General features: G+C 60.2%; 40 protein-coding genes and 1 tRNA gene. 22 read left to right on the forward strand and 19 right to left on the reverse strand.

The window, feature by feature from the left end; translation table 11 throughout:
* From GPS82_RS02920 to GPS82_RS02930, 3 genes are all read right to left on the reverse strand, one after another.
* Window positions 1–1,601: bifunctional aconitate hydratase 2/2-methylisocitrate dehydratase (locus tag GPS82_RS02920; protein ID WP_296490751.1), on the reverse strand; the 1,601-nt coding region annotated here is incomplete at its 3' end.
* A 104-nt stretch (window positions 1,602–1,705) separates the two neighbouring features.
* The gene (locus tag GPS82_RS02925; RefSeq protein WP_296490754.1) at window positions 1,706–2,755 is read right to left on the reverse strand and encodes an aldolase/citrate lyase family protein; all 1,050 of its coding nucleotides are present in this window, start codon (window positions 2,753–2,755) and stop codon (window positions 1,706–1,708) included.
* 21 nt (window positions 2,756–2,776) lie between these two features.
* Window positions 2,777–3,763 (reverse strand): malate dehydrogenase, encoded by a 987-nt coding sequence (locus tag GPS82_RS02930; RefSeq protein WP_296490756.1) that lies wholly within the window; start codon window positions 3,761–3,763, stop codon window positions 2,777–2,779.
* A 179-nt stretch (window positions 3,764–3,942) separates the two neighbouring features.
* Here GPS82_RS02930 and GPS82_RS02935 point away from each other — a divergent pair, with 179 nt between their 5' ends.
* The 19 genes from GPS82_RS02935 (at window position 3,943) to accD (ending at window position 21,906) form a co-directional block, all read left to right on the forward strand.
* Complete coding sequence (locus GPS82_RS02935) at window positions 3,943–4,746, forward strand: GntR family transcriptional regulator (protein ID WP_296490757.1); 804 nt, start codon at window positions 3,943–3,945, stop codon at window positions 4,744–4,746.
* Window positions 4,747–4,924: 178 nt separating this feature from the next.
* The gene (gene sdhC, locus GPS82_RS02940; protein ID WP_296490759.1) at window positions 4,925–5,368 is read left to right on the forward strand and encodes a succinate dehydrogenase, cytochrome b556 subunit; all 444 of its coding nucleotides are present in this window, start codon (window positions 4,925–4,927) and stop codon (window positions 5,366–5,368) included.
* A gap of 84 nt (window positions 5,369–5,452) precedes the next feature.
* Entirely contained in the window at window positions 5,453–5,818 is a 366-nt protein-coding gene (sdhD, locus tag GPS82_RS02945) for a succinate dehydrogenase, hydrophobic membrane anchor protein (protein ID WP_296490762.1), read from the forward strand.
* A gap of 88 nt (window positions 5,819–5,906) precedes the next feature.
* On the forward strand, window positions 5,907–7,712 hold the full coding sequence (gene sdhA, locus GPS82_RS02950; RefSeq protein WP_296490764.1) for a succinate dehydrogenase flavoprotein subunit: 1,806 nt from the start codon (window positions 5,907–5,909) through the stop codon (window positions 7,710–7,712).
* A 54-nt stretch (window positions 7,713–7,766) separates the two neighbouring features.
* Window positions 7,767–8,471, forward strand: a complete 705-nt coding sequence (locus tag GPS82_RS02955; protein ID WP_296490766.1) for a succinate dehydrogenase iron-sulfur subunit — start codon at window positions 7,767–7,769, stop codon at window positions 8,469–8,471.
* 22 nt (window positions 8,472–8,493) lie between these two features.
* Window positions 8,494–8,790, forward strand: coding sequence for a succinate dehydrogenase assembly factor 2 (locus tag GPS82_RS02960; protein ID WP_296490768.1), 297 nt, complete (start codon window positions 8,494–8,496; stop codon window positions 8,788–8,790).
* Entirely contained in the window at window positions 8,787–10,097 is a 1,311-nt protein-coding gene (locus GPS82_RS02965; protein ID WP_296490769.1) for a citrate synthase, read from the forward strand. The genes GPS82_RS02960 and GPS82_RS02965 overlap by 4 nt, the downstream gene beginning before the upstream one ends.
* Window positions 10,098–10,205: 108 nt before the next feature.
* On the forward strand, window positions 10,206–11,654 hold the full coding sequence (gene leuC / locus GPS82_RS02970) for a 3-isopropylmalate dehydratase large subunit (RefSeq protein WP_296490770.1): 1,449 nt from the start codon (window positions 10,206–10,208) through the stop codon (window positions 11,652–11,654).
* A 22-nt stretch (window positions 11,655–11,676) separates the two neighbouring features.
* Window positions 11,677–11,805: an entericidin A/B family lipoprotein gene (locus GPS82_RS02975; RefSeq protein WP_296490771.1), complete on the forward strand. Its 129-nt coding sequence runs from the start codon at window positions 11,677–11,679 to the stop codon at window positions 11,803–11,805.
* A 12-nt stretch (window positions 11,806–11,817) separates the two neighbouring features.
* Window positions 11,818–12,468 (forward strand): 3-isopropylmalate dehydratase small subunit, encoded by a 651-nt coding sequence (leuD, locus tag GPS82_RS02980; protein ID WP_296490772.1) that lies wholly within the window; start codon window positions 11,818–11,820, stop codon window positions 12,466–12,468.
* 30 nt (window positions 12,469–12,498) lie between these two features.
* A complete protein-coding gene (gene leuB, locus GPS82_RS02985; protein ID WP_296490774.1) occupies window positions 12,499–13,584 on the forward strand; it encodes a 3-isopropylmalate dehydrogenase in 1,086 nt (361 codons plus the stop codon).
* Window positions 13,585–13,660: 76 nt separating this feature from the next.
* A complete protein-coding gene (asd, locus tag GPS82_RS02990; RefSeq protein ID WP_296490776.1) occupies window positions 13,661–14,824 on the forward strand; it encodes an aspartate-semialdehyde dehydrogenase in 1,164 nt (387 codons plus the stop codon).
* Between the two features lie 237 nt (window positions 14,825–15,061).
* Window positions 15,062–16,309 carry a FimV/HubP family polar landmark protein gene (locus tag GPS82_RS02995; RefSeq protein WP_296490777.1) on the forward strand — a complete coding sequence of 416 codons (1,248 nt, stop codon included), beginning with the start codon at window positions 15,062–15,064 and terminating at the stop codon, window positions 16,307–16,309.
* Window positions 16,310–16,323: 14 nt separating this feature from the next.
* Entirely contained in the window at window positions 16,324–17,250 is a 927-nt protein-coding gene (locus tag GPS82_RS03000; RefSeq protein ID WP_296490778.1) for a FimV/HubP family polar landmark protein, read from the forward strand.
* Window positions 17,251–17,262: 12 nt separating this feature from the next.
* A complete protein-coding gene (gene truA / locus GPS82_RS03005; protein ID WP_296490779.1) occupies window positions 17,263–18,069 on the forward strand; it encodes a tRNA pseudouridine(38-40) synthase TruA in 807 nt (268 codons plus the stop codon).
* Entirely contained in the window at window positions 18,066–18,827 is a 762-nt protein-coding gene (locus tag GPS82_RS03010; RefSeq protein WP_296490780.1) for a phosphoribosylanthranilate isomerase, read from the forward strand. The genes truA and GPS82_RS03010 overlap by 4 nt, the downstream gene beginning before the upstream one ends.
* A gap of 7 nt (window positions 18,828–18,834) precedes the next feature.
* On the forward strand, window positions 18,835–20,130 hold the full coding sequence (gene trpB / locus GPS82_RS03015) for a tryptophan synthase subunit beta (RefSeq protein WP_296490782.1): 1,296 nt from the start codon (window positions 18,835–18,837) through the stop codon (window positions 20,128–20,130).
* Window positions 20,127–20,957, forward strand: coding sequence for a tryptophan synthase subunit alpha (trpA, locus tag GPS82_RS03020; protein ID WP_296490784.1), 831 nt, complete (start codon window positions 20,127–20,129; stop codon window positions 20,955–20,957). Before trpB ends, trpA begins: the two co-directional genes overlap by 4 nt.
* Before the next feature lie 76 nt (window positions 20,958–21,033).
* Window positions 21,034–21,906 (forward strand): acetyl-CoA carboxylase, carboxyltransferase subunit beta, encoded by an 873-nt coding sequence (gene accD / locus GPS82_RS03025; protein ID WP_296490785.1) that lies wholly within the window; start codon window positions 21,034–21,036, stop codon window positions 21,904–21,906.
* Between the two features lie 18 nt (window positions 21,907–21,924).
* Here the strand turns inward: accD and GPS82_RS03030 are convergent.
* The 11 genes from GPS82_RS03030 to GPS82_RS03080 form a co-directional block, all read right to left on the reverse strand.
* Window positions 21,925–21,999, reverse strand: a tRNA-Arg gene (locus GPS82_RS03030).
* Between the two features lie 112 nt (window positions 22,000–22,111).
* Entirely contained in the window at window positions 22,112–22,549 is a 438-nt protein-coding gene (gene mscL / locus GPS82_RS03035) for a large conductance mechanosensitive channel protein MscL (RefSeq protein ID WP_296490787.1), read from the reverse strand.
* Between the two features lie 159 nt (window positions 22,550–22,708).
* Window positions 22,709–26,578, reverse strand: a complete 3,870-nt coding sequence (locus GPS82_RS03040) for a translocation/assembly module TamB domain-containing protein (protein ID WP_296490789.1) — start codon at window positions 26,576–26,578, stop codon at window positions 22,709–22,711.
* Complete coding sequence (locus GPS82_RS03045; protein ID WP_296490790.1) at window positions 26,578–28,434, reverse strand: BamA/TamA family outer membrane protein; 1,857 nt, start codon at window positions 28,432–28,434, stop codon at window positions 26,578–26,580. The genes GPS82_RS03040 and GPS82_RS03045 overlap by 1 nt, the downstream gene beginning before the upstream one ends.
* Window positions 28,431–29,645, reverse strand: coding sequence for a hypothetical protein (locus GPS82_RS03050; RefSeq protein WP_296490792.1), 1,215 nt, complete (start codon window positions 29,643–29,645; stop codon window positions 28,431–28,433). The genes GPS82_RS03045 and GPS82_RS03050 overlap by 4 nt, the downstream gene beginning before the upstream one ends.
* An 8-nt stretch (window positions 29,646–29,653) precedes the next feature.
* Window positions 29,654–30,067: a type II toxin-antitoxin system VapC family toxin gene (locus GPS82_RS03055; RefSeq protein ID WP_296490794.1), complete on the reverse strand. Its 414-nt coding sequence runs from the start codon at window positions 30,065–30,067 to the stop codon at window positions 29,654–29,656.
* Window positions 30,068–30,073: 6 nt separating this feature from the next.
* Window positions 30,074–30,301 (reverse strand): AbrB/MazE/SpoVT family DNA-binding domain-containing protein, encoded by a 228-nt coding sequence (locus GPS82_RS03060; protein WP_296490796.1) that lies wholly within the window; start codon window positions 30,299–30,301, stop codon window positions 30,074–30,076.
* A gap of 75 nt (window positions 30,302–30,376) precedes the next feature.
* Window positions 30,377–30,970, reverse strand: coding sequence for a GNAT family protein (locus tag GPS82_RS03065; RefSeq protein WP_296490798.1), 594 nt, complete (start codon window positions 30,968–30,970; stop codon window positions 30,377–30,379).
* Window positions 30,971–31,181: 211 nt separating this feature from the next.
* Window positions 31,182–32,036 carry a MoxR family ATPase gene (locus GPS82_RS03070; protein ID WP_296490800.1) on the reverse strand — a complete coding sequence of 285 codons (855 nt, stop codon included), beginning with the start codon at window positions 32,034–32,036 and terminating at the stop codon, window positions 31,182–31,184.
* Window positions 32,037–32,228: 192 nt separating this feature from the next.
* Entirely contained in the window at window positions 32,229–32,663 is a 435-nt protein-coding gene (locus GPS82_RS03075) for a DUF1841 family protein (protein ID WP_296490818.1), read from the reverse strand.
* Between the two features lie 28 nt (window positions 32,664–32,691).
* Complete coding sequence (locus GPS82_RS03080) at window positions 32,692–33,348, reverse strand: trimeric intracellular cation channel family protein (protein ID WP_296490802.1); 657 nt, start codon at window positions 33,346–33,348, stop codon at window positions 32,692–32,694.
* Between the two features lie 17 nt (window positions 33,349–33,365).
* On the opposite strand from GPS82_RS03080, the gene GPS82_RS03085 reads away from it, so the two are divergent.
* Window positions 33,366–34,133, forward strand: coding sequence for a sulfite exporter TauE/SafE family protein (locus GPS82_RS03085; RefSeq protein ID WP_296490804.1), 768 nt, complete (start codon window positions 33,366–33,368; stop codon window positions 34,131–34,133).
* A 163-nt stretch (window positions 34,134–34,296) separates the two neighbouring features.
* Here the strand turns inward: GPS82_RS03085 and panC are convergent, their stop codons facing one another.
* The 5 genes from panC to GPS82_RS03110 form a co-directional block, all read right to left on the reverse strand.
* Window positions 34,297–35,145, reverse strand: coding sequence for a pantoate--beta-alanine ligase (panC, locus tag GPS82_RS03090; protein ID WP_296490806.1), 849 nt, complete (start codon window positions 35,143–35,145; stop codon window positions 34,297–34,299).
* 147 nt (window positions 35,146–35,292) lie between these two features.
* Complete coding sequence (panB, locus tag GPS82_RS03095) at window positions 35,293–36,192, reverse strand: 3-methyl-2-oxobutanoate hydroxymethyltransferase (RefSeq protein WP_296490808.1); 900 nt, start codon at window positions 36,190–36,192, stop codon at window positions 35,293–35,295.
* Between the two features lie 58 nt (window positions 36,193–36,250).
* Window positions 36,251–37,852, reverse strand: coding sequence for an L-aspartate oxidase (nadB, locus tag GPS82_RS03100; protein WP_296490810.1), 1,602 nt, complete (start codon window positions 37,850–37,852; stop codon window positions 36,251–36,253).
* Between the two features lie 18 nt (window positions 37,853–37,870).
* The gene (locus tag GPS82_RS03105; RefSeq protein WP_296490812.1) at window positions 37,871–38,719 is read right to left on the reverse strand and encodes a ScpA family protein; all 849 of its coding nucleotides are present in this window, start codon (window positions 38,717–38,719) and stop codon (window positions 37,871–37,873) included.
* 65 nt (window positions 38,720–38,784) lie between these two features.
* Window positions 38,785–38,994: a DUF3460 family protein gene (locus GPS82_RS03110; protein ID WP_296490813.1), complete on the reverse strand. Its 210-nt coding sequence runs from the start codon at window positions 38,992–38,994 to the stop codon at window positions 38,785–38,787.
* Between the two features lie 111 nt (window positions 38,995–39,105).
* Here GPS82_RS03110 and hyfB point away from each other — a divergent pair, with 111 nt between their 5' ends.
* Together hyfB and GPS82_RS03120 are read left to right on the forward strand one after the other, a co-directional pair.
* Window positions 39,106–41,130 carry a hydrogenase 4 subunit B gene (gene hyfB, locus GPS82_RS03115; protein WP_296490815.1) on the forward strand — a complete coding sequence of 675 codons (2,025 nt, stop codon included), beginning with the start codon at window positions 39,106–39,108 and terminating at the stop codon, window positions 41,128–41,130.
* Window positions 41,127–41,655 (forward strand): NADH-quinone oxidoreductase subunit H (locus tag GPS82_RS03120; protein ID WP_296490817.1); only part of this gene is annotated, 529 nt, incomplete at its 3' end. The genes hyfB and GPS82_RS03120, both read left to right, overlap by 4 nt.

Here is a 41,655-nt window from a genome sequence, read left to right on the forward strand (position 1 = left end):
AGCACGCTCTCGGGCATGTCGAGTGGCATGACGCCGGTGGCAGCACCAAACGCCACCAGACCGGAGCCTGCCGGGAAGCTGATGCCGATCGGAAAGCGCGTGTGGCTGTCGCCGCCGGTGCCCACGGTGTCGGGCAGCAGCATGCGGTTGAGCCAGCTGTGGATGATGCCGTCACCCGGGCGCAGCGGAATACCGCCGCGGTTGCTGATGAACTCGGGCAACTCGTGGTGCATCTTGACGTCCACTGGCTTGGGGTATGCCGCGGTGTGGCAAAAGGATTGCATCACCAGATCGGCGCTGAAGCCCAGGCAAGCCAGGTCTTTCAACTCGTCGCGGGTCATCGGGCCGGTGGTGTCTTGCGAGCCCACGCTCGTCATCTTGGGTTCGCAGTAGGTGCCGGGCAACACGCCCTGGCCTTCAGGCAGGCCGCAGGCACGACCCACCATTTTTTGCGCGAGCGTGAAACCTTTACCCGTGGCTTTGGGGTTTTGCGGCAGGCGGAACAGGGTGGATGTGGGCAGGCCCAGGGCTTCCCGTGCTTTGGCGGTCAGGCCGCGGCCAATGATCAACGGGATGCGGCCACCGGCGCGCACTTCGTCGAACAGGACCTCGCTCTTGAGCTTGAACTCGGCGATGACTTTGCCGTCTTTCAGGGCTTTGCCGTCATAGGGGCGCAGCTCGATGGTATCGCCCATGTTCATCTGGCTGACGTCGAGTTCGATGGGCAGGGCGCCTGCGTCTTCCATGGTGTTGTAGAAAATCGGAGCGATCTTGGCACCCAGGCAGACACCACCAAAACGCTTGTTGGGCACGAAGGGAATGTCTTCACCGGTGAACCAGAGCACGCTGTTGGTGGCTGATTTGCGGCTGGAACCCGTGCCGACCACGTCACCCACATAGGCGACCAGGTTGCCACGGGCGCGTAGGTCTTCAATGAACTTGACCGGGCCGCGTTTGCCGTCTTCTTCCGGGGTGATGCCGTCGCGCTTGTTTTTCAGCATGGCCAGCGCGTGCAGCGGGATGTCGGGCCGGCTCCAGGCGTCAGGGGCGGGCGACAGGTCGTCGGTGTTGGTCTCACCGGTGACCTTGAGCACGGTCAGGGTGATGCTTTGCGGCACTTCCGGGCGGCTGGTGAACCACTCGGCATCGGCCCAGCTTTGCAGCACCGCTTTGGCGTGGGTGTTGCCCTTGTCGGCCTTTTCCTTGACGTCATGGAACTGGTCGAACATCAACAGAGTTTTCTTCAGGGCTTCAGCGGCCACGCCGGCCACGGCGGCGTCGTCGAGCAGGTCGATCAGCGGGGTCAGGTTGTAGCCGCCCAGCATCGTACCGAGCAATTCGGCGGCTTTTTCACGGCTGATGAGTGCGCACTTCTCAGTGCCATGCGCCACAGCTGCGAGGTAACTCGCTTTGACCTTGGCAGCATCATCGACGCCGGCTGGCACGCGGTGCGTGATCAGGTCAAGAAGAGTTGCCTCTTCGCCCTTGGGCGGGTTCTTGAGCAGCTCAATCAGCGCAGCAGTTTGCTGTGCCGTAAGGGGCAGTGCGGGGATGCCGAGGGCGGCGCGCTCGGCGACGTGGGCACGGTAATTTTGCAGCATGGTGAACTCCTTTTAAATCAAAAAAATGCAATCAGCGGTAACAGAACAGGCTTGCGCGGCTCACGAATGAGCCACAGTCAGGCGGCCAAAAAAGAACGACTCGATCATTGGGCAGAGAAAAAAACATGGGCGGGATCATGGGCTTGCAGTCTGGCTGTTTGGTGGGCACGGACCAGGACCTGCCAAAAATAGCGGAAACTGGCACGGTCATGCAAATGGCCGTCGATTGAAATCGGTGCCCAGTCTGCAGCGTGCGCAGCACAGACGATGCGACTGGCTTGATCGACTTCATCGGCCCCGGGGGAAAATGCCGTCAGGATCGGGCGAATTTGATCCGGGTGAATGCTCCACATCCGGCCGTAGCCGAGGGCGCGCGAGGCGTACCGGGCAGCCGCTTGCAGCCTGACGATATTTTTAAACTCGGTCACCACGCAATGAGAGGCGGTCTTGCCGAAAGCGTGGCAAGCCGCGGCGATGGCCAGCTTGGCGCGCACGACCAATGGGTGACTGAATTGGTCCAGGTCTTCAGCCCGACTGAGTTCGGAGGTTCCCATGGCGCTTGCCGGAATGGCACCGCCGTGGGCCGAGACAAAATCCATCAAGCCAAAACTGAGTGATTCAACCCTCGGGTGCGCGGCGATGCCCGCCGCATGGTGCACCGCCAGCGGCGACTCGATCAGGACGTGAAGTGGCAGAGGCGCGCTGCGTCCGTTGACCTTGGCAGCCCGGTCAATATGGTGCAGGGCGAGTTCAATGTCAGCGACAGAATCAACCTTCGGGATCATCACGTGGCACAAAGCCTCGGCTGCGCGTCCCACGATGGTCGCCACATCCTGAGCAAATGCCGGGTGGTCGACCGGGTGGACCCGGGCGGCAATGCGGGTGAGGCCGGGCTGCGGTGTGTTGGCTCCGGCAGACCATGCGTTGGCCGCGAGCTCTGCAACCATCTCGGCATGGTCTTTTTCCCCGCCCACCGGCGCCCCGTCCTCGCAATCGAGGGTGACATCAAACGCGCAGGTGCCGAACTCCTGCGCCAGTTCGGCCTGCAAAGCCAGACTTTTGACCATGCGCGACTCGATGCCGCAGTAGTGGTCGCACACCGGCAGGGGCGCGGCCGCCGCCGGGCCCAGCAATACGTCACGCGGGTGGGTCACAAGCCTGACTCTGAGCTTGGTTTACAGCAGGTGGGCGACGCCGGCCTGCTCGTCCTGCAGCTCTTTGAGCGTCTTGTTGATGCATTCCTGGCTGAACGCATCGACCGGCAAACCTTCGACCAGTTTGTACTCGCCACCGGCACAAGTGACCGGGAACCCGAACATGGTGTCTGCCGGAATGCCGTAGTCGCCGTTGGAAGGAATGCCCATGGTGACCCACTTGCCATTGGTGCCCAAAGCCCAGTCGCGCATGTGGTCGATGGCCGCGTTGGCAGCCGATGCGGCCGAAGACACGCCGCGCGCGGCAATGATGGCCGCACCGCGTTTGCCCACGGTCGGCAGGAAGGTGTTGGCGTTCCAGTCAGCGTCGTTGATCATGTCCTTGACGCTCTCGCCATTGATGGTGGCAAAACGGTAGTCAGCGTACATGGTGGGCGAATGGTTGCCCCAGACTGCCAATTGTTCGATGTCGGCAACGGCCTTGCCGGTCTTGGATGCCAGTTGGCTCAAGGCGCGGTTGTGGTCCAGGCGCAGCATGGCAGTAAAGTTTTTGCGTGGCAGGTCTGGCGCACTCTTCATGGCGATGTAGGCATTGGTGTTGGCGGGGTTGCCCACCACCAGCACGCGCACGTCGCGGCTGGCCACGGCGTTAAGCGCCTTGCCTTGCGCGGTGAAAATTTCGGCATTGACAGCCAGCAGTTCGGCACGCTCCATGCCAGGACCGCGTGGACGTGAGCCGATGAGCATGGCGTAGTCGATATCCTTGAACGCGGTCATGGGGTCGCTGTGGGCTTCCATGCCGACCAGCAGCGGGAACGCGCAGTCCTGCAATTCCATCATCACGCCCTGCAGGGCCTGCTGGGCTTTTTCAACCGGCACTTCCAGCAGGCTCAGGACGATCGGCTGGTCTTTGCCGAGCATCTCGCCTGAAGCGATACGAAACAGGATGGCGTAACCAATTTGACCTGCGGCACCGGTAACGGCTACACGGACGGGCTTTTTGCTCATGTTGAAATCTCCAGAAAGGTTAAGAAAAAATTCATTGGGCGCAGGGCTGAAGTGACTTGACCAACCCTTTAGCGGGTCGAGTGTACTCTTGAAAAGCCCTGATCGTCAATTTGTCTTATGTCTTATATAAGATATGATTCGACAAAAATGGCCCTGCCGCAAATCGAGACAAATCAACCATGCAAACCTTTCCTGATCCTGTCATTGAGACCGCCGTCTTGTCACCAGAGGTCGCCATTTCACAGGCATCCTCGGCAACGCCGGCCTTTAGCCCGCTGTACCAGCAAATCAAGGGGTTGATCCTGAACAGCCTGCGTGTCGGCGAATGGAAACCCGGTGAAATGATTCCCAGCGAAATGGAACTGGCGGGGCGCTACCGTGTCAGCCAGGGCACAGTGCGCAAGGCAATTGACGAATTGGCGGCCGAGAATCTGCTCCTGCGTCGTCAGGGCAAAGGCACCTTTGTCGCCACGCACGCAGAGCAGCAGGTGCAATTCAGGTTTCTCAAGTTGGTGCCTGACAGTGGCACCCGGGGCAGCGAGGGTCCGGCACAGCGCGACATCATCGAATGCAAGCGCAGCCGCGCCGGCGCTGACGTGGCGCGGGCGCTGGCCTTGCGCAACGGTGACACGGTGCTGCAAGCCCGGCGTGTGCTCAGCTTTGGCGGTGTTCCCATTATTCTGGAAGACATCTGGTTGCCGGCGGCGCCGTTCAAGGGCCTGACGGCCGAGCAACTGGCCAATTACCAGGGCCCGATGTACGCCTTGTTCGAGACCGAGTTCAACGTTCGCATGGTGCGCGCTGAAGAAAAGATACGGGCCATACCGGCGACCGAGTTGCACGTGCAGCACCTCAAGGTGGCGCCGGGGACGCCCTTGTTGAGTGTGGAGCGTGTTGCTTACACTTACCGGGACGAGCCCATGGAGTTGCGGCGTGGCTACTACCGCACCGACACCCACCATTACCATAACGCGCTGGGTTGACCGAACTTGGGCATGGTGTCAGCCTGCAGTCGGTTTCAGCTGTCATTCTTGTAAAAGATGAGAAGTGTTGATGGACATCAAGAGACCGAAGGGTTCGGATTTGATGCATTGCAATAGAATTTGTCGTTATCCTTAATTCGCGGTTACCAAGTCGTTACCCAAACCATGAAAGCACAGTATGTCTGATTCAGTGACCAGCACAGCAAAAAAACGTCCCGAGTTCTACAACATTGACGGTAAATCGTTGCTCAGCTACCGATGGCCCCTGGCTTCCCTTGCGTCGGGAATGCACCGTGTCAGTGGTGCCATCCTGTTTTTCCTGATGCCTTTCATCATCTGGATGTTCGACAACTCCATTTCCTCTGAAATCTCGTTCATGAAGTTCAAGTCAGCCTTCAACGAAGGGATGCTGGGCCTTCCCGGCTTTGTCTGGAAACTGGTGGTGCTTGGCATGATCTGGGCCAGCCTGCACCACTTCATTGCCGGCATGCGCCACCTCTGGATGGATACCCACCACGAACACGTGACCAAGGACATTGGTCGCCAGACTGCGGCGGTTGTGCTGGTGCTGACCCTCACGCTGACGGTGGTACTGGGCGCCAAACTGTTCGGTCTCTACTAAAACCAAACTGAAATTTTGCCGGGCAGGCCGCAGCGACACGTCGCGAGCAAGGCTTGTCCTCAACTGATTACTAAGGAGTTATTCATGTCTGTCAATTTCGGATCTCATCGCCTGGTTGTTGGCGCTCACTACGGTATGCGCGACTGGCTGGCACAACGCGTGACCGCCGTTCTCATGGCCTTGTTTACCGTGCTGGTGCTGGCACAACTGATTTTCAGCAAGGGCCCGATCGGTTACGAGCTGTGGGCTGGTATTTTTTCGCCACAATGGATGAAATCGCTGACGTTCCTTGTCATTGTGTCGATGCTGTATCACGTCTGGGTCGGCATGCGTAACATTTTCCAGGATTACGTCAAACCATACGGTGTGCGCTTTGTGATGCACGTGTTTGCCATCGCCTGGCTCGTCGCCTGCGCCGGCGGCGCGATCGAGGCGCTGTGGCGCCTGTAAACCTTTCTTTTCACCGAGAAAGTCTTTGCACGCCCTGCTGTTTACCGGGGTGTGCTGTAACCAATAATCAAGACAAAAAATATTTATCATGACTGCAACCTCCAAACTTCAAGCGCGAAAATTTGACGTCGTCATCGTTGGTGCCGGTGGCGCCGGCATGAGTGCTTCGCTGCAACTGGCCAATGCCGGCCTGAATGTGGCAGTGCTCTCCAAGGTGTTCCCGACACGCTCACACACCGTTGCAGCCCAGGGCGGCATTGGCGCGAGCCTGGGCAACATGGCCGAGGACAACTGGCACTACCATTTTTACGACACCATCAAGGGGTCTGACTGGTTGGGTGACCAGGATGCGATCGAGTTCATGTGTCGCGAGGCGGCCAAGGTGGTCTACGAACTGGAACACTTTGGCATGCCATTTGACCGTAATCCTGACGGCACGATCTACCAGCGACCCTTTGGCGGTCACTCCAGCAATTATGGAGAAAAGCCGGTGCAACGGGCCTGCGCGGCAGCTGACCGCACCGGTCACGCCATGTTGCACACCCTGTACCAGCAAAATGTCAAGGCACGCACCAACTTCTTTGTCGAGTGGATGGCCTTGGATTTGATTCGTGATGCGGAAGGCGACGTTGTGGGTGTCACCGCGCTCGAAATGGAGACTGGCGAAGTGCATATTTTGCGTGCCAAGAGCGTGATGCTGGCAACCGGCGGTGCGGGCCGGATTTTTGCAGCATCGACCAACGCCTACATCAACACCGGCGACGGTCTGGGAATGGCGGCCCGCTCGGGCATCCCACTGCAGGACATGGAATTCTGGCAGTTTCACCCCACCGGTGTGGCGGGTGCGGGCGTGCTGCTGACCGAAGGTTGCCGCGGTGAGGGTGCGATTCTTCGCAACAGCAACGGTGAGCGCTTCATGGAGCGTTATGCGCCGACCATGAAAGACCTGGCGCCGCGTGACTTTGTCTCGCGCTGCATGGACCAGGAAATCAAGGAAGGCCGTGGTTGCGGCCCCAACAAGAACTACATCAACCTCGACATGACGCACCTCGGTGCCGAGACCATCGCCCTGCGTTTGCCGAGCGTGTCTGAGATTGGTCACAACTTCGCCAATGTCGACATCACCAAGGAGCCAATTCCTGTGGTGCCGACCATCCACTATCAAATGGGTGGTATTCCGACCAACATCAACGGCCAAGTGGTGGCACCCAGCGATGGCAACCCAAGCGCCGTGGTGAAGGGCTTGTACGCCGTGGGCGAGTGCGCCTGCGTCAGCGTGCACGGTGCCAATCGCCTGGGCACCAATTCCCTGCTTGACATCGTGGTGTTTGGCCGTGCCGCCGGCAAGCACATTGTGGCGTTCAACAAGGAAACCGATGTTCACAAACCCTTGCCTGAAAACGGGGCCGACATTTCTCTGGAGCGATTGAACCGGCTCAACACGACCACGACGGGCGAATATGCCCAAGTCGTGGCCGGCGACATGCGCGACATCATGCAGCAACACGCCAGCGTGTTCCGGACCCAGGCCAGCATGGACGAAGGCGTTGCCAAAATCAGCCAATTGCGTCAGCGGGTTACCAATATCAAACTGACCGACAAATCACAAATTTTCAATACCGAGCGCATTGAGGCGCTTGAAGTGGAAAACATGATTGAAGCGGCGCAGTCCACCATAGTGTCGGCGGCAGCGCGGCATGAATGCCGTGGCGCCCACAGTGTTGCAGACTACGACCGGGCGGCTGACGACGCGACCTGTCCGCTGGGGCGTGACGATGTCAACTGGCTCAAGCACACCATGTGGCACAGCGCGAGTAACAGCCTGAGCTACAAGCCGGTCAACCTCAAGCCGCTGACGGTTGCCTCCATTCCGCCCAAAATCCGCACCTTCTGAGAACTTGCAGAACAGACCACCGGCGCTGCCTTCAACTGAACAAGAAAGTAAATCATGGCTAAACGTAATATTCAAATTTATCGCTACAACCCCGACACCGATGCCAAGCCCTACATGCAGACCATCGAGGTGGAGCTCGATGGCAGCGAGCGCATGTTGCTTGACGTTTTGATGAAGCTCAAGGCAATCGACCCCACGCTGTCTTACCGGCGTTCATGCCGCGAAGGCATTTGTGGCTCGGATGCGATGAACATCAACGGCAAAAACGGTCTTGCCTGCCTGATTAACATGCTGACACTGCCAGACACCATCGTTCTCAAGCCGTTGCCCGGCCTGCCGGTGGTGCGCGACCTGATTGTCGACATGACGCTGTTTTTCAAGCAGTACCACTCGATCAAGCCCTACCTTGTCAACGACAGCCGCCCACCAGAAAAGGAGCGGCTGCAGAGCCCGGAAGAGCGCGATGAACTCAACGGGCTCTATGAGTGCATTTTGTGCGCGAGTTGCTCCACCAGTTGCCCGGTGTTCTGGTGGAATCCTGACAAATTCGTTGGTCCGGCGGGTCTGTTGCAAGCTTACCGATTCATTGCCGACAGTCGTGATGAAGCCACCAGCGAGCGCCTGGATAACCTGGAAGATCCTTACCGCCTGTTCCGCTGCACGACCATCATGAATTGTGTCGACGTTTGCCCGAAAGGCCTGAATCCCACCAAGGCAATTGGCAAGATCAAAGAGCTGATGGTGCGTCGCGCCATCTGAGGCTGTCTTGATGGACACTGGCATGGACGCCCGCGACGCCTTGATCGACGAAAGGGTGCTGAGCAAGCTCAAATGGCGCTGTCGCCGGGGCTTGCTCGAGAACGACATTTTCATTGAACGATTCTTCAAGAGGTTTGAAACCACGCTTACTGTCAAGCAGGCGCAAGGTCTGAACGTTCTAATGGATTTAAGTGATTCCGACTTGCTGGACTTGCACCTTGGGCGCAAAACTTTGGCTCAAGTGGACTCGAACCTATTGCAAGACGAAGTTCGCGAAGTTCTAAGTATGTTGAAACAACCATCCGAAAGGTCACCATGAAGCTATCTGAAAATAAAGCCACCCTGTCGTTCAGTAACGGGAGCCCCAGCGTCGACATGCCCGTTTACCAGGGGACGGTAGGGCCGGATGTGATCGACATTCGCAAGCTCTATGGCCAAACCGGCATGTTCACTTATGACCCGGGCTTTTTGTCAACGGCCTCTTGCCAGTCGGCCATCACTTACATTGACGGCGACAAGGGTGAACTGCTGTACCGCGGTTACCCCATTGAACAACTCGCTACGCAGTGTGATTACCTCGACACCTGCTATTTGCTGCTCAAAGGCGAATTGCCCAAGGACCAGGAACGTAAGGACTTCCACAAGCTCGTCATCAACCACACCATGGTCAACGAGCAGATGCAATTTTTCATGCGTGGCTTCCGCCGCGACGCACACCCGATGGCCGTGCTGACCGGGCTGGTGGGTGGTTTGTCTGCGTTCTACCATGACAGCACTGACATCAACAACCCGCAGCACCGCGAAATCGCTGCCATCCGCCTGATCGCCAAAATGCCCACGCTGGTGGCCATGGCCTACAAGTACGGCATCGGCCAGCCCTACATGTACCCGCGCAACGACCTTAGCTACGCCGGCAACTTCCTGCGCATGATGTTTGGCACACCGTGCGAAGAGTACGTGGTGAATCCGGTGCTGGAGCGCGCCCTGGACCGCATCTTCATCTTGCATGCCGACCACGAGCAGAATGCTTCCACCTCCACCGTTCGCCTGTGCGGTTCGTCCGGCACCAACCCGTTTGCCGCCATTGCCGCAGGTGTGGCATGCCTCTGGGGCCCGGCGCACGGTGGTGCCAACGAAGCCTGCCTGAACATGCTCGAAGATATCCAGCGCCAGGGCGGGATCGCCAAAGTGGGCGAGTTCATGGAGCAGGTCAAGGACAAAAACTCCGGCGTGAAGCTGATGGGCTTTGGCCACCGCGTGTACAAAAACTACGATCCGCGCGCCACCTTGATGCAGGAAACTTGCAACGAGGTGTTGGCAGAACTGGGTCTGGAAAATGACCCTCTCTTCAAATTGGCCAAAGAGGTCGAGAAGATTGCCCTGGAAGACGACTACTTTGTCTCGCGCAAGCTGTATCCGAACGTTGACTTTTACTCCGGTATTGTGCAACGCGCCATTGGTATTCCCGTCAACCTGTTCACCGGTGTCTTTACGCTGGCGCGTACGGTCGGCTGGATCGCCCAACTCAACGAAATGATCAGTGACCCAGAGTACAAAATTGGTCGTCCGCGTCAGTTGTTCACTGGCTCTGTCAGTCGCAACGTCAAGCCGGTGGCTGACCGTTAAAAGCTCTTGCCTCTTGGAAAACCCGCCGGCTGGCAACAGCGGCGGGTTTTTTTACAGATGAGGGATGGCTTGAGCCGTTTAAAATCCGCGATTCACCTAGGAACCACCATGGGACGCACCCTTTACGACAAACTCTGGGACGAACACGTCGTCCACACTGAAGAAGACGGCACCGCGCTGCTCTACATTGATCGCCATCTGGTGCACGAAGTCACCAGCCCGCAGGCGTTTGAAGGCCTGCGCCAATCCAAACGGCCAGTCTGGCGCATCAGCTCGATCGTGGCAACAGCAGACCACAACACACCCACCACCGGCTGGGAACTGGGCTATGACGGCATTACCGACCCCACCAGCAAAGAGCAGGTGATGACGCTGGACGCGAACATCAAGCAATATGGCGCGGCGGCCTACTTTCCGTTCATGTCGCAGCGCCAGGGCATCGTCCATGTGATCGGCCCGGAAAACGGCGCCACGCTGCCTGGCATGACCGTGGTTTGCGGCGACTCGCACACCTCTACCCATGGCGCTTTTGGTGCCCTGGCGCACGGCATTGGCACGAGCGAGGTGGAGCATGTCATGGCCACGCAAACGCTGCTGGCCAAGAAAGCCAAAAACATGCTGGTGCGGGTCGAGGGGGTTCTGCCACGCGGTTGCACCGGCAAGGACATTGTGCTTGCGTTCATCGGCAAGATCGGCACTGCCGGCGGCACCGGCTACACCATCGAGTTTGGCGGCGCCGCCATTCGCGCCTTGAGCATGGAAGCGCGCATGACGGTTTGCAATATGGCGATTGAGGCCGGTGCGCGCGCCGGCTTGGTGGCGGTGGATGAAAAAACCATTCAGTACGTCAAGGGGCGCCCGCTGGCCCCCGGCTTCAGTGCTCCGAATGAGGCAGCCGCTGCCGTGGAGTGGGACCAAGCCGTGGCTTACTGGAAAACGCTGCATTCAGACGCGGATGCACATTTTGATGCCGTGGTCGATCTCGACGCCTCGCAACTGGTGCCCCAGGTGACTTGGGGAACGTCGCCCGAGATGGTGCTGGGCATTGATGGCCGGGTACCTGACCCCGACCAGGAAAAAGATGTCAACAAACGCGGCGCCATCGAGCGGGCGCTGGCCTACATGGCGCTGGAGCCCGGCAAGGCGCTCAACGACCTGTATGTGGACAAGGTGTTCATTGGCTCATGCACCAACAGCCGCATCGAGGACATGCGTGAGGCGGCCGCCGTGGTGAAAACGCTGGGTCGCAAAGTGGCACCCAACATCCGCCTGGCCATGGTGGTGCCGGGTTCCGGACTGGTCAAGGCGCAGGCCGAGCGCGAAGGCCTGCATGAGATTTTCCGCGCGGCGGGCTTTGAGTGGCGCGAGCCGGGCTGCTCCATGTGCCTGGCCATGAATGCCGACCGCCTGGAGCCGGGCGAGCGCTGTGCGTCCACCAGCAACCGCAACTTTGAGGGCCGCCAGGGCGCGGGTGGCCGCACCCATCTGGTCAGCCCTGCCATGGCAGCGGCGGCGGCCATCCATGGCCATTTTGTCGATGTGCGCAAATTCGTTTAACCCAAACTTGAAGGACAGCCTCATGAAATCATTCATCACTTTGCTCATCACTGCCGCACTGTTTGTTCTGGTGGGATGCAATACCGTCAAGGGTGTGGGCCAGGACCTGCAAAAAGCCGGTTCCAGCATTGAAGACGCAGCCAAGAAGTAACCAAGACGCACCATGCAAAAATTTACCCTCCTCAAGGGACTGGTTGCCCCGATGGATCGGGAAAATGTGGACACCGACGCCATCATTCCCAAGCAGTTCCTCAAATCGATCCATAAGACCGGATTTGGCCAAAATCTGTTTGATGCGTGGCGTTATCTGGATGCGGGCTACCCCGGGCAGGACCCTGCCAGTCGCAAGCCCAACCCCGACTTCGTGCTGAACCAGCCACGTTTTCAGGGGGCGTCCATCTTGCTGGCGCGCAAAAATTTTGGTTGCGGTTCTTCGCGAGAGCATGCGCCATGGGCGCTCGACCAGTTTGGTTTTCGCGCCATCATCGCGCCCAGTTATGCTGATATTTTTTTCAACAACAGTTTCAAGAACGGCTTGCTGCCGATTGTGCTGACTGAAGTGCAGGTCGGGCAATTGTTCGACGATGTGGCGGCGTTTCCAGGCTACACCCTGACCATTGACCTGGAGCGCCAGCGCGTCATCAGACCCAATGGTGAAGAACTGCCGTTCGAGGTGCAGGCCTTTCGCAAATTCTGTTTGCTCAATGGTCTCGATGACATTGGCCTGACGCTGCGCCATGCCGACAAAATCAAGGCCTTTGAGGCGGAGCGCCTGGCGCAAAAACCCTGGTTGGCGCACACCATGCTGGCCTGACCTGTCTCTTCCGACCCGTAAAGAATAATCATGAAAATTGCAGTTTTGCCCGGCGACGGGATTGGCACCGAAATCGTGGCCGAGGCAGTCAAGGTTTTGAACGCGCTGGATCTGCGCTTTGAGATGGAAACCGCCCTGGTGGGGGGCGCCGCCTATGAAGCCCACGGTCATCCCTTGCCCGAGGCCACTTTGGCGCTGGCCAAGCAAGCCGATGCCATCCTGTTTGGTGCGGTCGGTGACTGGAAGTACGACACGCTGGACCGCCCGTTGCGCCCGGAACAGGCCATTCTGGGCCTGCGCAAGCACCTCGGGCTGTTTGCCAATTTCCGCCCGGCCATTTGTTACCAAGAGTTGGTCAATGCCTCCAGCCTCAAACCGGAACTGATTTCGGGTCTGGATATTCTGATCATCCGCGAATTGACCGGTGACATCTACTTTGGCCAACCGCGCGGCCGTCGCATTGCCACAGACGGACATTTTCCCGGTGCCGAGGAAGCCTTTGACACCATGCGTTACAGCCGCCCCGAAGTGGAGCGCATTGCCCATGTGGCATTCAAGGCGGCGCGCACGCGCAAGGTAGCCGGTTCCGAGGGCCGTGTCACCAGCGTGGACAAAGCCAATGTGCTGGAGACTTTCCAGTTCTGGAAGGACATCGTCACCGAGGTTGGCTTGCAGTATCCCGATATTGCGCTGGACCACATGTACGTTGACAACGCCGCCATGCAACTGGTGCGCGCACCCAAAAAATTCGATGTGGTGGTCACCGGCAACATGTTTGGCGACATCCTGAGTGATGAGGCCTCCATGCTGACGGGTTCGATTGGCATGTTGCCATCGGCCTCCATGAATGCCAACAACCAGGGCCTGTTCGAGCCAAGCCACGGCAGCGCGCCAGACATCGCCGGCAAGGGCATCGCCAATCCACTGGCCACTATCTTGAGTGCCGCCATGATGCTGCGCTTCAGCCTGAACCAGCCTGACGCCGCCGGCCGCATTGAAGCCGCCGTCAAGACAGTGCTGGCTCAAGGCTTGCGCACAGCGGATATCTTCAGTGCGGGCGGCACGCGGGTCAGCACCCTTGAAATGGGTGACGCTGTGGTCAGGGCTTTAAAGTAAGTGTGCAGGAGGGCAAATGGCTTGCTGTTTGCCCGGAATGCTGGTAAACGATTAATTGATCTGAAAAGGGCTTGTGATGAAAGTTGGTAACTTGGTAGGTTTGGTGGGCTGGCGTGGCATGGTCGGCTCGGTGTTGATGGACCGCATGCAGTCAGAGGGCGATTTCGCCCTGATTGAGCCGGTATTTTTTTCCACTTCCAACGCCGGCGGTGCAGCGCCTTCTTGGGCCAAGAATGAGACCAGCCTGAAGGACGCGTTTGACATTGATGCGCTAAAAAAATGCGACATCATCATCAGCGCCCAGGGCGGCGACTACACCTCCGAGGTCTTTCCCAAGCTGCGCTCAGGGGGCTGGACCGGCCACTGGATCGATGCGGCTTCGACGCTGCGCATGAAGGACGATGCCGTCATCATCCTTGACCCGGTCAACCTCCCGGTCATCCAGGCCGCCCTGAAAAATGGCGGCAACAACTGGATTGGCGGCAACTGCACCGTGAGCTGCATGCTGATGGGGGTTGGCGCCTTGTACAAGGCGGGTCTGGTCGAGTGGATGAGCACGCAGACCTACCAGGCCGCCAGCGGCGGTGGTGCGCAGCACATGCGGGAATTGTTGACCCAGTTTGGCACCCTCAATGCCGAGGTCAAAGCCCTGTTGGACGACCCAAAATCTGCAATTCTGGAAATTGACCGCAAGATCATTGCCAAGCAGCGCGCCTTGAGCGCCACCGAGATGGCCAACTTTGGCGTGCCGCTCGGCGGCTCGCTGATCCCCTGGATCGACAAAGACCTTGGGCTTGGCAAACAGTCTGACGAGCCGGGCTGGGGCATGTCGCGCGAAGAGTGGAAGGGCATGGCCGAGACCAACAAGATTTTGGGCCAGGGCGCGGCTTTTGGCAGTGCCGAGACACCGGTGGATGGTTTTTGCGTGCGTGTCGGGGCCATGCGTTGCCATAGCCAGGCGCTCACGTTCAAGCTCAAAAAAAATGTGCCTTCAGCGGATATCGAGGCCATGATCGCGGCCGACAACGCCTGGGTCAAGGTGGTGCCCAACACCCGCGAGGCCACCATCAAGGATTTGACCCCCGTCGCGGTTACGGGTACGCTTACCATTCCGGTGGGCCGGATTCGCAAGTTGGCCATGGGGCCTGAGTATGTGGGAGCCTTCACAGTTGGCGACCAACTGCTCTGGGGTGCTGCCGAGCCGCTGCGGCGCATGTTGCGCATCTTGCTGCAGGCCTGAACTTTTTGTCAAAATGACCGTTGTTTGTTTCACGCAGCCCATGATTCTGACGGAGGATGATCTTGTTTCACCATATAGAATCATCGGCAGTCAACTCCCTTGACACCTGATACCCCCGGCGGCTTTCAGGATGGGTTGTTTGAGGCGATGGGTGCATGGGTGCGTTCCTGTTTTTTGCAGGTTGAAAACTGGAGTCAAAAATTGATTGCAAAGTCTTATCGATGTGAACTCACCGCTGTGGCATTTGCTGCGCTTCTGGCTTTGGTCGGCACCAATGCACAGGCATTGACTCTGGGACGGATCACCGTTCAATCTGCTCTGGGAGAAACATTGCGGGCAGAAATCGACATTCCTGACATCACGGCCGACGAGGCAGCCTCGTTGAAGGCGCAGGTGGCATTGCCAGCCGCTTACAAGTCCTCTGGCATGGACTACAGCCCGGTGCTGCCGGGTTTAAGAGTCGTTCTGCAAAAACGTCAGGATGGGCGTGCCTACTTGCGTATTAGTGGTGATCGCGTGGTGCAGGAGCCTTTTGTTGACTTGATCCTGGAGGCAAGCTGGAACACGGGACGAATCCTGCGCGACTACACCATGCTGTTTGACCCGCCCGGCCAGCGGCCGGTAGCGCCAGCCATCGCCACGCCTTTGCCTGAGCCCAAAGTGGCCCAGTTGCCGCGCGTTGCCCCGCGTCCTGCGCCCCCGCCTGTAACGCCAACCGCGCCTGCCGCCCGCCAGTCCGCCCCCCCGGCTGTTGGTGCCAAGCCACAGGTGCCTGACAGACGTGACGGACAACAGGTGGTGGTTCGACGCGGTGAAACCGCAAGCAGGATTGCCATGGCACACAAGCCAGCCAATGTTTCATTGGATCAAATGTTGGTGGCCATGCAGCAGACCAACCCCACCGCGTTCATTGAAGGCAACGTCAACCGCATCAAGGCCGGTGCGATCCTGTCTTTGCCGACCGCTGAAAAAGTCGGCGCGCTAACGCCCGGGCAAGCCAGCCAAATCATCACCGCGCAAAGCCGTGATTTCAATCGTTTCCGCCAAGGATTGGCCAGCAATGTCGCCGTTGACAAGCAGGCGCCCGCCGAGCGCAACATCAGTGGCACCATTCAAGCGAAGGTCGATGACAAGAGTTCTTCAGCGCAAACGCCTGACAAGCTGACCCTGTCCAAAGGGGCCGTCAAGGGTGCTTCCGACCTGGAGCAACTCGCCCTGGCCCGTGAAGCTGAAGCAAGTGCCAGCCGGGCAGCCCAGATCAATCAAAACACAGAGCAACTCAATCAACTGGCAAGCGCGGCTGCTTTGATGGCGGCCTCAGGCGCTGCAGCCGCCAGCGCCCCGCGCCGGCTGCGCCATCAATCCCGGCGCAGGGAACGGCGACCGCCGCCTCTGAGCCCACCGCCCAAACATCGGTGGCGCCTGCCAGTGCCGCGGCCCCAGCCACTGCTCCCCGCCCCGCGACCAGTTTTCTGGATGACCTGATCGCTAATCCCCTGATGCCTGCCGGTGCCGCTGCCCTGATTTTGCTGTTGGTCGGTTTTGGTTTTTACAAGGCCCGCCAGCGTCAGCAAAACACCCTTGCCGACAGTTCCTTCATGGAAAGTGCGTCGCCTGACTCATTTTTTGGCAGCAGTGGCGGCCAAAACGTGGACACCTACAAGAGCCAGACTCCCGGTTCTCTGCTTCCCGCCGGACCCAGCCAATTTGAGGCAGAGGATGAAGTCGATCCGCTGGCGCAGGCCGAGGTCTATTTGGCCTATGGCCGAGACGTTCAGGCTGAGGAGATTCTGAAGGATGCCCTGCTTGCCCAGCCTGAGCGCCTTGCGGTTCATCAAAAACTGCTGTCAATCTATGCCAAGCGCAAAGACGCCAGCGCTTACTCGACCATTGCGACGCTGGCGAATGCATTGACGCAGGGCACCGGCCCCGAATGGACACAGATCTGCAAGACGGGTCTGACCCTTGAGCCGGGTAATGCTTTGTACCTGGCCGGAGGTCCGTCGCCTTCCTTGCCAGCATCAGTGCCGCAGGCAAGTCTGCCACCCGCTTCTTCGCAAGCCAAGGCAGATGCTGCACCAGTCGCTGCCGCTGAGGCAAACCAAGGCAACGAGCTTGATCTGGACATGGATCTGGATCTTGATTTTTCAGTTGACCAGCCCGTGTCTTCGGCTGACCGGCAGCCCTCCGGAATGATGTCGTTTGATCTTGACTCCTTGTCCCTTGATTTGGACAACAGCAATGCCACCGCAGCGCAAGCTGCCACAGGTGTGAGCGCTGAAACCCTGGAAGCAAAACTGGCGCTGGCTGAAGAATTCAGGGCGAATGGCGATGATGACGGTGCGCGTGAATTGATCAAACAGGTTATTTCAGAAGCTGATGGGGTGACCAAGGCCAAGGCACAGCAGGCGCTGGGTCAGATCTGATGGCCCCCACGGATGGGATGTGAACCGCCAGCGCTGGTCCGTATCGCCTTGGGCGTCAGCTACCACGGTGGCCATTACCAGGGCTGGCAAAGCCAGACATCCCGGCAAACCGTGCAGGATCAACTTGAGAAAGCGCTGGGTCGCTTTGTCAATCACCGGGTCTCGACGCTGTGTGCCGGTCGCACTGACGCCGGCGTGCATGGTCTGAACCAGGTGGTGCACTTCGATACACCGCTGGACCGCCCGGAACCGTCCTGGGTTCGCGGCCCCAATGCCTTGCTGCCACGTGATATTGCTGTGCAGTGGGCCAAAGTGGTGCCGAAATCGTTCCATTGCCGCGCCAGTGCAGTGTCGCGCCGTTATGTTTACGTGGTGATGCAGTCGGCAGTGCGACCCAGTGTGGATCGGGGCCGCGTCGGCTGGATCTATCGACCGTTGCAGCTTGAGCCCATGCTGCAGGCTGCCCGGCAGTTGCTGGGCGAGCACGACTTCACGTCGTTTCGTGCCAGTGCCTGCCAGGCGCTGTCTCCCATCAAGCAGTTGTTGCGTCTTGACATCAGCCGCCGCGGTGCTTACTGGCGCTTTGAATTTGAAGCCAATGCATTTCTGCATCACATGATCCGCAACATCATGGGCTGCCTGCTCGCCATTGGCTACCAGCGCCACCCGCCAGAGTGGATCAACACCGTGCTGGCGGCCCGTGACCGCGACGCGGCTGCACCCACGTTTTCGCCCGACGGGCTGTATTTCCTGGGCCCGCGCTACGAGCCGCACTGGGGCTTGCCCGCAGACTCTCCCTTGCTGGATGGATTGCCATGATTCAAGACATCTCGCAGCGTGTGCCGGAGCAGCACCGCACCCGCATCAAGATCTGCGGCCTCACGCGCGAAGCCGACGTCGATGCTGCGGTGGAGGCTGGAGCCGACGCCATAGGTTTTGTGCTTTATGAAAAAAGCCCGCGTCATGTTTCAGCACTGCGGGCGGCTGAACTGGCGCGCCGGTTGCCGCCATTGGTCACGCCGGTGCTGTTGTTTGTCAATGAAGAGGCTTCAAAAATAATAGCTGCTTGCAACAACGTGGCAGGCTCTATCGTTCAATTCCATGGCGATGAATCGCCGCAAGACTGCTGGGCTGCCAGTGCGCTGGGCCAGCGTCCGTATTTGCGCGCTGCGCGAATTCCCCTCGGTGACGCCGGCCGCGACTTTGATCTCTTAAAATTCGCCCAAGATTATTCACAGGCCCAAGGCCTCCTGCTCGACGCGCAAGTGGACGGGTATGGCGGCGGCGGACACGCATTCAATTGGTCACTGCTTCCTCCAAACGTCAACGCTCACCTCGTCTTGAGTGGTGGGCTGAACGCTGCCAACGTGATCGACGGCATTCTTCAGGTGCGTCCGCGCTGCAAAACGCTCGCGGTTGACATCAGTTCCGGGGTCGAGGTGCCGGGTCAAAAAGGCATCAAGGACCCCACCCGCATCCGTGAGTTTGTAGCTGCCGTGCGGCGTGCAGACCAGATCATCAACGACATTTACGGACAGGCCCGCACCACAGGCGCGAGCACTTTCCACAACCTTTGAATTGACCATGTTTGACTACCAGCAACCCGACCTTCGTGGTCACTTTGGCATCTATGGCGGCAGCTTTGCCTCCGAGACCCTCACCCACGCCATCAACGAACTCAAGGCCGCCTACGCCAAGTACCAGTTCGACCCCGAATTCGTGGCTGAATTCAACTACGAACTGGCCCATTTTGTTGGTCGCCCAAGCCCGATTTACCATGCGGCCCGAACCAGTCGTGAAATGGGCGGCGCCCAAATTTTCCTCAAGCGCGAAGACTTGAACCACACCGGTGCGCACAAGATCAATAACACCATCGGCCAGGCCATGCTGGCCAAGCGGATGGGCAAGCCGCGCATCATTGCCGAAACCGGTGCCGGCCAGCACGGCGTGGCCACCGCCACCATTTGCGCCCGCTACGGGCTGGAATGCGTGGTCTATATGGGCAGCGAAGACGTCAAACGCCAAAGTCCCAATGTTTACCGCATGAAGTTGCTCGGCGCCACTGTGGTGCCGGTCGTCAGCGGCAGCCGCACACTGAAAGATGCGCTCAACGAAGCCATGCGTGACTGGGTGGCCAATGTCGACAACACTTTCTACATCATTGGCACGGTGGCCGGCCCGCACCCCTACCCGATGATGGTGCGCGATTTCCAGAGCGTGATCGGCAAGGAGTGTCTGGTGCAAATGCCCGAGATGCTTCAAGCTGCGGGTTGCAAAACCGACCAGCCCGATGTGGTGATGGCCTGCGTCGGCGGCGGCAGCAATGCCATGGGAATCTTTCACCCTTATATTGCCCATGAAGCCACGCAACTGATTGGTGTCGAGGCTGCGGGAGAGGGCATGGACAGTGGCAAGCACTCGGCCTCGATCCAGCGCGGCAGCCCCGGTGTGCTGCACGGCAACCGCACCTATGTGCTGCAGGACGACAACGGCCAAGTCACCGAAACCCACAGCATCAGTGCCGGGCTCGACTACCCAGGCGTCGGCCCCGAACACGCTTTCCTGCACGACATCGGCCGCGCCGAGTACGTCGGCATCACCGACGCAGAGGCGCTGCATGCATTTCACTACCTGTGCCGCACCGAAGGCATCATTCCCGCGCTGGAATCCAGCCACGCCCTGGCCCACGCCATGAAGCTGGCCAAGACCATGCGGGTTGACCAGTCGATCCTGATCAATCTTTCGGGCCGGGGTGACAAGGACATTGGCACCGTGGCCGACCTGAGTCACGCCGATTTCTTCTGCCGACCCAGTTGCCAGGGCCAGTCGGTCAAGGGCGGCCTGGCCGCCGATGAAGCCATTGTGAAGGTTGTCAAATGAGCCGCATCGCCCCCACGTTCACCCAATTGCAAGCCCGGGGCCGCAAGGCACTGATCCCGTTTGTCACCGCCGGTTTCCCGTTTGCCGACATCACGCCCGAGCTGATGCACGCCATGGTCGCGGGAGGCGCTGATGTGATTGAGCTTGGCGTGCCGTTCTCCGACCCCAGTGCTGATGGCCCCGTGATCCAGAAAGCCGGCGACAAGGCGCTGGCCGCCGGCGTCGGCCTGGTGCAGGTGCTGGCCATGGTGCGTGAATTCCGCCTGAAAAACGACAGCACCCCGGTGGTGCTGATGGGTTATGCGAACCCGGTCGAGCGCTACAGCCAAATGCATCGGCGTCCCGATGCCAAAAAGGGCACCAGCGCTTTTGTTCAGGACGCGGCCGCGGCTGGGGTCGATGGCGTGCTGATCGTCGACTACCCGCCGGAAGAATGCGAAGAGTTTGCCGCCGAGCTCAAATCGCACGGACTGGACCTGATCTTTTTGCTGGCGCCAACGTCCACCATTGATCGCATGCAGCAGGTGGCGCGTATTGCCAGTGGCTATGTCTACTACGTGTCGCTCAAAGGTGTCACCGGCTCGGGCGCGCTCGACACCGATGCGGTCGAGGCCATGCTGCCGCGCATTCGCCAGCATGTCAGCGTGCCCGTGGGGGTGGGTTTTGGCATTCGCGACGCTGCCACTGCTCGCGCCATTGGCCGGGTGGCGGATGCTGTGGTGATTGGCAGCCGTATCATTCAGCTCATCGATGATCAGCCGCGCGACCAGGTCGCCGCCACAGCCGAAAAATTTCTTCGCGAAATTCGCCTGGCGCTGGATTCATAATGTTGTTTATTTGTCATGCCAGACCTGATCCGGCATCCATGCCACCGCCGAAAACGAAGGCTTACGGAGTGTTCATATGAGTTGGCTCGAAAAACTGCTTCCCCCGAAAATCCAGCACACCGACCCCAAAGATCGCCGCGTTGTCCCCGAGGGGCTGTGGATCAAATGCCCCAGTTGCGACAGCGTGCTGTACAAGACCGACCTGGAACAAAACCAGAACGTTTGCCCCAGTTGCAGCCACCACCACCGGATTGGGGCGCGGGTTCGCCTGAACACTTTCCTGGACAACGAGGGCCGTTATGAAATCGGCCAGGAAGTGCTGCCGGTGGATGCGCTCAAGTTCAAGGACAGCCGCAAATACCCCGAACGCCTGAAGGAAGCGCTGGAAAACACCGGCGAAACCGATGCTCTGGTGGTGATGGGAGGCTCGGTGCTGGGCATTGGTCTGGTGGCCGCCTGTTTCGAATTTGAATTCATGGGCGGCAGCATGGGCTCGGTGGTTGGCGAGCGCTTTGTGCGCGGCGTGCACACGGCGATCGAGCAAAAAGTGCCGTTTGTCTGCTTTACCGCCACCGGTGGCGCGCGCATGCAAGAGGGCTTGCTGAGCTTGATGCAGATGGCCAAGACCAATGCGTCATTGACGCACCTGGCCAAGAAGGGCCTGCCCTTTATCAGCGTGCTGACCGACCCCACCATGGGCGGTGTCAGCGCCGGCTTTGCCTTTTTGGGGGACGTGGTGATTGCCGAGCCCAAGGCGCTGATTGGCTTTGCCGGACCGCGCGTGATTGAATCGACGGTGCGCGTGACGCTGCCCGAAGGCTTTCAGCGTGCCGAATTCCTCCAGACCAAGGGCGCGGTGGACCTGATTTGTGACCGCCGCGAATTGCGCAAGACCATCGCCAGCACGCTGGCCATGCTGACGCGTCAAAGCTCGGACGCAGTGGCATAAGACGCTGTCGGTTGAGTGTGGTCCCCCCGACAGGAATCGAACCTGTATTTCACGCTTAGGAGGCATGCGCACTGTCCATTGTGCTACGGAGAGAAGCGCTGATTTTACGGGCTGAATCCTGGCTGTTCAGTTTTTGGCTGCTCTGAAATAGCTGGCGCACGACAGCGCTTTGCGCCGTCATGCGACCCGGACGTTGGCGGCTGCCTTATTTTTTTGACAGCGCGTCGCGAATCTGCCGCAGCAGCACAGTGTCTTCCGGTGTGGCTGGTGGTGCCTCAGGAGCGGGTGGCGCTTCTTTCTTCATGCGGTTGATCTGGCGGATCATGATGAAAATGATGAACGCCAGGATAAAGAAGTTCACGGCCACCGTGATGAAGTTTCCGTAAGCGAAGAGCGGAACGCCAGCTTTCGTCAGCGCCTCATAGGTCATTGGCCCGGTAAATGCCGCGGGCGGGTCGGAAAGCAGCACAAAGTAGTTGGAAAAATCAAGACCGCCAACGGCCTTGCCCACCAGCGGCATGATGAGGTCCTTGACGATTGAATCGACAATTTTGCCGAAGGCGGCACCAATGATGACGCCGACTGCAAGGTCAACGACATTACCTTTCAAGGCAAACTCTTTGAATTCAGATGAAATACTCATTTGATGCTTTCACTAAGTGATGTGGACACGGATTTTGACTGCAACTCGTCGCAGGCAAAAGAATACACCAGAACACGGATTTTGGCGACTGGGCGATCACGATGTGGGCCAGCATCAACATTGCGCTGTTCTGGCTTGCGCGGTTCTGACATGGATGACTCAGTCGTAACGCAGGGTCCAGATCAAATCGATGGCGCTTTGTTCCCCGGTTTGGGCGCGCAGCGTCAGTCGCCGGGTCAGGTCATAAAAAATGGTGAAGACACCCATGGTGCCCGCCAGGCCGCTCTCATAAGCCACGTAAAAGTCATTGCTGAGTCGCTTGCCCAATGTGACTGTGGCGCCCGTGGTGGTGTCGCCTTTGCCGCTACCCTTGAAACTGAGCTCGTCCAGTCCGAGCGCCTGGGACAGGCTGGCGCTCGGCCCTTTGCCCTGGCCGCCCAGCAAGGCCAGTGCCGCTTGCTGCAGCAAGGCGGCCTCGCCGCCGCTGTCGCTGGCAGAGCGGCCCAGCACCAGCCAGGACAATTTGTCGGCCTCGGGCAAGTCAGGCTCGGAATACAGACGCACGATGGGCGACAGGGCCGTGCCGCTGATCTGCACGCCCACACGCTGGCTGAGTTGGGGTCGGATCGCCAGGATTGCCAGCGCCGGGTTGTCGACCGGGCCGACAAATCTCAGAATACCCTGCTCGATGTCCAGGCGCTGGCCATAGGCCCGGTAGGTGCCGCGCACCGCGCGCACGGTGCCGGTCAGGTTGGGGCGCTCGTTGTCGACGGCGCGCAGCGACAGTTTTCCCGCCAGACGCGTGTCAAGACCGCGACCACGCATCTTGAAGTCCGGCCCCAGATCAAGTTCAATCAACAGGTCGGACACCAGGCGCGGGGCACTGGCGCTGCCTGCGCTGGCTTTTCGGGCCGGGACATCCTGTGGTTTGGCTGTGGCTGCGGAGCCACGCAACACCACGTCATCACCCAACTGCGGGGCGGTATCCTCGGGCAGGATGATCAAGGCCTGGTCGGCCGCCAGGGTACCGCGCAGAGTCAAGCGGGCATTGATAAGTTGGGCCGCTACCTTGCCGGACACCACCACGCGTCGGTCGGCACGGCTGCTCACATTCAGCGCCTTGGCCTGAACTTCAAACGCCATGCGCAGGCGCGACAGAAAATCGGCCTCGGTGCTGCCAGGAAGCCAGAACACCGAGCCGCTCATGCTGAGTTGGCCACCGCCCCCCGCCTTGGCAGCCGAGGCGCCTTGCAGGGTGAAATCCTGAATGTCCATTTGCTGCCCCTGCAGCGTGGCATTCAGAGTGCCCTGGCTGAAGTCGATGCCGTCCACCACAGAGCGCACCGCCAGGTCGCGCGCTCGCAGGGCGCCATTCCATTGGGGCAGGTCAAGCGTGCCGCTGACGGTAATGTCGGCTTCCATGGTGCCGCGCAGGCGCCAGCCGGGCGGTGCCAGCGCCGACCAGGCATCAACCGGTGGCATCTGAATCTGCAAACCGCCGCCAATCGGCACGTTTGTGGCCAGCGTCCAGCCCTGGCCCAGCGGCTGCAGCTGGGTGCTGAACGCCATCAGTGCCTTGCCGGCGCGCGTGCTGTCCCAGCGCAGGCTGCTCGACAGATAGCCGTCGTCCAGGTTGATCTCCAGCCGGGCTTCGCGCATTTCTGCAGGCAACAAAAGCTGGCGGCTGTCATCGGCGCGCAGGCGCAGGTCGCCAGAACTGCGCTCCAGCGTGGCGCTCAAGTGCAAAGCGTCGGTTTGCTTGGCATCCCACTGGCCCGCCAGTATCAGGTCGCTGCTCAGGCCCAAGTCAGCCATCGTCTTATTGCTGATGGCATCCAGCCAGGCCAGCGGTAACTGGCTGATCTGCCCGCGGCTTTCCCATTGCGCTTTGGGCCTGGCCTGCGGCGTCGCCTTGGCGCCCTGCAGAGTCCAGCGCATGGGCTCCCAGGTCAGGCTTGCCTCGCCCGGTTGTGGGCCCAGCAGACGGGCGCTGCCAGACGACACGGTCACCGTGTTGTCCATGCCCGTGGCCAGCCAATCCAGCAGGATCGGCTGGCTATTGGCCGGGCCGGTCTGCAGCGACCATTGGCCGGGCCGGGAGGTGTCCCGGGCGCCGATTGCGAGTTGGTTCAGGCTTATCTGCCAGTGGCCGGCCTTGACCAGGGCGGCGTTGCTTTGGGCCTGCCAATCCAGCTTTTTCGACCCGATGTCGGCACGGCCTTGGGTGCTGAAGGTGAGGGCGGGCAGGGTGCCCGACAACTCCGCCTGCAGGTCGTGCAGTCGAATCTCGTTGGCAGGGTCGGCAGGGGTGCCTGGGCTGCTGCGCCAGTCAAGCTGTGGAACGCGCAGGCTGGCGTCGACCTGCAGGGCGCGGCCCTGCTGCTGCCAGCCGCCAGACCAGCGGCCGTCAAGTTGGGCACTGCCCTGCAATCGGGCACCCTGCAAGGCGCTTGAAACGGCCGGCCAGCGCTTGAGCCATTGGCTGGCCAGGTTGGCATCGGTCAGGTTGACAGCCAGCGTGCCCTTGCCCTCTTTGGCCGCCAGCAGCCCGTCGATCTCAGCCTGCAAGCCGGGCAAGGCCAGCGCCAATTTGCCCTGTGTGGCCTGAGAGTTGAGGTTGTGGGCCAGATGCCCCTCGATCCGGGCTTCTTGTGCGTCAACCTGGAGCTGGCTTAAAGTCAGTTGGGGTGCCGCCCAAATGCCTTCGACCTGCAGACTTTGCAGCGCCAGGGTTTGCAGACTGACCGGGGCTTTGTTTGATTTTTCCGATTTGCCCTTGTCGGTTGCCGCCTGAAGCTGCGCGCCAAAGCGCAGGCCTTGCGGGGTTTGTCGTGCCTGCAACTCGCCGCTCATGGTGGCACTGGCCAGGCGCGTGTCAACAGCACCGGGATCGACGTTTTTCAGATTGATGTTGCCGAGCCATTGCCCGGCATTGAACTGGCCCGAGCCCGTGATGCTGCCACCCGCAGCCGTTGCCCGCATCGAATTTAGCACCCATTGCGCTTGGTCGTAGGTCACCTCAGCCTGCAGGGTATTGAGTGGCAGACGCTGCTGGTTCCAGGGACCTGGCAGGTTATTGGTCAGGTCGACCTTGCCTTGCCAATTTGCTCCCACGGGGGTCACGCTGGCTTCGCCGGAGAGCAGGGTCTGGGGGGCCTGCGGCCAGAGGGCGGCAAGGTTCAAGGCTTGCCACTGCGCTTTGGCCCGGGTCAGCGGCTGGGTTTGCCAGGGGGCAATTTGCGCTGACACTTCCGCTTGCATGGCTTTTGATTTGGCAGCCGGCGAGGCGGGATTGGCGGGGAACTCGGGGATCAGGCTGGCCTGCAACGTGAGCGCGGCATCCGGGCCTGCCAATTCGCCGGCGATCCGGGCATTGGCCGCCACCGTCAAGCGCTGCTGGCTGGACGGCACGGTGGTTGCCACCACCCCCTGGAGTTGCAGCTGCAGTGCCATCGGCGCGGTGGCCTGGAGTTTGCCACTGAGGTGGTAGCTGCCTGAAGAAATCTGTCCCAGGCCTTTCTCCAGCGCATGGGATTGCCCGTCGAACAGGTAGTGACCGCTGATGCCGGTGGCCTGCATGCTGGTAGCGCCGCTCCAGCTGATGCTGGCCACCTTGAAAGGCACGTCCACGGTGATCGGCAGTCGCAAGTCGCTGGGGGGCGTGAGCGGTGCAGGGTCAGTTTTGACACGCTGGTCATCAATTTTTATGGATCCAACAGTGAGTTCGCTCAATCGCAACTGCTTGTTGAAGAGCGGACGCAGCGTCCAGGCCACGCCGATGTCCTGCGCCTCCACACTGAGTTCGCCCCGGCTCCAGCGCAGCCATTCGATGTGGCCGCCCGCGCGCAGCGAGCCCTGAACGTTTTTGGCCTCCAGTGTCTGGTCGGCAGGCAAAAAGCGCTGCAGCCGGGTTAGCAGGGCGGCCAACGAGTCGCCGCTGCCGCTCCACACCCAAAGGGCTCCGGCGAGCGCCAGCACGGTGATCACCGTGGCGGCCAGCAGCTTCAGGCTCAGTCGCAGGGCTTTCATCAAAAGGTAAACCCCAGGTTCATGTGCAAGCGAAAGCGCTCGGCATCGACGCCATAAGCGAGGTCAATTTGCAGTGGACCGACCGGGCTGTTCCAGCGCGCCCCGATCCCCACACCCACTTGGAGAGTCAGGTCGGAGGGCTGGTTGGCCACCGCTCCGGCATCCAGAAACACCGTGCTTTCCCAGTCACTCGCGACGCCGTTGATGCGAATCGGGCGCTGCCATTCCACACTGCCCGTGGCCAGGTAGCGGCCACCCTCAACACTGCCATCGGCCTGCGTGACCCCGATATCATTCAGGCCATATCCGCGCACACTGTTGTCGCCGCCTGCCCGAAAGAGCTGGGTGCTGGGCAGGCTGATGCCATCTTTGGCAATGATGGCGCCAGCCGAGGCGCGCATGGAGAGGCGCCCGGCACTGTTGAGGGTGGCCTGACCTTCGCCTGGGTCTGGCGCTGCCGTTCCAAGCGGTAAAAAACCCTGCCAGCGAGTCAGCAGGCGGGCGTAGGGTTGCGCCTGGCCACCCAGCGTGGTGCCGCCACCCGCCTCGGCACCCCAGCCCCAGCCGCTTGACGGGAACGGCAGGTTGTCGTAATAACGCACGGCAAAGGCATAGTTGGCGCTGATGGACTGGGCAATTACCCTCTGTGGGCTGCCTGCGTCCAGCGTATCGGACCAGTCGTATTGCAGATACAGGTTGCGGTCGATGCGCAGGCTGCGCTGATTGCGCCCGCCCCGCAACTGCACACTGGTGACGTCCTGGGTGCCCAGCAACTGGTCCTGCAGCAAGACCGAGGTTGCCCAGCGCCAGTTGTCGGTGTCCGGTGGCGAGGTCAGCTCCGAGCCAAGGGAACTGTCATCTCGCTGGAGCTTGAGTTTGCTCACCGCCAGCCAGTCAATCCCGGGCAATTTGTGGTGGGTGTGCTCGGCCGACAGGCGTGCCCCGCTGTCGGTGCTGGCGCCCAAGCCGAGCACCAGTTTTTGCAGGCGTGCTTCGCGCAGTTTCACCAGCACCGGGGCGGCATCGGCGCTGACGCTGGCGCTGCTGTCGATCGTGATGAAAGCAGAGTCAAAGTAGCCGCTGTCCGTCAGGCGCTGCTGGGCCGCCACCAGTTCTGCCTGGCTGTAATCGGCTCCGGGTGTGAGACGGGCCAGGCGCTGCACCAGTTCGGCGTCGTAGCGCGACAAGCCCTCAACCACCAGACCGCCGGTGCGGTACGCGGGACCAGAATCGAGCGTGATTTCCAAATGCGCCTGGGCGGCTTCTGGGTCAATGTCGGCCAGCGAGGCGCTGATGCGCCCGGCGGGAAAGCGCTGGGTGGTGAGCTGGCGCAGCGTTTTTAGTTTGGCGGCATCCCAGGCGGTTTGGGTAAAGCGGTTGCCCGCGCGCAGAGACCAGTTGGCCTGAATCTGCTCGCGCTGGGCCGTCGCCGCCGCATCGGTGGCGATGGCTCCGGTGAAATGAAAGGTCACCTGCCTGACCCGTGTGGCTTCACCGGGCGCGACGATGATTTTGACCACCGGCCAGGGTGTGCTGGCGCTGGCGGGCTGGCGTTCCATGCTGATCACCGGTGCAAAGTAACCCAGGGTGCCAATGAGTTTGCGCGCATCCTGATCGGCCAGGCGCAGCAGGCGTTCGAGTTCATCGTCACTCAAGTCGGTGAGCTCGCGGTAGCGTTGCAGCTCCATGTGACGCGTGAGCAACTCCTTGATGTCATCAGGGGCCTGGATGTCGATCACAAAGGCCGCCCCGGCCTGCGCTGCGGCTGGCGTTGGCGGCTCAGATGAAGCCGAATCTGCCGCAGCGGCTATTGAACAGGCCATCAGCAGCGCAGCCGCCAGCAATAACGGCTTCATTTGCTCAGCAGGCGCATGGTGTCTTCCAGCCCCTTGAGGGTGAGCGGGAACATGCGTTGGCTCATGAGTTGCTGCACCAGGCTGATGCTCTGGCGGTATTGCCACACGCCTTGCGGCTCGGGGTTGATCCAGGCAAACCGGGGGAAGGCGCTGGTCAGGCGCCCGAGCCACTCCACGCCCGCTTCTTCGTTGCTGTATTCCACGCTGCCACCGGGCTGCAAAATCTCATAGGGGCTCATGGTGGCGTCGCCAATGAAGATCAGCTTGTAGTCCTTGTTGTACTTGCGGATGATGTCCCAGGTGGCAAATTTTTCGGCATAGCGGCGCCGGTTGTTTTTCCACATGAAGTCATAGACGCAGTTGTGGAAATAATAAAACTCCAGGTGTTTGAACTCGGATTTGGCCGCCGAGAACATTTCCTCGACCCGCGCAATGTGCTCGTCCATGGTGCCGCCCACGTCCATCAACAGCAGCACTTTGACGTTGTTGTGCCGCTCCGGGATCATCTTGATGTCCAGGTAACCGGCGTTGGCGGCGGTGGCGCGGATGGTGTCAGGCAGGTCAAGCTCTTCAATATTCCCCTCGCGGGCAAACTTGCGCAGGCGGCGCAGCGCCACCTTGATATTGCGCGTGCCCAGTTCCTGGGTGTCGTCATAGTCTTTGTAAGCGCGCTGTTCCCACACCTTGACCGCGCTTTTGTTTTTGCCCGCGCCGCCGATGCGGATGCCCTGCGGGTTGTAACCACTATTGCCAAAGGGACTGGTGCCGCCAGTGCCAATCCACTTGCTGCCGCCTTCGTGGCGTTCCTTTTGTTCTTCGAGACGTTTCTTAAGCGTCTCCATGAGCTCGTCCCAGCCCATTTTTTCAATGGCCGCCTTTTCCTCTGGGCTCAGGTTGAGTTCCAGCGTTTGGCGCAGCCAGTCCAGCGGCACGTCTTTGGTGAAGTCGGTCACCAGTTCGATGCCCTTGAAGTAGGCTGAAAATGCCTTGTCGAACTTGTCGTAATGCTTTTCGTCCTTGACCAGCGTGGCGCGGCTCAGGTAATAAAAGTCATCAATTTTGTAGCCGGTGGTCTCAGCGGCGTCGCCTTCAGCCTGTGGTGTTTTTGGCCCCACCACGCCGAGTTTGAGCGCCTCCAGCAGGGTCAGGAATTCCTTGACCGAGACCGGCAGTTTGGCGGCGCGCAGGGTGTAGAAGAAGTCGATCAGCATGGGAAGGGTTAAAGCCAGTTTTCAACTTTGAGACCGGGCACGCGCGAGAACTCGCGCACGTTGTCGGTGACCAGCACCAGCTTGTGGTGCAGAGCCTCGGCGGCGATCCAGGTGTCGTTGGGACCGATCGGGGTGCCGGCTTGTTCCAGTTGGGTGCGAAGCTGCGCGTACGTGTCAGCAACCCGGCTGTTGATGGTCAGCAACTCCGAACTGGTGCGAATCGCGTCGATCACTGCGAGCCGCTTGGGGGTGCGGTCGCCCTTGTAGTAGCCCACCTGCAATTCACCCAGAACAATCGGTGACAGCGTCAGGCGACCACGTTCCAGGGCCTCAAAGCGCTTGATCAGCCCTGGGTGGGACCGCCGGATCAAGGCGCTCCAGATATTGGTGTCGAGCAAGTAGCGGTCGGCGGTGGTTGTCATCGTCTGCTACCAGGCCGCTACCGGTTTCGCCGGGCCTTCGTCGCCAATGTCTGGCCAGTCTTCGATGATCGGTAGTTTGTCCAGAAACTCTTTCATGGTTTGCGGCGCTTCCCGCAACACAATTTCGTCCCCTCGGCGCTCAATGGTGACGCGCTTGGACGTGAGTTGAAATTCTTTGGGCAGGCGCACAGCCTGGCTGTTGCCTGACATGAAAACGGCGGCAGTGGTGGTCATGATGGGCTCCAGAAAGTAACAATATACAAATTGTATATGGTGATCAAATACTGTGCATCAGCACGATGCCTCAGATCAGCGTGGTTTGTCCAGCAAATACTGCAACTGCGCCCGTACCTCGGGCCATTCGCCCTGCGTCAAGCTGTACATCACGGTGTCACGGATGGTGCCGTCGCGGCGCAAGGCGTGACCCCGGATGACACCGTCCTTGCGTGCGCCCAGGCGCTCAATCGCAGTTTGCGAGGCAAAGTTGAAGTTGTCTGTGCGCCAGCCCACCACACGGCAGCCCAGCGTCTCAAAGGCGTGGGTCATCATGAGAAGCTTGCAGGTGGTGTTGACATGGCTGCGCTGCACACTTTTGGCATACCAGGTGTAGCCAATTTCAACCCGCTTGACCGCCGGAAGGATGTCATGAAAACTGGAGCTGCCCAGCACTTGTCCGGTGGCGGAGTCAAGCACGGCAAAAGCCAACCGGTTGCCTGCCTCGCGCATGGCGAGCGCATCTTCAATGTAGCGACGGGTGTGCTCGGGCTCGGGCACGGAGGTTACGCGAATGTTCCAGAGTTGGCCATCAGCGGCGGCTTGGCGCAGGCCGTCTTCGTGGTCCAGCGTCAGCGGCTCCAGCGTGATGCCGTTTTTGTTCAAGGTGACAGGTTCGACAAAAGCCATAGCTCTCTCAGTCTGTTATTTTTCAAGTTTATGTGCATGGCTGCGACTTTGGTCAGAGCGGCTAGCGTGGCAGGCCCACTGGGCGGCTGACGATTTCTGGTACCCCAGTATGAGGAAGTCGTCCAGTGGGCCTGCCGCGCGGGTGACATGAAATGTCTTGGGTTGTTTGACGGCGCGCAGGTTCAGACTGTTTCGTCATGGAAAACATCATTCACCGGTTGCGACTCTGCATGAACACCAGTTTTTCGAACAGGCTCACATCCTGTTCGTTTTTCAACAGGGCTCCCACCAGCGGTGGCACCGCCACCTTGTCGTCCTGGGTTTGCAGTGCCGACAGGGGGATGTCTTGCGCCAACAGCAGCTTGAGCCAGTCGAGCAACTCGCTGGTTGAGGGTTTCTTTTTCAGTCCCGGCAGGTTGCGCACGTCAAAAAACGTTTTCATGGCGGCGCTCAGCAACTCGGCCTTGAGGCCGGGAAAGTGCACGTCCACAATCTGCTTCATGGTCACCGCGTCGGGGAACTTGATGTAGTGGAAAAAGCAGCGGCGCAAAAACGCGTCGGGCAATTCTTTTTCGTTGTTGGAGGTGATGAAGACCAGCGGGCGGTGTTTGGCGCGAATCAGCTCACGAGTCTCGTAACAGTAAAACTCCATGCGGTCGATTTCACGCAGCAAATCGTTGGGAAATTCGATGTCGGCCTTGTCGATCTCGTCAATCAGCAGCGCCACCGGCTCGTCCGCCGTGAATGCCTGCCACAAAACGCCTCTGACGATGTAGTTATGGATGTTTTTGACCCGTTCACCGCCATCGATATCGGCCAGTTGCGAGTCGCGCAGACGGCTCACCGCGTCGTATTCGTACAAGCCCTGCTGCGCCTTGGTGGTGGACTTGATGTGCCATTGCAACAGCGGTAAATTGAGCGCGGTGGCCACTTCTTCGGCCAGCATGGTCTTGCCGGTGCCGGGCTCGCCCTTGACCAGCAATGGGCGCTGCAGGGTGATGGCCGCGTTCACCGAGAGCATCAGGTCGTTGGTGGCGACATAGTTTGGGGTGCCTTGGAATTTCATGGTGTTTGGAGTGAATTGAGGGGCTTTTCGGCCATTGCTTTTTGATGTTTTGGACAGGGTTGCCGGATTGGCGCCAAAAGCTTGGGGTCGACTGGCTTTCGATAGTTCATTTGGCCGTTGTCAGTTTAGAAAAGGCTGATGCGAATTTTCCTCAGAAAAGGAAAAAATTCTGCTGGCTGTGCCGGATCACAGTCAGTCCCGGGTGGCTTGACGCTGCACACAAGCCACATAAGTGTTGCCGTCGGGCGGCTGGCCGTTGCGTTGGCTGTCCCAGATCATTTGTCCCAGGCATTCCATGGCGACATGATGTGCGTCGTGCAGGGAGTCGAGCCGGTGCGTGAGCAATTCAACGGCCTGACGGATCCCCCGTGGCTGGTCAATGCTGCATTGCTCGGTGATTGACAGATGCATCGACAGGTGCAGAAAGCAGCTGGTCTGGCGGTCTTCGGCTTGCCCGATGGCGGCCAGTGCCACCTCCACGTTGGCCAGCTCAGCGTGGTACTCGGGATGCTCGTCTATCCACAGGCTGGCGATGGTCTCAATGGCCTCCATGGGCTGACCCGCCTGGGCCTTGGCATATACAGCGCAAAAAAATCCGCGAACGTCAGCTTTTGAAGGGTTGAATATCATGAGGTCAATTGTCGCCGCTGCGCGCTCAGTCCACCCGCCAGGCCGGCAATTGCCAGTTGCGCCACACCGCCAGTCCGCGCAAGCCGGCGGTGACGACAACACAGGCCACCAGGGCCAGCCAGCCTGGCGCTCCAAGGTGCCACAACCCCACATAAACCCAGCCACCGGCAAAGGCGCAGACGGCGTACGGGCGGTGGTCGCTGAACGCGGTGGGTATCTGATTGCAGACAATGTCACGCAACACACCGCCAAAGACCCCGGTGGCCAGGCCCATCAATACCGCCACCAGTGCGGGCATGCCATTGAGCAATGCCTGATGCACGCCGGTGGCGGCAAACAGCCCGAGCCCGAGCGCGTCAGGCCACTCAATGGCTTTGCGCGTGAGTTCAAAATGGTGGCGTCGCAAGAACAGCATGGCAAAGGTGCACAAGGCCAGCACACCCCACAGCATTTCCATGTGGCGAACCCAGAAAAACGGCCGCACATCGAGCAACAAGTCGCGCAACGTGCCGCCACCAAAAGCCGCCAGAAAGCCCACCACGCACACGCCCACGGCATCCAGACGTTTTTGGGCTGCCTCCAAAACCCCCGACAATGCGAACGCCGCGGTGCCTGCGAGCTCGACCAGCAGCCGCAGGGTTTGGCCCCACTGTTGTATGTTGTCAATGTTAGCACCGTTCATACCCGAATTGTCACACCATGGTCCTGCCTGAAGATTTTCCCCTCGTCACTGACCCTTTCTTTTACGCTGTCACCATTCCCGCCGTGCTGCTGCTGGGGGTGAGCAAGAGCGGCTTTGGCGCGGGCTTTGGCTCGCTGGCGGTGCCGATGATGGCCTTGGCGGTGAGTGTGCCGCAGGCGGCGGCCATATTGATGCCGGTGCTGCTGCTGATGGACGTGCTGGGCATGGCCGCGTTTCGCAAAGACTTTGACCTGAAGTTGCTCAAGTTTCTGATTCCCTGCGGCCTGGTGGGCATCGTCATTGGCGCGCTGCTGTTCAAGCTGCTGGATGCGCGCCTGGTGGCCGGCATTGTGGGCGCCGTGACGCTGCTGTTTTTGGCGCAGCGCCTGCTGTTTCCGCCCCGCGTCGACAGCCCGGCACCGCCGCGCTGGCTGGGGGCGGTGTTGACAGCGACTTCAGGCTTTACCAGTTTCATTGCGCACGCCGGTGGCCCACCCGTCAACGCTTACATGATTCCCATGCGCCTGTCGCCTATTCGCTTCACCGCGACCCTGGCGTTCTTCTTTTTTGTCATCAACCTTTCCAAGTGGATTCCGTACGCTTGGCTGGGCCTGCTGGACTGGCGCAACTTTGCCACCTCGGTGGTGCTGCTGCCCTTGGCGCCGATTGGCGTTTGGGTAGGGGTGAAGCTGGCCAGGCGCATTCAGCAGGCCTTGTTTTATCGACTGGTTTATTTGGGCATGTTTCTGACAGGCAGCAAACTGCTGTGGGACGCGCTGCGGTGAAACCTGGCGCGGTGGCGGGCGTTTTTGGCCTGGTGCGCCCCGTCAAGCGGGGTCGTTGTTGGCTTCTCCTGCGGGGCAGCTATTGCAGTCGAACGGGTCAATCCCGGTGTACATCACATCAGCATCCGAGGCAGGATCACTGATTTCACGTCCGGGATGGCTGTCAAATTTCCAGGTTATCAATCAGCCGGGTGCTGCCCAGTTTGGCGGCGCCCAGAATGACCAGACCAGCTTGCTTGGCCAGTCGGGACACCTGGTCGACCGCTGGGGATTGCAGGTTGCTGCGGCAGCGCACGGTCAGGTAGTCGGGCTGCCAGCCGCGCTGGGTCAGGGCGTCCATGGCTTGCTGCTCAAGGGCCGGCAGATCGGTGGCTCCCGATTGCACGGCTTTGGCCATGAATTGCAGGGCTTGCGACAGTTGCACCGCTTCCCTGCGCTGGGCGGGGCTAAGGTAGTTGTTGCGCGAGGACAGCGCCAGTCCGTCCGGCGCGCGCAGCGTCTGGCCGCCGATGACCTCGATGGGCAGGGCAAACTGCAGCACCATGCGTCTGATCACCTGAAGCTGCTGGTAGTCTTTCAGGCCGAACAGGGCAAATCGCGGCTGCACGCAAGCAAACAGCTTCATCACCACGGTGCAGACGCCGACAAAAAAGCCCGGCCTGAAATGACCTTCAAGGATATTGGCGATCTCTGAGGGCGGCTGGATGGTGAAGCCCTGGGGTTCCGGGTAAAGCTCTTTTTCACTGGGCGCAAACACCACGTCACAACCGGCTGCCTCCAGTGCCTCGCAATCGGCCTCCCAGGTGCGCGGGTAAGTGTCAAAGTCTTCATGCGGCAAAAACTGCAGGCGGTTGACAAAAATACTCACCACCACCACGTCGCCCAACGGCTTGGCCTGGCGCACCAGCGCCAGATGACCGTCGTGCAGGTTGCCCATGGTGGGCACAAAAGCGGGATGTGTGAAGTTGGCCAGGTGCGTGCGCAGCTCGGCGATGGTGCGAAGGATAATCATGATGATTTGTGGGACAGACCAAGATTTACACGAAGTGAAATTTGCTCTGTCCTCAAGTGATTAGTGGATGTTTGTGGGACAGACCAACTTCGCTGAGCGTAGCGAAGATCAGTTGCTCTGTCCTCAAGTGATTGTGGATGTCAAAATCTACCAGGCGTGCAGCCCATTGTCCGGAAAGCTGCCGTTCTTGACCGCTTCAACATAGGCTTGCATGGCTTCCTTGATGCCGTGCTGGCCTTGCACGCCAGGCAGGTCGGCCATGAAATTGCGCACAAATTTTGGCATTTTTCCCAGATTCAGCCCCAGCATGTCGTGCAACACCAGCACCTGACCCGACGTGCCATTGCCGGCGCCAATACCAATGGTCGGGCAATGGGTGAGCTCGGTGGTGAGTTCGCTTGAGAGCGCGGCCGGAACCATTTCAAGCACCAGCAGCGAGGCGCCGGCATCCTGCAACTCATGCGCTTGACGCTTCATGATGGCGGCTGACTCAACCGTTTTGCCCTGCACCCGGTAGCCGCCCAGGGCGTGCACGGTTTGCGGTGTCAGGCCCAGATGGGCGCAGACCGGAATCCCGCGTTCCACCAGAAAGCGCACTGTCTCAGAAGTCCAGCCACCGCCCTCGAGCTTGACCATGTGGGCACCGGCCTGCATCAGCACGGCGGCGCTGCGCAACGCTTGTTCCCTGGACTCAAGGTAGGTGCCAAAGGGCAGGTCGCCGATGATCCAGGCGGTGCCTTGCACCCGTCGCACGCCGCGTGTCACGCTTTCGACGTGGTAGCGCATGGTCTCCAGCGACACACCCACGGTGCTGCTCAAGCCCTGGCAGACCATGCCCAGCGAGTCACCGACCAGAATGCAGTCAACACCGGCGGCATCGGCGACTGCGGCAAAGGTGGCGTCGTAGGCGGTGAGCATGGTGATTTTCTCACCGCGGGCGTGCATTTCCAGCAAGCGCGGCAGGCTCACCGGCTTGCGCAGGGCCGGATTGCTGGCGGGCGGCAGGGTACCGTAGGGCGAGGCGCTTTGTGTGGCAGGCTGGTTCATCGGGTGATTCCCCTAAAAAATGTGGCGCGAGTCTAACGCAGAGCCGGGCTATCAAAGATCAGGTTTTCGGGCTCAGGGTGGTGGGCAGGGCCTGCGCCAGCATCTGCGGATAGTCGCGGCTGAAGTGCAGACCGCGGCTTTCGTGGCGGGCCTGGGCGCTGCGCACAATCAAATCGGCCACCTGCACCAGATTGCGCAGTTCCAGCAGATCACGGGTGACATGAAAGAGGGCGTAAAACTCCTGGATTTCATCTTGCAAAAGTGCCACCCGGTGGGCGGCACGGTCCAGCCTTTTGTTGGTGCGCACAATGCCCACGTAGTCCCACATGAAGCGGCGCAGTTCGTCCCAGTTGTGCGAGATCACCACCGTCTCGTCGGCATCAATGACCTGGCTTTCATCCCAGGCTGGCAAGCTTGGTGTGGGTTGCCGCGTGCTGTGCTCAATGTCCTGGGCGGCGGCCTGGGCAAACACCATGCACTCCACCAGCGAGTTGCTGGCCAGCCGGTTGGCGCCGTGCAGGCCGCTGCAGGCGGTTTCGCCAATGGCGTACAAGCCGTCGATGTCGGTGCGCCCCTCCAGATCAGCCAGGATGCCACCGCAGGTGTAATGGGCGGCCGGCACCACGGGAATAGGCTGCTTGGAGATGTCGATGCCGAGTTCCAGGCAGCGCGCGTAAATGTTGGGAAAATGCTCTTGCAGGAAGCTCAGGGGCTGGTGCGAGATGTCCAGGTAGACACAGTCTAAACCGCCCTTTTTCATTTCGAAGTCGATGGCGCGCGCGACCACGTCACGCGGTGCCAACTCCAGGCGCGCGTCATGGGCGGGCATGAAGCGGGTTCCATCGGGCAGCAGCAGGCGGCCCCCCTCGCCGCGAACGGCTTCGCTGATCAGGAACGATTTGGCGTGCGGGTGGTACAGGCAGGTGGGGTGAAACTGGATGAACTCCATGTTTTGCACCCGGCAACCGGCGCGCCAGGCGGCCGCAATGCCGTCTCCGGTGGCAGTGTCGGGGTTGGTGGTGTACAGGTAGACCTTGCCTGCGCCGCCGGTGGCCAAAATGGTTTGCGGCGCCTCAAAGGTGAGCACCTGGTCGGTGCCCTCATCAAGCGCGTACAGCCCCAGGCAGCGCTTGCCCGACAGCCCCAATTTTTCTGTGGTGATCAGGTCCACCAGCGTGTGCTGCTCAAACAGCGTGATGTTGGGGGTTTTGTGCACCTGCTCAATCAGCGTGCGCTGCACGGCGGCACCGGTGGCGTCGGTCACATGCACAATGCGCCGGGCGCTGTGGCCGCCTTCGCGGGTCAGATGCAGTTGGCCGTCTTCTTCGGAAAACGGCACGCCCAGGGTTTGCAGCCAGGCGATGGCTTTGGGCGCGTTTTCCACCACGCGGCGGGTCGCGGCCAGGTCGCACAGGCCGGCGCCGGCCACCAGGGTGTCGGCGATGTGGGCGTCAAAACTGTCGTCCTTGCTCCACACCGCCGCGATGCCACCTTGAGCCCAGCCGCTGGAGCCCTCGGAGACGGCACGCTTGGTGATCACGGCCACGCGTTTGTGCGGGGCCAGCAACAGGGCCGAGCTCAGGCCAGCCAGCCCGCTGCCCACGATCAGGACGTCAAAGTGCAGCGTGACGGGGGAGGAAATGGGTTGGCGTTCAGGCATGAAGTGTCCCGTCTGGGGTTAAGAGGAGGTGTAGGCCAGCCGCACATAGATGGGTGCAAAGGCTTCGGCCTGGGTAATGTCGATCAAGGTTTCCTTGGCCAGTTCGAGCAGGGCGATGAAAGTGACCACCAGCACCCGGGCGCCTTTTGCCGGGTCAAACAGGGCTTCGAATTCGACAAAGCGCCGGCCCTGCAATTTTTTCAGCACCATGCTCATGTGCTCGCGCACCGACAGCTCTTCGCGCGTGATTTTGTGGCGTTGCACCAGCGTGGCGCGTTTCAGAATCGACTGCCAGGCTTGCTGCAGGTCGACCAGGGTCACGTCAGGAAAACGCGGCGCGAGTGACTGTTCGATGTAGACCTGGGCGCGCAAAAAATCGCGTCCCAACTGGGGCAGGGTATTGAGCCGAGCTGCCGCCAGCTTCATTTGCTCGTACTCCAGCAAGCGGCGCACCAGTTCGGCGCGCGGGTCTTCAGCGTCCTGACCGTTGGCGACATGCCTTGGCGGCAGCAGCATGCGCGACTTGATCTCGATGAGCATGGCCGCCATCAGCAGGTATTCGGCTGCCAGCTCCAGGTTGCGGTGCCGAATTTCATCCACGTATGTCAGATACTGACGTGTCAGACCTGCCATGGGAATGTCCAGAATGTTGAAGTTCTGCTTGCGAATCAGGTACAGCAGCAAATCCAGCGGACCTTCAAAGGCCTCCAGGAAGACCTCCAGTGCATCCGGCGGGATGTACAGGTCCTGTGGCATGGCAAATAGCGGTTCACCGTAGAGCCGCGCCACCGCGACTTGGTCCACCACCATGGGCATGTCGGTCAAAACCTGGCTACCGCCAGCATTCAGGTTGGCTGTTTCAACCATTGAAGCATTGAGATGCTATGCGAGATCTCGCAGCCTGCCCAGTTTGATGGGGCTGCTGGCAGAAACTACTCTTTTCCTTCGTTCAGGTAGACGTAGGGCTTTTGCGCCACTTTACCGGCACGGTACTCTTGCCAGGCTTCCCGGTTGACCGGTTTGTCCCACAACAATTCGCGGCCCTCGCGCTGACGCGCTTCGATGCCGGGGTCTTTGGCAACGAGCTGACCGATGAACTCGGTGATATCGGATTTGTACAGGGGGCGGTAAAAAATGTTCATGGCAATAACCTCGTGACGGCATTCTAACGGTGCGCGCCGACGCAGCGTTTTAGCCAGACAAAGTCAGGTGTAATATCCCCACTGTATCTACAGAGACACCCGACGCGGCCCATGAATTCTTTTTTCCATCCTGCAAGCTGGATCCACCTGGACTGGGTATTGCTTGTGGTGGCGGCCTGGTTGCTGATCGGGGTGCTCGGGGTGCTGGCGCTGCGGCGCTTCAGGCTGGTGGCGATTGTGCTGTTTCCGGTGGGTGCGATTTTTTCGGTGCTGTTGCTGGCGGTGGCCCTGAGCGCGGTGTTCAGTGACCCCGAAACCGCGGTGCTGCCGCTCGGCCTGCCGCAGCTTCCCTTTCACTTGCGCCTGGACAGCCTGTCGGCCTTCTTTTTGATCCTGATTGGCGGTGTTTCTGCCGGGGTCTCCGTGTTCGCTGCCGGTTACTTTCGCCAAGGTGAGGGCACGCCACCGGGCCTGATCTGTCTGGAGTACCACGTTTTTCTGGCCAGCATTGCCATGGTGGTGCTGGCTGACGATGCCTATGTCTTCATGGTGGCGTGGGAGACCATGGCGTTCTCATCCTTCTTTCTGGTGCTGGCCAACCACCGCATTCCTGAAATTCGCAACGCCGGCTACCTCTACATGCTGATTGCGCATATTGGCGCTCTCGGCATTCTCCTGTGCTTTGCCTTGTTGCAGGCCGATACCGGCGACTACACCTTTGCCAATATGCGGATGCAGCACCTGACCCCCTTCTGGGGTTCGCTGGCTTTTGTGCTGGCGGTGTTCGGTTTTGGCGCCAAGGCGGGGCTGTTGCCGCTGCACGTCTGGCTGCCCGAGGCGCACCCGGCGGCGCCATCGCCTTTTTCGGCGCTGATGAGCGGCGTGATGCTCAAGATAGCGCTCTATGGCATTTTGCGCATTGCCTTCGACTTGCTGCAGGAGCAGATCTGGTGGTGGGGTGTGTTGCTGATGGGCTTGGGCCTTGTGACCGCCGTGTTTGGTGTGGTGTTTTCCACGGTGCAAGTGGAGATGAAGCGCTTGCTGGCATATTCCAGCATAGAAAACATCGGCCTGATGTGCGCGGGATTGGGCCTGTCGCTGTTGTTTCTGGCCTACGACATGAAGGCCCTGTCGGCTCTGGCGCTCACCGCCGCCATGTACCAGATGCTGGCCCACGCCTTTTTCAAGAGCCTGCTGTTTTGCGGCACTGGTGCCGTGATGCATGCCACCGGCGAGCGCAGCCTGGGCAAACTCGGCGGCCTGATGCGCTTCATGCCCTGGGTGGCCTGGCCAACCCTGATCGGGGTGCTGGCCTGCGCTGGTTTGCCGCCGTTTGGCGGCTTTGTGGCCGAATGGCTGCTGTTGCAAAGTTTCCTGTTCACCACCGGCTTGCCCAGTTCCTTCCTTGACATGCTGGTGCCGGTGATGGCCGCCTTGATTGCGCTGGTCGCCGCGCTCTCGGGCTACACCATGGTCAAGTATTTCGGTGTGATTTTTTTGGGCCAGCCGCGCGAGGAGAGCCTGGCCCGGGCGCACGATGCCGGCCGCTGGGAACGTCTGGGCATGGTCTGGCTGGTGCTGGGATGTGTGTTGCTGGGCTTGTTCCCCAACCAGGTCATTGCCCTGATTGATCCCGCCACCAGATTGCTGGTCGGGACGGGGCTGGCGCACACCGTTTCTGAAAGCGGCTGGCTGCTGGTGCCGGTTAGCGTTGAGCGGGCCAGCTACGCGCCGGCGATCTTTTTGCTGGGCGTGCTGGTCAGTTTTGGCCTGGCATTTTTGCTGGTGCGCAAGCTCTACCACGGCCGCATGCGCCGGGTGCCGCCTTGGGACTGCGGCTACCCATGGCAAACCCCGCGCATGCAGGACACTGCCGAAGGTTTTGGGCAGCCGATCCGGCAGATTTTCGAGCCATTTTTTCGCATGAAGCGACAGCTGCCAACCGCCTTCGATGCGCAACCGAGCTACAAAGTCACCGTCGAAGACCCGCTCTGGTACTGGATTTACCTGCCTGTTGCCAGCCTGGTGGAGCGCGTCTCCAAAATCATCGGGCTGTTGCAGCAGGGCCGGATCTCGGTGTACCTGATGTACAGCTTTGTCACGTTGATAGTGGTCTTGCTGGTGGTGAAACAATGAGCTGGCTGGGCGTCTTTTCGCAATCCCTGGCGCTGCTGACGGCGCTGCTGCTGGCACCCCTGCTCACCGGCTGGGTCAACCAATGGCGCGCTTGGCTGCAAAATAAGTCAGCGCCCGGCTTGCTGCAGCCCTACCGCATGCTGCACAAGCTGTTCAACAAGGAATCGCTGATGGCCGAGCATGCCTCGGCGCTTTACCGGACCGCGCCCTACCTTGTTTTCAGCTGCATGCTGCTGGCTTGCGCCATTGTTCCCACGCTGTCCACTGACCTGCCGCTGTCGCCTGCGGCAGACGCGATCGCCCTGGTGGGGCTGTTTGCACTGGCGCGGGTGTTCATTTCCCTGGCGGCCATGGATGTCGGCACCGCCTTTGGCACCCTGGGCGCGCGCCGTGAAATGCTGGTGGGCTTTCTGGCCGAGCCGGCTTTGCTGATGGTGCTGTTTTGCGCCTCCATGATCACGCGCTCCACGTCGCTCACCACCATGGTCGAAACGCTGGCGCACCGCGAGTTTGCCATCTACCCCA

Origin of the sequence: Rhodoferax sp., from assembly GCF_011391645.1 — a bacterium.
GTDB lineage: Bacteria > Pseudomonadota > Gammaproteobacteria > Burkholderiales > Burkholderiaceae_C > Rhodoferax.

What these genes read in the sequence shown, in the direction of transcription:
- GPS82_RS02930 (WP_296490756.1), bottom strand. Translation starts at nt 3,763, where the DNA reads ATGAGCAAAAAGCCCGTCCGTGTAGCCGTTACCGGTGCCGCAGGTCAA.
- GPS82_RS02935 (WP_296490757.1), top strand. Translation starts at nt 3,943, where the DNA reads ATGCAAACCTTTCCTGATCCTGTCATTGAGACCGCCGTCTTGTCACCA.
- sdhC (WP_296490759.1), top strand. Translation starts at nt 4,925, where the DNA reads ATGTCTGATTCAGTGACCAGCACAGCAAAAAAACGTCCCGAGTTCTAC.
- sdhD (WP_296490762.1), top strand. Translation starts at nt 5,453, where the DNA reads ATGTCTGTCAATTTCGGATCTCATCGCCTGGTTGTTGGCGCTCACTAC.
- sdhA (WP_296490764.1), top strand. Translation starts at nt 5,907, where the DNA reads ATGACTGCAACCTCCAAACTTCAAGCGCGAAAATTTGACGTCGTCATC.
- GPS82_RS02955 (WP_296490766.1), top strand. Translation starts at nt 7,767, where the DNA reads ATGGCTAAACGTAATATTCAAATTTATCGCTACAACCCCGACACCGAT.
- GPS82_RS02960 (WP_296490768.1), top strand. Translation starts at nt 8,494, where the DNA reads ATGGACGCCCGCGACGCCTTGATCGACGAAAGGGTGCTGAGCAAGCTC.
- GPS82_RS02965 (WP_296490769.1), top strand. Translation starts at nt 8,787, where the DNA reads ATGAAGCTATCTGAAAATAAAGCCACCCTGTCGTTCAGTAACGGGAGC.
- leuC (WP_296490770.1), top strand. Translation starts at nt 10,206, where the DNA reads ATGGGACGCACCCTTTACGACAAACTCTGGGACGAACACGTCGTCCAC.
- GPS82_RS02975 (WP_296490771.1), top strand. Translation starts at nt 11,677, where the DNA reads ATGAAATCATTCATCACTTTGCTCATCACTGCCGCACTGTTTGTTCTG.
- leuD (WP_296490772.1), top strand. Translation starts at nt 11,818, where the DNA reads ATGCAAAAATTTACCCTCCTCAAGGGACTGGTTGCCCCGATGGATCGG.
- leuB (WP_296490774.1), top strand. Translation starts at nt 12,499, where the DNA reads ATGAAAATTGCAGTTTTGCCCGGCGACGGGATTGGCACCGAAATCGTG.
- asd (WP_296490776.1), top strand. Translation starts at nt 13,661, where the DNA reads ATGAAAGTTGGTAACTTGGTAGGTTTGGTGGGCTGGCGTGGCATGGTC.
- GPS82_RS03000 (WP_296490778.1), top strand. Translation starts at nt 16,324, where the DNA reads ATGCCTGCCGGTGCCGCTGCCCTGATTTTGCTGTTGGTCGGTTTTGGT.
- truA (WP_296490779.1), top strand. Translation starts at nt 17,263, where the DNA reads ATGGGATGTGAACCGCCAGCGCTGGTCCGTATCGCCTTGGGCGTCAGC.
- GPS82_RS03010 (WP_296490780.1), top strand. Translation starts at nt 18,066, where the DNA reads ATGATTCAAGACATCTCGCAGCGTGTGCCGGAGCAGCACCGCACCCGC.
- trpB (WP_296490782.1), top strand. Translation starts at nt 18,835, where the DNA reads ATGTTTGACTACCAGCAACCCGACCTTCGTGGTCACTTTGGCATCTAT.
- trpA (WP_296490784.1), top strand. Translation starts at nt 20,127, where the DNA reads ATGAGCCGCATCGCCCCCACGTTCACCCAATTGCAAGCCCGGGGCCGC.
- accD (WP_296490785.1), top strand. Translation starts at nt 21,034, where the DNA reads ATGAGTTGGCTCGAAAAACTGCTTCCCCCGAAAATCCAGCACACCGAC.
- mscL (WP_296490787.1), bottom strand. Translation starts at nt 22,549, where the DNA reads ATGAGTATTTCATCTGAATTCAAAGAGTTTGCCTTGAAAGGTAATGTC.
- GPS82_RS03040 (WP_296490789.1), bottom strand. Translation starts at nt 26,578, where the DNA reads ATGAAAGCCCTGCGACTGAGCCTGAAGCTGCTGGCCGCCACGGTGATC.
- GPS82_RS03045 (WP_296490790.1), bottom strand. Translation starts at nt 28,434, where the DNA reads ATGAAGCCGTTATTGCTGGCGGCTGCGCTGCTGATGGCCTGTTCAATA.
- GPS82_RS03050 (WP_296490792.1), bottom strand. Translation starts at nt 29,645, where the DNA reads ATGCTGATCGACTTCTTCTACACCCTGCGCGCCGCCAAACTGCCGGTC.
- GPS82_RS03055 (WP_296490794.1), bottom strand. Translation starts at nt 30,067, where the DNA reads ATGACAACCACCGCCGACCGCTACTTGCTCGACACCAATATCTGGAGC.
- GPS82_RS03060 (WP_296490796.1), bottom strand. Translation starts at nt 30,301, where the DNA reads ATGACCACCACTGCCGCCGTTTTCATGTCAGGCAACAGCCAGGCTGTG.
- GPS82_RS03065 (WP_296490798.1), bottom strand. Translation starts at nt 30,970, where the DNA reads ATGGCTTTTGTCGAACCTGTCACCTTGAACAAAAACGGCATCACGCTG.
- GPS82_RS03070 (WP_296490800.1), bottom strand. Translation starts at nt 32,036, where the DNA reads ATGAAATTCCAAGGCACCCCAAACTATGTCGCCACCAACGACCTGATG.
- GPS82_RS03080 (WP_296490802.1), bottom strand. Translation starts at nt 33,348, where the DNA reads ATGAACGGTGCTAACATTGACAACATACAACAGTGGGGCCAAACCCTG.
- GPS82_RS03085 (WP_296490804.1), top strand. Translation starts at nt 33,366, where the DNA reads ATGGTCCTGCCTGAAGATTTTCCCCTCGTCACTGACCCTTTCTTTTAC.
- panC (WP_296490806.1), bottom strand. Translation starts at nt 35,145, where the DNA reads ATGATTATCCTTCGCACCATCGCCGAGCTGCGCACGCACCTGGCCAAC.
- panB (WP_296490808.1), bottom strand. Translation starts at nt 36,192, where the DNA reads ATGAACCAGCCTGCCACACAAAGCGCCTCGCCCTACGGTACCCTGCCG.
- nadB (WP_296490810.1), bottom strand. Translation starts at nt 37,852, where the DNA reads ATGCCTGAACGCCAACCCATTTCCTCCCCCGTCACGCTGCACTTTGAC.
- GPS82_RS03105 (WP_296490812.1), bottom strand. Translation starts at nt 38,719, where the DNA reads ATGGTTGAAACAGCCAACCTGAATGCTGGCGGTAGCCAGGTTTTGACC.
- GPS82_RS03110 (WP_296490813.1), bottom strand. Translation starts at nt 38,994, where the DNA reads ATGAACATTTTTTACCGCCCCCTGTACAAATCCGATATCACCGAGTTC.
- hyfB (WP_296490815.1), top strand. Translation starts at nt 39,106, where the DNA reads ATGAATTCTTTTTTCCATCCTGCAAGCTGGATCCACCTGGACTGGGTA.